The sequence below is a fragment of the Lentimicrobium sp. L6 genome, assembly GCF_013166655.1.
Classification (GTDB): Bacteria; Bacteroidota; Bacteroidia; order Bacteroidales; family UBA12170; genus UBA12170.
This window is the reverse complement of record NZ_JABKCA010000035.1, coordinates 1-51,377: the sequence shown is the minus strand read 5'-3', so window position 1 is coordinate 51,377 and position 51,377 is coordinate 1. Positions and strand designations below refer to the sequence as shown.

Below are 51,377 nucleotides of genomic sequence, written 5' to 3'. Positions count from 1 at the left end.
CAGGAGTTACAGCAGGAGTTACAGCAGGAGTTACAGCAGGAGTTACAGCAGGAGTTACAGCAGGAGTCATTATATGGAAAAGTATTACGATTAGTACAAGTTAAAACATCATCAACACAAGAACTATCTAGAGCATTAGGACAAAAATCTATATCAGGTCAGTTATATACAACAGTTAATAAACTTAAAGAAGATGGTTTAATAGCTTGGACAATACCAGATACTCCTAAAAGTTCTAAACAACAATATAAGATAACAGAGAGAGGGAATGTATTCCTTCAAATATTAGATAAAAGTTAGGTGTGGATAGTTTAAACATTGGCAAGTTGTCGAAGATGATGATAAAAACGAAGCTTTAAAAGGTAGTCTTCGACAGAAACTTAGACATAGTGTCGAAGCTGCGGTTGGATATGATTTTAAAGGTAATTAAGCAACGCATGGTGACAATGTCCATGCAGATGCTTTTAGAGATAGAGATAATGATACGCATGGACATGGACAAGTAGGTAATGACCATGCTAGAAATAGAAATAGTAACAATGTTATTACAAATGGTAAAGGTAAAGGAAGTGATAATGATAAAATAAACGATTATGCAACAACAGAATCTATTCTTCAATATCTTAACATTTGATTTTCCTGCGGAAAAGCAAACGTTCTATTTTTCAAAAGAGGATAACGAAAGATGCCAGTGTTTACACAAAACACTTTTCCCAAACGAAATAGATTCTTTGTTTCCGGGCATTAGCAGTAACGGGGTAGATTCCATATACACTACATTTACAGGAGAGCAGGAAGGCTTTTGTCCTCTTGAAATTAATCTTAGCACCGAAAACCAAGACCTTGTAAAACGATATTTCAACAGACAGATAAACTACTATTTCAGAATCATAAAGAAGCAAATTGTTAAAGTAGGATTTATCAAAGAAAATCAGGTTTGGGTAAAAGTTCCCAAAGAGTCAACAACCCAATGGGATGTTTATATGAAATTTTCCCTAAAGGTTCAAATTTCAACAGTCAGCAAATTTCCTGAATTGTTAGTTTCCTTTGATGGCATTTCCAAAGTTCTGAAAAAGTCCGTTGCAGACCTTATTCAGGAAGTCTCCCCTACTTGTTTTAATTGGGTATTGCATGGAAAACAACTTCAAAAATGGGAATGGTTATCGGAAGAAGATGTGCCGGACTATTCAAAATACTATCCGGTATTAAATAAAAAGCTGCAAGCAGCTTTAGAAATACCAACCGAAGCACCGCCACGGGATAATCGTTACCCTAAATACTTAAAAAACATCAATGCTTTTTATACGAAATTCCTGAATGTAAAGGAGTTTAAAGAGATAGTACCAATTCATGATGAGGGATTTTTAAATGTAAGCTCAACACGGATTAACTTAACATCAGAAGAAAGTAATCTATTGGTATTTGGCAAAAACCAAACGGGTATTGTACCTAAAACTTGCTTGAAGAATCTAAAACCATTTAAAGCCAGTCCATACAAAAAGGTTCACTTGTTTTTCATTCTTCACGAAGACGCTGTGAATGAAGCCATAGAGTTAAACAAACGATTTGTTAATGGCTTTCGTTGGTTTAGAGGATTGTATCAATATGCCAATGTACTTTTTCATACTGAAAAAGGCTTTAGCATTACTTTTAAAGACAAGGACAATCCCATACCTGAGATTGAAAAAGAACTATTCGACAGGAATATTGATCCTGACATAAAATATATCGCCATATACATTACACCTTACGGTAAATATGAGCACGATCTTGAACGCCGTGAAATTTATTACAAAGTCAAGGAACTACTGCTAAAACGAAAAATCACTTCACAGGCAATCGACCCTGAAAAGATGATGGCTCAGGGTGATGATTGGGTCTATAGTTTGCCTAACATTGCTGTCGCAATATTGGCAAAACTAGACGGTATTCCCTGGCGATTGAATACACCTATCAAAAATGAATTAATAGTTGGTGTTGGAGCTTTCAAGCATGTTGAAGAAAACATACAGTACATTGGTAGTGCATTCAGCTTTTCCAATGATGGTAAATTCAACAGCTTCGAATATTTCATGAAAGATGAAATAGAAATGCTGGCAGGTAAAATATCCAAATCAGTAAGAGAATACGCAACCATTAACAACCAACCAGAAAGGCTAATCATTCATTTTTATAAAAGCATGAGCGAAGTTGAGTTGCAACATATTGAAAAGGCACTCAACGAAATGGATTTACCAATTCCGGTGTTTATCCTTTCCATAAACAAAACAGAATCAGAAGATATAGTTGCCTTTGACAGGAGTTGGAAAGACCTCATGCCAATAAGCGGAACATATATAAATATTGGTAACAGCAAATACTTACTATTCAATAATACACGCTATCCAGATGGGCTTTTCAGCAAAGCCGATGGCTTTCCGTTTCCCATCAAACTGAACATTGATTGCACCGATAAAGGGCAGTTGAAAGATGTAAAAGTAATCAGGGAACTAATCGACCAGGTATATCAGTTTAGCCGTATGTATTGGAAATCAGTAAGGCAACAGAATTTACCAGTAACAATAAAATACCCCGAAATGGTAGCCCAAATCGCTCCCCACTTCGATGGTGACGACATACCAGATTTCGGAAAAGATAATTTGTGGTTTTTGTAACTTGACAATATTATTAATAATAAAAATTAGATCCAATGAAATTAAAACTAAGACAACTTTCAATCTTCCTTGTGTTAATATTTTTAATTACAAGTTGTAGCAGTAAAAAAGAGAAATCCGTAAAATTTATCTCCTGGGGTGGTAAATTTCAAAAAGATTTAGTTGAAAATTGGGTAAAACCAATATCAGATACATTAAACATCAGTTTAACATCTGAATCTTGGAACGGCGATTATGGAATATTAACAAGTAGAATTACAAAAGGAATTAACACATGGGATATTATTCACGTTGAAGATCACTACATTAACCATCCTAGTGCAGAAAATATTTTTGAAAAATTCAATACTGAAAACAAATGTAAGTTTAAGGATGAGTTATTCAATGAATATGGAATACCATTATTGCAATATGGTTATATACTTGCATATGATACTAGAAATAATGAAGTTGAAAATCCAACTTGGAATGATTTTTTTAATATTCAATCTTTTTCAGGGAAAAGAGGATTGAGAGATTTTCCAATTGGAAATATTGAAATCGCACTTTTAGCTTTAGGGCGTGGGTTGGATTCCTGTTTATATAATCCACTGCTAACCAAAAATGAGATAGAGCATCAATTAGATGATGCATTCGATTTACTTAATTCTATTAATTCAGAAACAATTTGGTGGACTACAGGGGATCAACTTCAAAAAGGATTAGAATCTGGGGAATTTGCTATGGTTGCTTCTTGGTCTGGCAGAATCTGGTCAATAAATAAGTCTGCTAAAAATAAATCAACTATTAAAATAAATCCTAAAGATGCCTTAATAAGCACTGACTGGCTTATTATTCCTAAAGGCGCAAAAAATATTGAAGAAGCAAAGCAATTACTATTTAATCTTTATAAATATCCTCAAAATGCCAAAAACTTTTCTTTAGCTCAAGGCTACTTAGTTCCATCTGAAGACATTAGTATCAATAATAGTGATTCAGAAATATATTTGAAGCATGGTTCATTTAAGAATAAAAAAGGGATCATAATTAACAATCGTTTTTGGAGTAAGAACTTTTCATGGATTTCCCAAGAATGGAATTCTTGGCGATTAAAAAAGTAATAATGGACGGCTTTTATATATCAGATGTCTTAGAAGGATTTAATACTAGTTTACCTGTTATTTTAACAGCATCAGTAATAAATACATTCATTGGGTTTTTATTACTTTCATTCGAAGTAAACTCTTCTAGGAATAAACCTAAAACATTCAAATATGCGTATTATTCATTATTGTTACCCTTACTTCTTGCACCAGTCCTTCTATCATTATTCATAAGTAAATTTTCTCAAAGTATATTTGGTCTTTCAAGTAATGACAATCCTTGGATTTTACTTTTTGGTGGAATTCTATTTCATAGTTGGATTGCTTATTATTTATTAAAACACATTTTCAATGCTCACATAAAACTGATCACTTTTAAATCGATTGATTTCAATTTGGCATCTTCAAATAGTAATTACAAAAGCCTAAGCCTATTTGTTATCATTTTTATTAAGCCCATACTTTTTACTCTTTTTTTCTGCGTTTTATTAAATCAGTCCATGATATCACTTCCTACGTTTACAGGTGGAAAAGTTGAAACGTACATTTCTCATATTTACAACTTTATAAGCAATTTAATGAATGGCAATCCTGAAGTTAATACGAGTTATATATTAATAAGTATTATTTCTTTCATTATACTTAACCTAGGGATTGTATATCTATTTGTTCAATTAATCCGATCAATCCATTTATATAAGTTCAAAAAAAACATTCTTTTTTTATTTAAACGCAACTCTATAAAAGGATTAAATTTAAATCTATTCCTTTATTTATCTTCCGGTGTTTTCTTTTTGTTCAGCGTATTTGTTCTCCTTGCAATAGCAAATAAATCAGAGTTCATTTGGGATGAAAATTTTATAAAAATTATAAGATCTTTATTTGGCAAACATCTTATAATCATTTTTATATCCTTTACGCTTTTTCTTACAATCTATACAATATCTTTAAAATACCTTCCGTATTACTTTGGCGATAGGATCTTCCAGCACTATCAGAAATTCATTACTGTAATCTCATATTTTGCGCTACTCCCTCCTGTAATTTTTGGTTTGATTGCATTTCTTTCAGCAGGGAAGAATAATTCTAATTACATAGAATTTTTCACACTCATATTATATTCTTTCCTACTTATTCTATTCTTTTTCAATAAGACTTCTGTTCTCAAGCATATACCAATTTACCTTAACACCAAGAACATGAGGCACAATAGAAAGAAAAGAATACTGACTATTCAATTAACTGACCTATATAAGGTTTCAATTCCATTATTTATTACAATGTATTTTTTGTGGATAGAGGATGGTATTACGACACTATTGAGTGATGAACCAAACAATTTTGCCAATACAATACGTGGATTATATCTGTCAGATTTATCACCCCAGATTTACTTGGGAGTATTAATATGTTTCTTATTCTATTTGGTATTAATCTTTGGTATTCAAAAGCTCCAAAATATTATGAAAAAAATTGTTATAAAGTCATTACAAAAACAAGTTATTTATATTGGCTTATTTTTTACAATTCTGATCAGCTCAGTATCATCTGCAAATGCCGGTGTAAATGATTTTGTCATAGCCTCAAAAATGACTAGTATCGACTCTACTGTATCGATGGTCGAAATTAAAAGCCTTCATGTTAACTTTAAGGACAAGTGTTATTTAGATATTGGAAACTGTATTACAAAACTCAGAATTGATACTTTAAATTTCAACTATGATAAATCTATCTTATGCATTCGTGGTGGAAGTCAAAATGTTGATATTGAAATTAAACATGTCATAGGATCGAATACACCTTCAAAATGTCCTGATATAAAATTTGAGAATATTTATCTTAATCGTGTTGATATTAATGAAGATAATCATCATTATTTGGAGGAATCATCATTCTTCAATCTAGATTTAAGAGATGGGAAGACTTCTTTTAGAACAATAAATGTAATGAATTCATGCATCCCTGATATTACCATTAGGGCAAATTTTAAATCAAAGAATATCCTATTAAAAAATATTTCAACATCAAATATTGATATAAAATCAAATTCTAGTGATCTTCCTACTGTTAATATGGAACTAGTCAACATTTCTTTTGTGCCGATATTACTAGACCATTTGTCTATTCGTATTGAGAAGATTAACATTTCAAATTTCAGATTGGAAACTTATAATAAATCAGACTATTCTTTAAATTTAATATTGCGTGATTTAAAGTTGTTTGGACAAAATAAAATCGTAACAAATAATGTAAACACAAGCCTCGAAATATTTAAACTAAACCTTTTAAGTAACCTAAGTATTTCTGGTAATTCATATAAAGATTTAATTGTTTCAGAAGTGTCAAGCACTAGCAAAGAACCTTCTAATTTATCAATAGATGCACCAATCTCTTTAAGTGGTGATATTAAGCTTATTGATGTAAAACTAAATCAAGTTTCAATTAATTTAGGCAGCAAAATTTATTCGAAACTTGACAACATTGAGCTTAGAGATTTGCAAGCAACCTCTAAAATAATAATTGATAAGGAGTTGCTAAAATGGTATAGTGAGAATTGTTCAAATCCAATCGTCCGTAGAGACATCTTAAAACATTTCAAAGAAAAAGGAGTTTATGAAGATAGTCAAGCGATTGGACTTCAGGCTGTTTATTATGATAAAAAATCTGATTTAAGCTCTTTGTTTCGACCATTATCATGGGTAATAGATAAATTAACAGGATTCGGAATTGAATTATTAAATCCTCTAATTACATTCTTAATCTTATTACTTGGCTACTTGGTCATCCGATTAATTCTTGTTTATAAGCTTTATAATGGATTTTCATTTTCATTTTTTGATCTTATCCTTGATGACAAAATACTAGCGGATACAGAAAAAGCTAAAGAAAAAAAGGCATTATATCTCAAAATATTAAGGTTGTCTTTTAATATTTTAGTATTTATTCAAATAACTCTTTTATCAATTTATTTATCGCAAACAACATTACAATAGCCCTATGTCATATACCGAGAAAGAAATTTATTGGAATGAAAAACACCAAAATCCAAATTGGTCTGATGAAATACACTTTTCAGAGTTTTTTGAAAATGAAATGAACGAATTGAATTTTAATAAGGGTATTATAAATAATACAGAGATTACATCTAGATTATTACTTAACCATTTATCGGTTTTTTCCTTTTCAAACAATACTAAAATAATTGATTTTGCTTGTGGAAAAGGTGATTTATTGCTTAGGTTAGCAGAGCATCTACCTTCTTGTCATAGTTTTGGTATTGATATTTCAGAATATGCTATTTCAAAATTTACAGAAAAAGTAGCTTCAAAAAAACTCACAGATTGTATTAAGCCAATAACTGGTTCGATTGAAAGCCTGAGAGAGTTAAATGAATCTTATTCAAATGATATAGATATTATTATTTGCCGTGATGCTTTTTACATGCTGACCCCAGAAGAACAATCATTATTTTTTAAGCTGTCAGAATCTTTGCTCAAGGAAACAGGTATTCTTTATATTGCAGATTCAGCGGTTAATATTAATATTGTTGATACTATTAAAAAACATGTAATCAAAAGGCAACATGGAGGTGCTCCTATAACATGGTCAATAAATGGTTCTGGAAGAAATTTCTCAATATCTGATAAAGCTCTTGGTACTAGATTAGATCTTATATCAAATCCTATTATTAACGAAGATGTAATTTACAAGAGTTTTGGTTCAGCAGCTAAATTCTGCTTGTCATCATCAACAAAAAACGCCTATGAAAATCTTAGTGAAATTGCAAAACCACAAAAAATAAAGAATCAAAGAATTTCTGATTATATATACGCTAAGTTTATATTTTGTAAAACACCGATAATTAAACATTCTGTGTCGTCTAGTATATTGGTCAAATTTAGCAAAAACTTTAGCTACCAAAACAATGAAACTATTATAAATAAAGGATTGTATAGTTTTGAAATTGGGAAATGGAATTTGGTTCTAGGTCAGTCAGGTGTTGGCAAAACAACAATCTTAAAATATATTGCAGAATGGTATAAAAATAAGAATATTGATATTAGCAATAAGCCAAAAAAAGTCTTTTTACTTGAACAAAATCCAAAGCTAATTGAAGATATTTCTGTCAAATCAAACTTGATACTTTTTAATAATAATGAAAAAATAATTAATCAAGTTCTTATTAATCTAGGATTACCTCAGAGCATATTGAAAAGAGTGCATTCCAGAAATAAACTAAGTGGTGGAGAATATCAACGCATTGCACTTGCTCAGGCTGTAATTTCAGAACCAGATTTATTACTCTTAGATGAACCTTGTACAGGTATGGATCAAGTGAAAAAATATCAATTCTTTTCTAATCTCAAATCCTACTATGTTTCTAATGAAATTAAATCTCCAACGATAATTGCGGTTGACCATGAGTTTAATTCAATCGAATCATTTTTTAATAACTATTACGAAATAATACATCAAAGAATATATGCAATTAGTAAATAACATTATCAATTCAGGTGTAAGGTATTACAATGAATACACACCTCTAACATCGTCGGAAGTTATTGACGATTTTGGAAACAAAGCAGTAAATTTTTGCTCGACACAATATCTTGGGATTCCCTGGCGTGCAGATTTTAATGAGCAGATAAATAGTATAAAAATAGATGGTTCTTTTTTTGGTTCATTGGGCAGCAATTATTTGGGTGGCACTCATCCTTCGCGTTTAAAATTAGAAAATAAGATTAAGAAACTCATGTCCTACCCAAAGGCTTTATGTTTCGCATCTGGGTGGGCAGCAAATTATTCAATTTGTGAATATTTGAGTAAGGATTATGATTTAATTGTTTCAGATATAAAAAATCACAACTCCGTAATTACTGGTCTAAAAGCTAATCATGTTAAAAAACTTATTGTTGATCTGAATGAAACTGATTTGTCTGAAATTGTAAAGGATTATAAAGAAGATAGGATCGCAGTTATTTATCCAACTGTAGAAGGTATTACTGGGGTTGAAACATTTTTAAAATTTAGCAATCTAGATGATAGAAGAAAAGTAACTATTATTACAGACGAATGCCACTCATTTGGTATATTAGGGCATCTTGGAATTAAGCAACATGGTTTTATCAGACCAGATATTAGAATGATTGGTTTCAGCAAATCATTAGGAATTATGGGCGCAGCTGTTTTGTCCAGCGAAGTACTAATTAATGATTTAACTCAAATTGCATCACCCTGGATATATTCAACTGCGATTCCACCTATAATTTGGGATGTTATATCAATATCGCTTGATATTTCTTTAGAATGCAAAAAAGAACGAATTCAGATTATTGACAAAGCAAATCTTCTAAGATCTGAACTCAATAGATTTGGAATATCCCATTCTGGATCTTTACATATTACTGGGATCAACTTTCCTTCTTCTATAGATCCAAGGCATATAGAAAATGATCTGAAATCACTTGGTTTTTTTGTAATTATTTCCGAACCTCCAACAACAAAAAATGATGAATTAATCTCACGAATTGCAATACAACCAACACATACTTATCAAGACATCCGTAAATTAGTGAAATGCATATTTGAACTTTTGTACATATAGTAATTAATCCAACCGCACAAGCCTACGCAGGTAAAGCGGTGTTCGTCAGTCGTTCCGTTTTGTTCCGCAAAAACATATATGCAAGGGTAAATAAACTCCCTACGGTCGCCCTTGCATATACCGTTCACTTACCATTTTGTTTGCGCTCCGGTAGGTGCTCACAAAATGCCGTTCACTTGTTTTGCTTCACACACTCTCTCCATCCTCACTAGCAGCTATTACATCCCCCCAAACCCTAATATGGTGTTCGTTCCTCACATATTTTTTAATTGGGGGTCTGCCGCTGCATATTAATGGGCTCGCCTGCGGGTCGCTGCGGGCTAATCGGGCTGTCATGTTTTTTGCATTCAGCCAATGCTTACAGTAGCTTCATTCCAGTCGTTCGTTCCTCTCTCCATTCATTCTGCAACTTTCAGCACCCCACGCAAGAGTAGCTCATTCTCTCCACTCCACTAATCCACCCTCAATTTCATAACGCAATCCGGCAGCATTTCCTACCCCAAATTAGTATTTATTTAAAAATGAAAATATCAAATACTATCAAACCCTTCAAAACTGCCAGAATTGCTTCATTCCATTTTTCCAACACACCCGTTTCGTTCCGTTCAATCCCTACACTTGCCTTTCCCATCCCAAAAGCAAAAACACACGCCAGCCCTGCCGTAAACGGTAGCTGTCTGCATCTCTCGTTCCTCGGGTTTTTGCATCCACCACCCTTGCTCCACTCGCAGTCGGCTCGCGCGCTCAGCTACAAAACTACATTCCGTTCCTCCATTCCGTTTTTCCGCTTTGCCAACGCAGCTCAAGGCTGTTTTACCTGCGTAGTCTTTTTTCAATCGCACACAGAAAAACAATATCTTTACTACATGGAAATTGCAAAAGGTTTTAAGTCGGATGATTATAATAACCTCAATTTAGATACACCACATTCTGATGATTGGGAATCTGCTATTCAAATATTTACACATCGGTTTGAACCAAGATATTTAGAACCAATTCGTTTGTTAATTCAAACTGATGCAAAGCTACCTGTAAGAGAAAGAAAGTTTGGGTTTACAATTATGGCAATTAGTTGCCTTCTTATAGAAGCATTATACAGTTTTCGCAATGGCATTGTTGATAACAGGAATAATGGCAAACCAACATTTGTTGACTTCCTTACAAAAAGTGATAGTTTCAAACCTTATTTTGATATTGATTCAGCTGAGATTTTTTACGATCACATCAGAAATGGAATTTTACACCAAGCAGAAACTAAAGAAAAAACACTTATCCGTGATGTAGGTCCTTTAGTTCGCAAAATCAATGATAGTATTTCAATAAATCGAACCGCCTTTTTTGAACAACTTGAAAATGAGTTTCATATTTATGTTGACGGACTTTCAAATCCGGTGAATATAGTTTTACGTACTCATTTTAAAACTAAAATGGATCATATCTGTAAGAAACCATAAGCTTATAAATACCCACCGCATTAATTGAACACATAGGCAAATTTAAGCTACGGGTCTGAAATCAACCAAAAGACTACGGCATAAACCCACAATGCCATCGCACAAGCCATTTATTCCGTTTCCTTTTGTCTGTTTCATCCCCTACTCTTTTTGGATGCCTAAGCGTTCAATTAAGCCTCACTCAGTCCTTTCTGCTATTATTGACTAACTGACATAGTAAAATGATGCAAAGACAAGCATAAGAACCTGAGATACAATGATTGCCCACTATTTGCAATATCTTCCCTGAAAGTGCAAGGACAAAACCGTATTAAGTCCGTGTCAAGTCCAAGCGATAACAGATTTATAAACTTAAATATCTCATAAGATGGGTAAAATTTCTCAAGGTGTATTAGGTGGTTTCTCCGGCAAGGTCGGAAACATCGTAGGTGGAACATGGAAAGGAATTGATTACATGCGTATCAAGCCTTCCAATGTATCAAATCCAAAAACTCAGGGTCAGCTTGACCAACGTTCCAAATTCTCAAAAGTGTTGAATTTTCTTCAACCAATGACTGAATTTCTAAGGGTAGGATTCAAATTGTATGCAATCAAAATGACACAGTTTAACAGTGCCATGTCGTACAATTTGAATAATGCAATTACAGGAGCATATCCGAACTTCACAATTGATTATTCAAAGGCTTTAGTTAGTCGTGGTAGTTTGGTTGGTTCTGCTGGTGCAAGTGTAGCATCAACTAATCCGGGAGTCGTTGAATTATCCTGGACGGATAACTCAGGTTCAGGAAATGCAAAAGGGACTGATAAGGCTCTTTTAGTTGTATATAATGCAACCAAAGGATATGCAGTTTATGATACTGCAGGAGCTACCAGAGCAACCTTATCACAAAACCTTACTGTTCCTTCTGACTTCTCAGGAGGCTCAGTAGAAGCCTTTATAGGCTTTATCTCAGAAGATGGTAAAGAAGTAGCTAACAGCGTTTATATTGGCTCTGTAACCGTTGCTTAGTAGGGTTAAACGATTACTTTAGAACCGCTGCAATTATGTAGCGGTTTTTTTATTGGTTATAATTGCAAAGACGTTTTATCAAGTGGGAAGTTTTCAAAATAGTGCCCAGCATAACATCTCAATAATAAATTATAAAGTATTTTCAATTATAAAATCATTTATCTTAGTTGACTAAAACAAATAATACAAAATGGCAATAAATAATTTTAACCCAATAGTGTGGATTAATGAACATTTAGATATTCCTTTTGATGAGGAAGAAATTGCTCATGTAAGAGACTTTACCTTAATGTGGAACTTATTTGAAAAGATTGCCTGTGAACGTCAATTTAATGAACAATCAATCAGAAGACACATTCGTGAAAGTAATATAGATTCAGTAAGATTTGCAGAATACTTCAATTATTTTGTAGGTAGGTATGTAAACCACGAAAATGCAAACAACTACTTTTCACATCTTTTTAATCATCGGGATTCCGCACAAAGAACATTTGTACAAAACGTTTTGCATGGGATTGATCAAACTAATGAAAACATAATTATTGTTTGTATATTAATATCGTACAGATATAGGAATAACCTATTTCACGGAAATAAAGAATTAAGAGAAATACACCACCAAAGAACAAACCTTAATGCCGCTATGAATGTTCTTGCTATATTTCTTGAAAATATACCTAATATGGTTTGATTTTCTAATCTTTGTCTTGCATTTTCCTTTGATTTAGCAACTTTTGTTTCCTATTTGTTGCCCAGTCTATGTAAGTAACTGATAAACAACATAGGATTACTTTGTATCGGAAAGTAATCCGTTTTTTATACCCAGTCTTTTCTTGAACTTTTGAATTAGTCATGCAATAATTAATACACATATTCCATATTCCAATAAAGAATATATATTTACAAATACTTGTTTAACAAACACATAATCATTATTATTGCATATTCGAATATGGAATAAAAAAGAATATGAAGACACAACAGGTCAACATGAGTCCTTTGGATATCGTGGTATTATTAAAAATCCTGAGTTTAGAACAACAAACTTGGTTTCAAAAAACCATGGAAGAGGATTTACATATTAGTCAGTCAGAGATTAGCAAATCTTTGGCTCGCTCCAAATATGCTGGTTTATTAGACCCTACAGGAAAAAAGGTGAGACGAATGGCATTAGTAGAGTTCCTACAATATGGTATTAGCTTTGTTTTTCCTCAACGAGCAGGTGCCATAACAAGAGGAATTCCAACTGCTCATTCTGCTCCTCCTCTAAATAAGAAAATAAAAAGTCAAGAAATGTATGTTTGGCCTTCTGGAAAAGGAACTACAAAAGGACAAAGTATCATCCCCCTCTATCCTACAGTGCCACTAGCTGCCATAAAAGATAAAAAACTCTACGAATTATTGGCTTTAGTAGATGCCATAAGAGTCGGAAGAACTAGAGAAAAGGAAATGGCCATTCAGGAACTCAAAATAAAAATTCTACATGGAGAATAAAGTCATCAATATATCCAATGTGGTTCAAGTAGCCAAAGCTTTAGCTGAATTGAAAGAGCAAATGGTTTTTGTAGGAGGTGCTGTTATCAGCCTGTATGCAGACGATCCATCAGCAGATGAAATCCGACCCACTGCAGATATTGACATGACTATCAAATTATTAAACTACAGTGAATTAGTTAAACTAAACCAACGATTGGCCGAATTAAACATCTACCCTGATCCAAACGGTCATGCCATTTGCAGCTATCTATATAAAGATATCCCCCTTGACATCATGCCTTCAGAAGACGGCCCACTAGGTCCTTCCAACTCTTGGTATAAAATAGGTTTTGAAGATTTGCAATACATTAATGTAGAAGGTGAAAAAATTCAACTATTTACAGCTCCATGTTTTTTAGCCACCAAATTTGAGGCCTATCATCAAAGAGAAGCAGTCCCAGATTACCGGCTCAGCCATGATTTTGAAGATATTATTTATGTTATAGATAATCGTATATCTATAGTTGATGAAATAATAAAAGCTCCAAAACTATTAAAAGATTTTCTCAAAACTGAATTCCAAAAAATAATAGTCCATCCCCATGAAGAAGAGATTTTATCTGCACACTTGCACCCTATTATTCTTGAAGAAAGATATCCCATTATATTAGATAAAATCAAGCAAATTATTAATTCCTGATCACAGCCATTCACAGAATCAATCACAGTAAATCTATTTATCATTCTCCCACAAATTGCAGTATCAGAAAGTAAACAAAAAGCTCAAACATGAAACCATCAACCATCAACATAAAAGGTAAATCTGGTCAAAAATACCTATTCCACACCTATTCATTACCAGCAAAACTGACCACCGTTGGAGGAGTATATATCTACCTTCGCCCTCTAAAGGGAGGTGATTTTAAAGTATTGAAGATTGGACATACCCACAATTTTGATGAGGAGATGAAAAATACCACTATAGCTAAGAAGCTTGGCGCCACTCATATTACCGCCTTACAGAAAAACAATAAATCTAAACGTGAATTGATTGTTAAGGATATTTGGTATCTGTTAAGGTAAACTTCTTGTTTATGAAATTATTAGATGCTTTATGGATATTACACTCCTTTTAATCTTTTCTATAAAGCAATAAAACCATAAAGGCTTTTTCTTTCTCTACAGCTTTTGATGTTTTTTAGTAGTTATTTCTCTAGTTTAATAAGCTTCATTATTAGATAAAAAATCAAACCTTATACATTTTCATTCTCATTCTAAGGAAAAACAAACAAGCCCCATTCCTACAAAATCCCTACCTTTGAAAGCCTAATCCTATAAATTAACATCATGAAAGGCTATATATACCAATCCTTTTGGTTTAAAAACGAAATTAAGAAACATTTTTATGCTGGCTCTAAATTTGAAAATCATAAAGCTGAGGATTCTATTATTGAATCATTCCAATTAGCTAGAGATATGGGAACCGATAAAGAATCCTTTATGCCAGGTTTAGTAAAGAAGATGGAGTGGTTATTGGGTGAAGGAAATTTTATTTATGACTACTGGGAATTTGGAGATGAGGACTTCTCTATTTATTGGCATATTAAAAAGGAGGTTTATCTTGAAAAGATGAAACTGATAGAAGAATGGGTAAAATACGAGGGGTTTCAGGATATATGTCACTTTACAATCCTTGATCCAGATTCTGAACAAGCACAAGTAAATGAAGATTATAGCTTTAAAAGTGGGATTTTTAATGATGATGGGAGCCCTATGGACTTAAGCAATCTTCCTATTCCAGAGCTTTGTAAATCTTGTAAAAAATACCAATCTGACTTTTGGGAAGATGACCTCTTGTGCAGTCTAAACCGAAATGACCAAAGAGACGACCAAGACTTTGAATGTGGCGCTTATGAACAGATAAATCTATAGGAAACTCCTAGAACCAAATCAATAATGGATGAATCGACCACTTAATAACCCCTTCATTATCCGCTACTAAAAAGGAATAAAACGAGTATTATACAGAAAAAATACATGCGATTAATTAATCTGTGAAAATCAAGGTAATCAGTGGACCGCTTTTTCTTTAAAAAAATCATTGAATTATTCATTAAAAATGAAAGAATGAATTTACCTAATACCGTAGTTTCAATAAAGATTAATTCAACGAAATACTTATATTTGCTGCCGATAAAAACTAAACAAAACGACAATGAAAACTATTAATAATCAAGTACTTATTTTAGCAAGTTTACTTTTCTTATTCAGCTTCAATGCTTGTGACATGGACAACCAAGACAATAATGACGAGAAAAGTAAATTGGAACAAAAAGTAGATCAGTTTAAAAACAAACTCAAAGCAGAACAAAAAGAGCTGAAAGCTGAGTTAAACGAGACTTTAAACGAGTTTAAGGATGAGCTAAATGATTTTGAGGAGAAACTAGATGACTCTGGTGAAAAACTAGATGAGAACAGACAAAAAGTCCTTGACAATCTTAAAAAACAAGGTGAATTAATTGAGGAAAAAACCAAAAATGCTAAGAATATCTCAGAAGAAAACTGGGAGGAATTCAAAAGCAATTTAGAACAAGAGCGTGAGGATTTTAAAGAAGCTGTAAAAGAATTCTTTGAATCAGAAGAAGAGAAATAAAAGGGTTTGATAGTAAGGAATAAGGGCTTTGCTTTTTTCAATGCCAAAAGCAAAGCCCTTATTCCTTATGAGTTACCAAAATAGCTGTCATTCCGATGCGTAGCGAGGAATCTTTAATAATTATTAGGACGCTATTGATACCAAAAGTAAAAACCTTCTTCCTTTTCCTTGCTAAAACATCCATAATTCCAAAGCGTAGCAATAAATCTCCAATAATAATGAGGACACTATTGAGCAAAAACTAAAGCTCTAAACCCGGAAAATCCATAGCATATATTTCCCAACCTCCATAATTACCGGGATGCAATTTAAATATGGCTTCACCTTTATAATCCATCCATTCTTTTCCGCTATTATAAATGGCTTTGAATTCCATATTCAGATACGCAGTAGCATCTGTCATTTCCTCGTTAAGCTCCAATGCCTCCATTTCCTTTTTGATAATTTCGAAGGAGTCAAAAGATTTGAGGAAGTTATTGATGGTTTTTATAAGCCTTTCTTCTGGAATAGCCTCCCCTTTATGGCTGATAAAATTTTTAGAATCTATATACAGAAGATCATAGCCATCACCTCCTATATTTTCATGCTTTCCCATGGTGAAGCTAAAGAAGTAATCTATGGCCTGATTGATATCCCATTTGGCATTGGGATGAAATTCTTCATAAGTAAAGCAGCTCATCATTCCAGGAATCTTCATATCGTCCATTTCATAAACAAATAATTCGTCGATAATAAAACGATATAATTCCTTATCATCTACTTCACATAAGGCACTTAAAGAAATTCCTCCTTCGTTCATCAAAGTTAAAATACGATGTAATTCTTCACTTATTTGAGCATCATTTAATTCGCTTAATTGTAGGTAAGAAGGCTGTTCCAAATAATCAAAAACAGTGGTGGTTTTCTGCTGAGCATATTGTTGTTCAAATAATTCGATATGCTTTAACCAATCACTTTCCATTTCGGGAGGTAGATCTGAATGCTGGCTAAAGTGAGCACCATATTTTTCCTCTAGGGCTTTCTTCTTTAAACCATTTTCTATTCGTTGATCGTCATCTTTATCGCTATAAGAAGTCATAAGTGGATGTTTTATGAGATGAATAACTCAAAGGTAAAAAAATATTCTATGTGTATCACAAGCCAAATAAAATTCAAATAGAAGATATAAACGAGAATCACCATTTCACAAAAAGTAAACAACCCTGCACCCAAAACCCAGAACCCAGAACCCAGTAACCAGTAACCAGCAACCAGCAACCAGCAACCAGCAACCAGCAACCAGTAACCAGTAACCAGTAACCAGCACCCTATTCCTTACTGATAATGCTGAAACAAATGAATTTATAATGCTAATTTCGAAGTAATATTTGTATGTCTACCCTTCCAGCCAATCAGGAACTTTTTTCGGCTTGGGTTTCTTGCCATAGAAAACATCATCAAGGTGAACCGCAACATAACGGAAGAATACATTATTTCTAATTCCCCAACGTACGAAATTATGCAGTCCATTATTTTTATGAGCATAAGGACAAACGCTCATGCAACGTCCGCAATCGGTTCCTGAAGTACACCAATAACCGAAACATTTTTCATGATTGATTTTCCATCTTTGGGCTCCATCTAATTCTTCGATGGGAGTTTTGGGGATGGCTTGACTTGGGCAAACCACTGCGCATTTCATACACCAGTTACAAAATTGATGAACACTATAATCTGGCTTTCTTTCACTAATGATGAGCGGGGCATTGGTAGTAATGACACCTATTCTTACTCTTGGCCCCAATTCAGGAGTCATTAAGAGCCCCATCCTACCTAATTCTCCTAGTCCTGCATCTCGTGCTACTAAAGGTGCTATCAACTCGTAATCCCCATCGATATGTGCTCTGGACTCATAACCCATTCTTCTTAAAAACTCTGCTATTTGAATGGAAATGACCCCACTATTTAAATATTGATAGGCAGATTCCATAAGAGTAGGACCGGCAGGACCTGTAGACAAATACTCCTCGTCCATCTCCACTGTAAAAGCGATGCCAAAACGATGATTATTCTCCACTTTTTTTCCGTAGGCCTCCCCTCTTCCTCTTTCTGTATAGAGATGCTCCTTTTTCAAATCACAAATACCAACAGAAATGGCTCCTAACTTCTTTCCCCAATTTAAAACAAACTCGGTGAGTTTTTCTGCGCTTATTTCCTCTGGAATAGGATTCACTGCACCGTTAACAATGGGTCTTAGAAATTCTATGGTATGAAAACTAGCCTCGGAAGCTTTGAAACTTAGGGGAGCGTAAAATTGTGATTCTTTAGCACCCAAACCTGCTTTCTTTTGCCAAACCTCATCCAAGTCTTTATGTTCAGGAAAGTCCTTGTAATATTGTTCTTGCAGCTCAGTTCTTCTTGTGATTTCACTCCTTGAAAACATAATATTCCGCTCGCTGATTCGAGTTTTCGGAGTCTCTTTTATTAGTTTAAATTTTCCTTTTATGGGAAGAAAAAACAATAAACCCAGTACCATGATGATTAGCAAATATACCATGAAGTAAAGATATAAGTTTTCAGGAATAAAAACAGTCTGTTCCGATTAAAAGCTCAAAAATGCATTAGCATAAAGCAGGACAGAGCATATGGAAATTCAAAAAACATCCGTTTTTTTTGCCCAAATGTAAAATCACAGAAGATTATTTTTATTTTAGCAAAAGCATTTAACCTTATGATCATGAAACCATATGTCTTAATTATTCTCAGCTTCCTCTTATTTCATTTTTCTACAATTGCTCAAGATATCCTTGTAAACAAAATCAATGACACCATTAATTGTAAAATCATTACTATTTCTGATAGCATCATTTTTTATAAGTACTGGGAAAATTCAAAGTTTATTAAGGAATACGCCAACAAACAAAAACTATCCTCCTATCAAAAGGATTATTATGTGCAAAATCTAAAAAACAAAGAGCTATTAGACTTAGAAACCTCTCATTATTTCGTAAACCATAAAGATGATACCATATATTGCAACATTCTTAAAAGAGAAGGCGAATTCTTAGTTTATTCAGAGAAAATAAATCATAAGGATATTGTTAAAGATATTAGATGGAGCAAAGTAAAAAAGACCAAAAGGCTTCATAGAAATATAGAACCCGGTCGATTTGAAATCAATATGAGATCGGGATATATGCAGAGGAAATTGAATCAATCTACCGATATACCTCCTGCTCAACAACAACTAATCAAAGAAGTAAAAAATGGTTTTTTTATAGCCACATCTGCTCATTATTGTACAGAATCAAACTTTTCAATAGGTGTTTTATACAATTATTCTAGAAGCAAAGGCAGTGGAAATATCTATTTTAATCATAATATAGAGAGTATTCCTGGAATGATAGGACTTCGTTCTCATGTAGATATCGCAATTAATTACTTTGCCATAGAGGGTCTTTTATTTCTTAGAACTCGCAATAAGAAAACAAAATTAAATATCAGTGCAAACCTAGGGCCGATGATTTATAAGGAGAAAATAACTATAATCAATTACGAAGTCCTAACAAAGGGAAATACCTTTGGATATGGTTTTGGAACAAGCCTAACAAGAATCATTAGTAAAGGATTTGGTTTGATGATACATGCTAATTATTCTATTGGAGAAATAGAGAAAATTACTTGGACCAATAAAAATAAGACTGAAACTACAGTACTAAAAGATGAAAGAGTCATTAATATAAACCAATTGAATATTGGAGCTGGAATTGTTATTCAACTTTGATTGGGACACATTAAAAACCATAAACGCACGGCAAGCTCATCAAATAAGAGTAACAATTTATTATTACCTCAAACAAAAGGTCATTTCATCATTGGTATAAATCATCAATTACAACAGATTTCTCAGTCGCAGCCAATGCTTCTCCTTCGAAATGACCTCATTTTCGGTGATACAAAAAAGGCGCACAAACCCATTAAATACTATATTTACGTTTGTGCGCCTTTTCTCTCCACCCGGGTTTGTAGGGTCATTTCGACAGAGTGTAGCGATGGAGAAATCTCCATTAAAGTGAAATCCCAAACAAGGAACAATAAATCCCCTCCGAAAAGAGGTCATTGCGATCTTGACATAGGAAAGCACGGCAAGCTCACCAAATAAGAGTAACCATTTATTATTACCTCAAACAAAAGGTCATTTCATCATTGGTATAAATCATCAATTACAACAGATTTCTCAGTCGCAGCCAATGCTTCTCCTTCGAAATGACCTCATTTTCGGTGATACAAAAAAGGCGCACAAACCCATTAAATACTATATTTACGTTTGTGCGCCTTTTCTCTCCACCCGGGTTTGTAGGGTCATTTCGACAGAGTGTAGCGATGGAGAAATCTCCATTAAAGTGAAATCCCAAACAAGGAACAATAAATCCCCTCCGAAAAGAGGTCATTGCGATCTTGACATAGGAAAGCACGGCAAGCTCACCAAATAAGAGTAACCATTTATTATTACCTCAAACAAAATCACTCCAATAGGCCAGTAGTAAAAGTAATTTCTCAGACCAATCCTCTGGCCGGCCCAAATTGCAAATCATCAATCTAGGAAAATCTCGATACCGAAAGGACCGACCTCAGCTGGAGAACCAAAAAACAAGCTATATTTTCGTTATAAAATGCTTCTGTCTGAGGTTTTTATTGCTAAATAAAAAGCGAGTTTGAAGTATTTTAGAAAATCTAGTGTAGCTTTTTTGAGAGAAGCAGGTGTAGTCTTGATTTTTTGTTTCGTTTTGTATCAAGACAAAATGAAAATTGGTCAATAGAAAGGATGATAGATTAATAAAAGAAGTAGAACTAAGAATTATGATTATTCTTAGCTCTACTTCTTAGGCCATAGGATTTCAGGAGAAAGCAGAATTTACTGCTTCACAAACTTCCTCGTCAACTCCATTTTACCATTCTTACCCATCAACTGAAGGAAATAAAATCCCGGAGGAAGGTGCTGAATAGAGATTTCAATATTATAATTGGACTCCTCTAATAATTGCCCATGGAGGCTATAAATTCTATAGGTTTCAAAATCCTTGTTCTCTGTTTGGATATACAGCGTTGTACGAGCAGGGTTAGGATATATGGAAACCTCTGCTGCAGTTTTCTCCATTTGCTCATTAATTCCTGTAAAACTTCCTCCACCTGGAACAGAATCATTTTGGTAGCATTCTAATAAATCTGCCACACTATTTAATGCCCCATCAATGGATTCTCCATAGCCACTTTCTGGATGATAATAAAACTGAATGGCATATTCAAATGTCATACTTTCTCCACTAGATAAAATATGAGAACCACTAACTCCAAGCATTTGCGCATCAGAATCTGAATAACAAATATTCTGATTACTTAAGGAATTATCAGCTCCAAAATCCAATGGATGATCTGGATATACATAATCTATAGGCGCATTAAGCGACCAACATGGATAAGGATGATTTAAATTCTCATCCCAAGTCCCATTTAAATAATGATATCTTTTATTAGCACTATAGTTATCAGGCCACATCGAATGACCTGTGACCACCTCAGTAAACTTATCCAAATTTTGATTTAGTATAGAAAACAATGTGATTGGGGGCTTATTTGGCCAGTATGATTCACTTGGAGCAATATTTAATCCAGGATAAGAGTAAAAGGTATTTAGCTGTGTATCACAGGCAATAAATAGTTTATTACGTTCACTAGAGCCAATATTTCCATACTTATTCTTTGCATATAGACCTAGTTTAAAATCCTCATAATTAATGCTTGATTTATTAACTACTTTGTACTTAATAAAAAATGTATTATTAAAATATTCAGAATCTGGACGATTAAAGGCATATACTAAAGTATAAATATCAACACATAATGAATCCAAAGGAGGTCCATATTCACCATTTCTATATCTTCCATCATTAACAATATATAAAACAGCCTCATCTCCTCTTATTTTTGGATAATCTCCATTTTCGGGATCATAAAACCCATTTTCATTTACATCAATATATTCAGCTCCTTCATAGGAAACTCCATTATAAATCGTTTGTTGCGATGGCCAACTTAAAATACTTTCAGGGATTTGATAAACAGAATTACTCCAATTACTCATATGATATTGAATTTCTTCTTTTGACACTTTCCAAGTTCGATAATATTTCTCCTGATATTCAGCTGAATAGTCATCAGCCAAAGGACCAGAAACAAAATCAGCACCATCATAAACTGAAGCATTTCCTGACACCCTTTTGATCTCTTGATTGGTATAATCTGCCATCCATGGTTCTAGAATATATATTGGTTGCGTATAGGATTGATTTGGATACTTTATATTTCCATAATGGAATCCATTTGGGCTGATTGTTAAGTCAACATTATTTATTCCAAGTGTTGAATAAAAAGAAGGAGACACATAGTTTACATAAATATACTTCATTACCTTAATAGATTGATTACCATCAATAACATTAAAAATGATTTCAATCCTATCAGATAATTCATAATCATAATTATGATTCCACTCTTTATTTATTAAGCCATCAAATTTATTTACATCAAATGAATAGGTGTTATAATACCAAACATATTTCCCAATTTCAGTATCGATTGTATAATGTATAGAATCTGGAAGATTAGTCCCTTCATAGGGGTTTATTTCTATCACATCACCCATTGTATAGTCGATATAGTCATCTTGCACTTGAATACTATCAGGAGGCAATACATGAATATATATTTTGCTAAGCTTACTTATTAGGCCTGATACAGTATCTTTAGCTTGATAAGATTTATCAAACCAGCCTGTTTTATTAGAAAAATTAACGAATAAACTTTCCGTTCCAGTTTCATGTATGACTAAACCATTTCCTGAAGGATTAATATCATTTCCTAAAGGAAATACTTCAACATCATCAATAGTATAAACATACTCCACCGTGTCTATAACAGCAACAGGGATATCTACCATGGGCTGAATATCAACTATTACTTTCCCAGGCATTGATTGAAGTCCATTCTCTGTGTTTACTATATCATATCTAAAAGAAATTCTGCTGGGATAATTCTCAGGAAGATCAATTTTAATTTTTGAGTTTTCAATACTCAGAAACTCATTACCTGTTATGGAATGAATATCAATATTTTCTTGTGGGGTATCGTTTGAAAGAACGTCAAGGAAACTCACCTGTCCTGCTTGAACTTCAAAAGTATCTGCTCTAACAATAGGAGCATCCTCATTCTTACTTACAAATATAAAACCGCTACCAAAAGAAACATAATGATGCCCTCCCGCTTCTTCTACAACATAGGAAAATGAACTTGGTCCATTATAGGGATTAGAAACATATCTTACCGATTGGGAATCAGGTAAAATTTCAATATTTCCACCATAAAAAGTGGATACAGAAGTTAGTTTCAAATTCTCATTCCCTAAATAAATATCATTTTCAATCAGATTCAATTCAATTGGCACTTGGTTTTCAACAAATATGGTGTCAGCTATGGGATGTACAGCATCTGCATGCTCTTCATAACTCACACTTATATAGGCTTTATCAGTTTTTCCATGGATATCTTTTATACGATATTTTATTCTCTGAGCATACAGATAATGACTAGTTACCGTAATAAACACCTGACTGCTGGAAAAAGATATTTCAAAACCTTCTTCATCATACACTTCATCAATATAAATAGAGTCCCCATCAGGATCATAATCATTATCGAGTACATTTACAGTATAAGTGCCCCAACTGTGAACAATCAAATCATCATCAACTGCCACTGGGTTCTCATTTTGGGCAAAAGAAACACTAATTTGAAAAAATAAAGAGCTTATCAGGAATAAGAAATAGTATGGTGTTTTCATCATGCGATATTTTTATGCTACCAAAACTAATCATTTTTTATTATACATAGCAAATGATAATGCAACAATTTATTATAAAGCTAGATATAAATTTTATCTAATGCAAAGAAACCATATTATTTCACAAAAGACTAATAGCTTACTGCTTCACAAACTTCCTCGTCAACTCCACTTTACCATTCTTACCCATCAACTGAAGGAAATAAAATCCCGGAGGAAGGTGCTGAATAGAGATTTCACTTTCAAATTTAGACTCCTCTAATAATTGTCCATGTAGGCTATAAATTCTATAAGTTTCAAAATCCTTGTTCTCTGTTTGAATATACAGAGTTGTACGAGCGGGGTTAGGATAAATTAAAACATCTGCCACAGTATTGTTCATTTGCTCATGAATACCTGTAAAGCTACCTCCACCTGGGATGGAATCATTTTGGTAGCATTCAATAAGTTGAGAAACTCGATCCAAACCAATATCCACTAATTCAAATACTCCATCTTGCTGGTTATTATAAACTGAATAAGCAATATCATAATATTGAGTACCTCCAGCTTTTAATTCTAAGGCCTCAGCACTACCTAAACCATCTCCTGTTCCATAAAATGAGTTTCTTTCATCAAATGCAAAAGCATTTGAGCCATAGGGGTCATCAATTTTAGATGGAAACACATAATTTAATGGGGACCAATTCATCCAAAGTGGTGGATTCTGAATAGGAAACTCACTATTATAAATCCCCATCATGTTTGCATATTTATATCTCGGATCACTATCCACATCTCCATAAGTTAAAAATTTCCCCATTTCATGATTTAGAAATGTAGTCATTCCAACATATTGGTTTTCATTTCCAGCAACAGGATAAGAATAAAATGTATTTAAGATAGTATCGCATCCCATATGATTATACATATTATAATCATCGTGAAGCACCAATTGGGCCAATCTGAAATTTGTATAATCAATATCTGATTTATTGATTATTTTGTATTTCATAAAAAAGGTATTCTGAAATAAATCAGATTCAGGTCTATCAAAGGCATAAATTAAAGCATAAATATCAATATTTAAGGAATCGATGGCCCTATAATCTCCTAACCTACCATCATTAATTAAGTATAAAATAGCTTTATCCCCTGAAATTTTCGGAAAATCTCCATTCTCTGGGTTATAAACTCCATTTTGATCAAAATCAACATAGTCAGCCTGTTCATAATCCAAACCATTAAAAGAAATGATATCTGCTGGCCAATTACTAATGATCTCTGGTATTTGATAATCTTCATCATTAAAATGGGCCATATGATAATCAATTTGTGACTTAGTGACCATCCAAGTTCTAAAATACTTAGAATCATACTCTGCATGATAAGCATCCTTAATCGGACCGTTTATGAAGTCAGTATTATTTGAACACCAAATATCCCCAGAAAATTGCACATCACCTATTCCATTATGATCATTTGCAATCCATGGCCTTATTTGCTCTAAAAAATTATTAGCCTTAATATACTTATGCGTAGGTTTAAATGTTTTATTAAAATGCAAACCAAATGGTGTTACGGGAATGGAGAAATTATTGATATCCAAATAAGAAACATTTTGATGAATATCGATTTTAATGGTAAAATATTGACTAATATATTGTGGTATCCCATTAAATTCAAAACCATAATCGCATCTTATTGTTTCGACTAATTCACCTATAAAATCAGATATATAGTAAGATGGTAAAACCTCTGGATCAATAGTAAATGAAACAATATCTCCATTAGCAGTTACTTCACCTAATTCCTCTATTGACACAGCCCATAGGCTTAAAGAATCAGGTAAATTTGTATATGATCGAGGATTGAAGTCCAAAGATTCTCCTAATCGTATATAAAAAATATCTTCTTCAACTTGGATACTATCGGGTGGTGTAATTCTATAATTGCAAATAACTTGTTCACTCAATAAATCAGAACCCTCATTTTTACATCTATATTCTCTGCTTGTCCATCGATTAAAATGCTGCATAGATGGTTCTGTGTAATAATATGTAAAAATGGTATCATTATTGTCATTCAATACCAAAGGAGTATTGGCATAATTATAATCATTATCCAAGGGACGAATAAAAACGGTATCAGCAAAATCATATTCCAAACTATCTACTATGGCCAATGGTCGACGATACTTATCAACTACTTGAATCATAACCCTAGTCTGCCAGGTGTAATATCCATTCTGCCCATCATAAGCCTGGTAATCAAAATTCAGATCATATGAAACTGCATCAGGACATGTGATTTTCAATTTGTTATTTTCAATCTGAGCATAGGCTGGCAAACCAATAGTATCCAATACCAATGGATTTAGAGATTCATCATTGCCAAGCACATCAAAAGTCTTAGTCTCACCCATACTTATATTAAAGGTGTCTTTTATGCCGTAGGGAGCTTCAGGATTTCCTCTGACATATGCAAAATTGTTCATCTTTTTTGAAACATATCCGTTACCACCCTGTTCTTTAACACGATAGCTGAATCCAGTTTTTCCACTTTTCAAACCTGCTGTATATTTAACACTTTGTGAGTCTGCTAATATTTCAACATTAGATGATGTGATATCCGTAATAATAAGATTCTCTGAACCTGTATATTCATCATTCTCAACTAAATTAATTATTTGGCTTTTTTGACATTCTAAGTCAAAAATATCTCGTACAGGAACCGGCACACTAGGATTATCCTCAAAATAAATATCAATATCTGCTCTATCGGTTTCTCCCGATTCATTTCTTATTCTATAATCTATACTCAAATATTCCCAATCATAGTAGATTAGTGCTTTGATAGTCACAATACTATCCTGAAAACTGATTTCAAAACCCTCCTCTTCGTCCAAATCATCAATATGAATAGCTTCCCCATTGGGATCGTAATCATTAGCCAATACATTTATATGTATGGTTCCATAATGCATCATTATTACTGAATCATCAACAGCCACTGGATCGTCAGCTCTTTGAGCATAAACTGTTGAAAAGCTAAAAATAAATAAGAAAATAATAAAGTAGAAATGTGTTTTCATAATCATTGAATTTTGAGACCCCTAAAATTAATAAAAAATACCATACCTCATTAAGGATAAAGAAACAATTTTTTATTTATTATACTTAACCTAAAAATAAAACCTCAAACACACAAAAAAGACGAGGAAAAATCCTCGCCTTTAACTATATAAATATAATGGCTGTTGTGCGGCAGACACAACAATACAGTCTACTTTTATTTAGGACTTACAATAAACAAAACATCATTCTTTGCAACGGCATCACCCGATTCAAAACATGCTTCAGTAATGACTCCATCCATTTTAGCTTCAAAGTTGTTCATCATTTTCATGGCTTCCACCACAACAACAACTTCTCCAGCTTTCACTTCGTCGCCTTTTTTCTTTCTATATTCTACTACCATTCCAGGAATTGGAGCTCTCATGGCACCTTCAGATTGTGTATTTTCAACAGCAGCTTTACGTTCTTTTTTCTTTCTACGAACTGGTGCTTTACCTGTTGGAATAGCTACTGTGAATTTATCACCATCCACATATACTTCCATTTCTTGCATATCAGAATCTACCTTTTTATCAGTCAACTGACCAGAAAGTGCTTTTGCAACGATGTCTTCCTCACGTTTCACTTCTTCCATGGTTTTTGGCTTCACGTCGGCTGGAATCTCTTCCTTACCATATTTCCATTTCAAGAAACGTTTACCTGTAACAGGATAAAGGGCTACAATCAACTCGTCATCTATATCTTTAGCTAAATCCTTAATGCCTTCTTGTACAGCTGGCATCTCATCTTCTAAAACACTACCAGGACGACACTCGATATGTTGCTCTCCTCTAGGATAATCTTTTAATGCTTTTTTTCTCAATTCTTCGTTGATAGGCTTAGTGGTTTTACCGTATAAACCATAGCATAAATCTTTAACCTGTTCAGTAATCCTAGAATATTCTCCTTCGTAAGTATCGAATAATACATTATTTACAGTCTGAACCCCAACAATCTGACTTGTAGGCGTTACCAAAGGAATCATACCTAAATCTTTTCTTACTTTTGGTAATTGTCTGAAAACCTCATCCAATTTATCTAAAGCATCCATTTGCTTCAATTGATTCACCAAATTAGATAGCATTCCACCAGGAGTTTGGTGCATAATCACATCAGTATCAATAATAGAATACTTTGGATTATTTGCTAAGTGCTTATATTTAGGAATTACTTTTTCCATTTCATTACTAATGGCAGAAAGTTTCTTGATATCAAAACCAGTATCACGGTTGGTTCCTAATAAAGAAATCACCAATGGCTCAAGAGCAGCATGTGAAGTGCGGTAGGCATATGGAGACATACAAGTATCTACAATATCAATTCCTGCTTCAATAGCTTTAAAGATGGCTAAATCACCCATACCAGATGTAAAGTGTGTATGAAGATTGATGGGAATATCAGTCATCTTTTTCAATTCAACTACTAGATTATAAATATCATAAGGAGCAACCAAACCAGCCATATCTTTTAAGCAGATAGAATCTACTCCAAAATCCATTAATTCTTTGGCTTTGTTCAAATAATACTCAATATTATAAACATCACCACCTAAACGAGGTTCTGTTAAAGTATAACAGATGGTTCCTTGGAAATGTCTGTTGTTTCTCTTCACTACTTTAGCCGCAGTTTCAAAGTTTCTATAATCGTTAAGGGCATCGAAACAACGGAAAATATCCATACCATTATCACAAGCTCTTTGCACAAAACTATCCACCACATCATCGGCATAGTTTCTATATCCTACCACATTCTGTCCACGAAGGAGCATAAAGAATGGAGTTTTAGGCATCACTTTTTTCAATGATCTTAAACGCTCCCATGGGTCTTCTCCCAAATAACGGTGCATGGTATCAAAAGTAGCTCCACCCCATGTTTCGATGGCATGAAAACCTACCTCATCCATCTCCTTTGCCATGGGAAGCATATCTTCTGTTCTTCCTCTAGTGGCAAATAAGGATTGGTGACCATCGCGGAAACTAAGGTCTTGAATTTTAATTGGATTACTAGCTTTTGGCCTGTCGGCATTATATTTTGTTTGGGTCATTTCTAAAACCCCGTGCTTATCAAATTTCATGATTGTATTTTTTAAAAAAAAGTTCTTTTATTTATTTCTGAGGGCCAGGATTTCTGCCTTTTCTTTGCATAAAATCTCTACCATCCATTATTCTTGCTTTACCCATTTGTCCCCATTGATTCTGAGGGTCAGTAGACTTATCACTCTCCTGTTGGAGGAAACATGCTACGGCAATGGCAGCGGCTTTTTTCTTTTTCTCTAATAAGGTCATAGTGCTGAATTATTGAGGAATATTACCGTGTTTTTTAGCAGGAACTAATTCTGTTTTTGAAGCCAGTGCATCAAGACCAGCAATCAAACGAGAACGAGTTTCGCTAGGAAGAATAACTTCATCGATATAACCACGCTGAGCAGCTAAATAAGGAATATTAAAAGCCTCTTCATATTCGCTGATTTTCTCTTGGGTTTTAGCCACCTTATCATCAGCTTCAGAAATTTCTTTTCTATATCCAGAAAGCACTTCAACAGCTCCTTTAGCTCCCATTACTGCAATTTCAGCAGTTGGCCATGCAAAAACCATATCAGCTCCTAAATGCTTAGAACTCATGGCTAAATAAGAACCACCATAATCTTTACGGCAAACTACAGTGAACTTTGGAACTGTAGCTTCAGAATAAGACCATAATAATTTAGCACCATGACGAATAATTCCATTCCACTCTTGGTTAACACCGGGTAAATAACCTGGTACATCCACAAAAGTAACCAATGGAATATTAAAAGCATCACAAGTTCTGATGAAACGACTGATTTTATCAGAAGCATCAATATCTAAACAACCTGCAGAAATCATGGGTTGGTTGGCAATGATTCCTATAGAACGATTATTCAATCGACCAAAACCAACAATGGCATTTTCGGCAAAGTGCTCATGAACTTCATAAAAATCATTATCATCAAGAACCTCTTCTATCACTTCCTTCATATTATAAGGTGTTTTAGGATCATCAGGTATGATGGTATCTAAAAGTTCACATTCTCTTTTTGGATCATCACCCATTTCTACAATTGGGGTATTCTCCATATTATTATTGGGAAGGTAATCTATCAAATCTCTAATTTGCTCGATAGTATCCTCATCGTTCTCGCAAGCAAAGTGAGCGTTTCCACTTTTCGCATTATGAACCATGGCTCCACCTAATTCCTCAAAACTAGTTTCTTCGCCTGTTACAGTTTTAATCACATAAGGACTAGTGATAAACATATGACTTGTTTTCTTCACCATAAATACAAAGTCTGTCATGGCAGGAGAATAAACAGCCCCACCGGCACAAGGGCCCATGATGGCAGAAATCTGAGGTATCACACCAGAAGCGCGTGAGTTTCTAAAAAAGATATCACCATATCCCTTTAGCGCATCCACTCCTTCTTCTACTCTTGCTCCACCTGAATCATTTAGTCCAACAATTGGAGCTCCAGCTTTCATGGCCAAATCCATTACTTTACAGATTTTAGCAGCATGCATTTCTCCGAGGGAACCTCCACGTGAAGTGAAATCCTGAGAAAAAGCAAAAACGGTTCTTCCATTGACTAATCCATGACCAACAATAACTCCATCTGACTCAATTTCAACTTTTTCCATTCCGAAATTGGTGGAGCGATGTCCGACAAAAGAATCTATTTCTTGAAAACTATCCTCATCGAATAATAAATCCAGACGCTCTCTGGCGGATAGTTTACCTTTGGCATGTTGCTTTTCTATACGGGCTTTGCCACCCATTTCAGCAACTTGTTCTCTTTTCTTTTTTAACAAAGAAATCTTATCAGCAACTTTCATATGCTTCGTATTAAATTTTTAGCGTAATAACAATCCAATATACTTATACATATACATATTTTGTTCACATAAGTATAATATCATAGAATTTCAAAAGGTATCTTTAAAACTCCTGTGTTATTACATTTTTTGGTTCTTGGCGGCGAAATTATAATAATTTTCAATAGAAAAAAGCTATTGTTAATTATTTAACAATAATTATTTTACATATAATACAGCTATGCTGTTTCATCACGCTTAACACCCTAGCCATGTGTAATAAACACATAATTAACTGATATATAAACGCTTTAAGACTTTGTTCATGAAATGATAATATCAATAATTTCAGCATTTAGAAATATTTTAAATTAAATTTTCTTTTTTAGTCTCGAACTATTATCAATAATTGCGACTATTAAACATCGTGATTTTTAATTTTCAGGTTGCCACTCTAGAAAAATTAAAAATATATTTATAATGATCAACATTTACAAAAATCATCAAAATAAAAAGAACAGCTAAGACATTCTATTAAAAGGATTAAATTCTATTATTTTGTAACTTGCTAAAAAGAAGGCGTCAAATATAAAAACAGATAAAGTGAGCATTATACTAGAAACAAAAGATTTAACAAAGCATTATGGCAAACTGGTTGCTGTGAACGAGTTAAATGTGACCATCAGAAAAGGAGAAGTATTTGGGGTTTTAGGGCCTAATGGAAGTGGTAAAACTACTACTTTAGGTATGATCTTAGGGGTCACACATCCAAAATCAGGAAGTTTTGAATGGTTTCAAGGAAAGCATGGTAAAAACACCAGGAAAAAAGTTGGAGCTATTATAGAATCTCCTATTTTCTACCCTTATATGACTGCCTTGGATAACTTAAAAATAGTGGCCAAAATCAAGAAACAAGATTATTCTGATATCGAAAGGGTTTTGAAATTAGTAGAGCTTTGGGACAGGAGAAAAAGTGCTTTCAAAACTTTTTCACTCGGAATGAAACAGCGATTAGCTATTGCTGCTGCTTTAGTTGGAAATCCAGATGCCTTAATTTTGGATGAACCAACCAATGGTCTGGATCCTCAAGGAATTGCTGAGATTAGAAACCTAATCAAGAAAATTTCTGGGGAGGGTGTTACTATTATTTTAGCCAGTCACTTATTAGATGAAGTACAGAAAGTTTGTACCCACGTTATGATTATGCAAAAGGGTAACAAGTTGGCAGCCGGACGAGTAGATGAAATCCTTAGTGACAAACATCTTCTCGAAGTAAAAGCTGAAGATATGGGAGTCTTAATACAAGCTTTAGCTGATGTCTCCATGGTAGAAGCTATTAAAGAAGATAGAGACAAACTCATTATAGAAATCAAAGCAGAGTCCAATGCTGATGAATTAAATAAAATCCTTGCCCATAAAGGGGTTTTCCTTTCTCATTTGCTCGCCAAAGAGAAGTCATTAGAAAAGTTTTTCCTAGAAATTACAAATAAGAATCATGTATAGACTATTACAAATTGAAATAAAAAAGGCATTGGGATTCCGTGCCATTTGGTGGTTAGGCTTATTGTATTTCGCTGTAATCGCTACCATGCTATTTGGTGTTGAGGCTTTTATTAACGAAGTAGTGACTGATGCTGGGAAAAACCTACCCATTTCCATTCCTGGCGTTTCCCTCTATTCTTTCCCTGGAGTTTGGCATAACCTCACTTACTTGGCCAGTTTCCTTAAAATTTTCATGGCCATCATTAGTATTATCCTTATCACCAATGAATTCTCCTATAAAACCATCAAACAACAGGTTCTTCATGGACTCAGTCGTTATGAATTGTTTTGGTCAAAAGTCATTCTCAATCTTACCATATCACTATTCGCAACCGCTGTGATTGCTATTATCATTCTGATATTAGGTTTTAGAAATACAGAAGAAATTACATGGGCCATGTTTACTGGTAAGTTTAGCTTCCTCATTGCTTACTTCTATGAAGTATTTGCCTATTTGAGCTTTGCTTTTATGATAGCCACCTTGGTACATCGTTCTGGTTTTGCCATAGGAATTTTAATGCTTTATGCTTTTATTATCGATCCTATTTTAGATTATAAAATCCCAAATGATTGGGGCGATTTCTTACCTATCACCGCAATAGGTCACATCATTCAGCTACCTAATAGCCAACTCATGAAGCTATTCGGAATCGAATTTCAAACCTTTGTTAACATCAGAGATGTCCTTATTTCTGGAGGATGGGTGGTGATATTCAACTCAGTAGTTTTCTGGTATTTGAAGAAAAGGGACTTGTAAACACTTCTCTTCTTTCATTTTTTTCTAACTTGCCAACAAATTGAAAAAAATGAGCACAAACAGACGATCTTTTATAAAAAAGGTGGGTGTTGCTGCGGCTGGAATTGGTCTAGCACCTCATCTCGTTTTTGGACAAGAAACCAAAGGCCAAAAACTTAAACTCGGTTTTATTGGAGTAGGACTCAGAGGAATGAACCATGTTTCTAATGCCCTATTCAGAAAAGATGTGGAAATCACAGCCATCTGCGATACCGACCCAGACATGCTAAAATTATGTTTAGCCATGTTCGATGAACAAGGTGTTAAACACCCTAAGTTATATACCTCCGGCCCTTATGATTATCGAAATCTTTTGGATGACAAAGAGGTAGAAGCTGTCATTATTAGCACACCATGGCTATTACATACCCCAATGGCTGTGGATGCCATGAAAGCTGGCAAATATTGTGGTGTAGAAGTATCTGCAGCTACTACGCTCCCAGAATGTTGGGACTTGGTGAACACACACGAAGAAACAGGAACTCATTTAATGATTCTTGAAAATGTAAATTACCGCCGCGATGTTTTGGCTGTTATGAATATGCTCAGAGAAGGATTATTTGGAGAAATGCTCCATTATAGAGGAGGCTATCAACATGATTTACGTGAAGTAAAATTCAATGATGGTAAGCATTTTTATGGTCACGGAGTGGAGTTTGGTGAGAAAGCCATTAGCGAAGCACAGTGGAGAACCCAACACAGTTTAAAGCGTGATGCCGACCTCTATCCTACTCATGGCCTAGGACCACTAGCTGCTTATGCAGATATCAACAGAGGAAATAGATTTGAATCCTTGACTTCCCATTCCACCAAATCGCGAGGATTGCATAAATATATTGTTGACAAAGCTGGTGAAGACCACCCCAATGCCAAATTGAAATGGAAGCTAGGAGATATTGTCACCACAACTATTAGTACTGCTATGGGTGAAACTATGATTATTACTCATGATACCAATGTGGTTCGCCCTTATTCTCTTGGCTTTAGAGTTCAAGGAGTAAATGGCTTAACGGAGTTTGATTATTATGATAGCCGAGTTCATATTGATGGTATTTCTGAACCACATAGATGGGACGAAGCCAAAACATGGTTTGATAAATACGACCATCCTCTTTGGAAAAAATATGGAGAAGAAGCAGAAGGAAGCGGCCATGGAGGTATGGACTTCTTTGTTTTAAATGCTTTTGTGGAGTCTGCTAAACAAGATATTGCTCCTCCACTAGACGCTTACGATGCAGCAGCTTGGAGTGCAGTAACTCCTCTTTCTGAATTATCTATTGCCAATAATGGAGAGCCTCAAGACTTCCCTGATTTTACTCGTGGGAAATGGATCGCCCGTAAGCCTTATAACTGGATTAAGGACGATTTTTAGAGTAAAAAAAATTATAAAGGGATGTCATCGCTTGGAGCTATGACATCCCTTTCTTTTTTTTCTCATTTTTAGTTTACAATACCTATCTCAATTCCATTGAAGAAATAATTCCTTCAATACGAGCATCTAAGTTCTGATGAACAGCATCAAAGTTCTCTACTTTATCAAGAGGAGCTTTTACCCCAAAATAGTACTTAATCTTGGGCTCAGTTCCACTTGGACGAACGGATACTTTACTACCATCCTCTGTGAAGAATTGGAGCACATTCGATTTTGGTAAATCAATATCTCTTTCCGTTCCATTTATTACATCTTTACAAACAGACGATTGATAATCCTTAATCATAGAAACTTTACTTCCGTTGATTTCAACAGGAGGAGTAGTTCTATAATCTGCCATCATTTGTTGGATTTCCTCAGCACCAGCTTTTCCTTTCTTTACTACAGAAATTAAACGCTCCCAATAGAAATCGTATTCTACATATATTTCTTTAAGCAATTGGTAAAGATTCATGCCTTGTTCAGCAGCCCAAGCTGCAGTTTCAGCAACCATCACACAGGCACTTACGGCATCTTTATCACGAACAAAATCACCAATCAAGAAACCATAACTTTCTTCACCACCTCCAATAAAGGTTTTCTGACCTTCTAGTTGTCTGATGATATCAGCAATGAATTTGAAACCTGTAAGTACATCATGGCTTTCAATTTTATATTTATCGGCCATATCTATCAATAACTCACTGGTTACAATAGTTTTCACCATAAACTGTTTACCATCTAACTTACCGTTCTCGTCCCACTTCTTAAAAAGATAATAAGTGAGGAGGGCTGCCGTTTGATTACCATTGAGAATCACAAACTCGTTTTGCTCGTTTCTTACCGCTATTCCCACTCTATCGGCATCTGGGTCTGTTGCCATTACCAGATCGGCTCCTACTTCCATAGCTTTATCCATAGCCATTTTTAATGCAGCAGACTCCTCAGGATTTGGGGAATGTACCGTAGGGAAATCTCCACTAACCACATCTTGCTCTGGTACATTAAATACATTGGCGAAACCAAACTCTTTTAAAGCTCTCGGTACTAGTTCAACGCCTGTTCCATGAATTGGAGTATATACAATTTTAATGTCAGAATGCTTGGCAATAAGCTCTGGAGATAAGGTTAATCCTTTAATTCCATCCACATATTTCTTATCTAATTCCTCCCCTACAATCTCTTGTAATTCAGGATTTCCTTTAAAATTGACATCATCAATATTGACAATCTTTCTGGCTTCTGCTACCACATTTACATCATGAGGATTGATCAGCTGTCCGCCATCTTCCCAATATACTTTATAGCCATTATATTCCTTTGGATTGTGAGAAGCCGTAATAACAATACCTGCCTGACATCCTAATTCTCTAATAGCAAAAGATAATTCTGGAGTTGGTCTTAAAGCATCAAATTGATACACTTTAATGCCATTGGCAGAAAGTACATCAGCTGAAATTTGAGAGAATAAAGTATTGTTATTTCTACAATCGTAGGCAATCACAGCACTTAAATCTTTCCGATCAGGAAACATCATCTTCATGTAGTTGGCTAAACCTTGAGTAGCCATTCCAACAGTGTATTTATTCATTCTATTGGTTCCCACTCCCATAATGCCTCGCAAACCTCCTGTTCCAAATTCTAAATCTCTATAAAAAGATTCTGTTAATTCTTGCGGATTGTTCTCCATCATGTCTTTGATGGCAGCTTTGGTTTCTTCGTCGTAATTTCCATCAAGCCACACCTGTGCTTTCTCCATTACTTCTGTGCTAATTGTTTCTTTCATAATATCTTAATTATTTCATTTTTTGCATGATTCGTTCTTTCAAATTTCGTTAATTTCTATGAAAACTCAAAATTTTTCACTAAGTTTGTTTGAGAACAAATATTATGAAACCATCTGACCATCATACAGCATCACGATTCTGGTCAAAACTGACAAAAAGCTTGAGTCTAATCCCTAGATTAGATCATTTTAATATATTTGTCTATCTTTTCGATAATGAAGAGCTTATCCCTGTTTTCTCAAAACAAAAAAACCTCATCCAAGTTTTAATTTCTAATGATGAATTTCTCTATTGGTTAAATATTAAAACCCAAGAAAGTAATGAATTTCACAAACCAATATTTAATGATAAATATGCTGGTAGCATCTATACATTTGAGAATTCGATAAAAGCTAAAATTGTATTTTCAGAAGAAGATGACAGATACCATGTTTTAAAAGACTCGAGAAAATCTGAAAAAGCTATTGCAATAGAGATGATTAATCTATTTCTAAATGAGCAATTTGAAAAAGAAAAAAATCAAAAAATAAAATATAATAACCAATTAAATAATTACTATAAAACAGCTTTTGAACAAACCAATAACCCAATTGCATTAATAACTTCTGAGGGAGAATTATTTAGTTTTAATCATGCTTGGGCAGAAATGCATGGTTTCGAAAACAATGATTTAAAAACAGGAAATGACATAAAGATATTCCACAGTGAGGCACAAATGAAAAGAAGTGTATTGCCAAGCTTAGAACAAGCCCAATTGAGTGGTTCCTATTATGGAGAAGTAGAACACATTGATAAAAATGAAAATGAAATTAGGAGTTTGATGTCCATAGTAAATATCAAAAACTCGCAAGAAGAATCTATTGGTTTTTTAAAAGTGGTATTGAATTATAATAAATCCGAATCCTATGACAACCGATTGGTAACTATTTTGGAATCTGTTGATTTTGGAATTGTTATCATTGACCCAGAAACCTTCAAGATACTGGAACTAAACACTGGAGCGATAAGACATATTGGAAGTACGAAGGAAGAAATTGTAGGAAAAGAATGTCATCAATTTATTTGTCCAGCCGAAGAAGGTAGTTGCCCTATTATGGATTTAAAACAATCTGTAAACAATTCCGAAAGAATACTCATCAACGCGAGAGGAGAATCTATTCCCATCTTAAAAACAGCAAGACAGGTTATACTTGGTGATAAAAAAGTAATTATTGAAAGTTTCATAGATATTAGGGAGCTTAAAAAAGCACAAGCTGCAGCAGAAGAAAGTGCTAGGTTAAAAACTGCATTCCTTTCTAATATTAGTCATGAAATTAGGACTCCGTTAAATCACATCTTAGGATTTACGAGTTTGGTCCTTGAGGATGCTGATATTCCAGAAACCTATCTAGGATATCTGAAAATAGTGAAACGTAGCGGCAACCATCTCCTCAAGATAATTGAAGACATAGTCACCATTTCCAAAATTGAAGCTGGCCATCACGCTATTTCTGAGAGTGAATTCCAACTGAGTCATTTACTCTATGGTGTATTTTCAAAATACCAATCAGAATTAGTGAGGACTAAAAAACAAATCAGAATATTATTTGAAAATGCCTTAGAATCAGAAAAATGTTTCATTAAGGCCGATGAGATGAAGGTAAAACAAGTAGTTGAAAATTTGGTTAGTAATGCGGTAAAATACACAGCACATGGATACGTAAGTATGGCATGTGAAATTAAAGAAAAGCAGGTTCATATCACTATAGAAGACTCGGGAAAAGGAATCCCAGAAAACCAATTGCCACATATATTTGAAAGCTTCAGACAAGTTGCAGACAATGATAGAAAAATTTCTGAAGGAACAGGTGTTGGATTAACCATATGTAAATCCTTGAGCAATATGATGGGAGGAAATATTCTTGTAGAATCAGAAGAGGGAAAAGGTAGTAAATTTATCTTTTCATTCCCACATAAACTGGCACTTGGAAAAGATAAACCAAGCATGGATGAGGTCACTACACCTGACCTTACAGGAAAGACCATACTAATTGTAGAAGATGAAAAAATAAATTATCTCTACCTTAAAACCTTGTTACAAGCCACCCATGCTCACGTTATTTGGAAACAAAATGGAAAGGAAGCCGTGGATTATATGAACCAAGGTTATAAGATTGATTTGATAATGATGGATATGCAAATGCCTGAAATGGATGGCTATGAAGCGACTTTAAGAATCAGAAGAATGAATCCCAATGTCATTATTATTGCACTTACCGCCAATGTAATGGCCGACGATAAAGAAAAATGCCTGAACCTAGGCTGTAATGAATATACCACCAAGCCTATACAGCAAGATGTATTATATTGGCATATTGGTCATTTCTTGAAATAATTTGAACTCTCAAAAATCTTATTAACAATTGAATAAGTTTTGGCTCCCACGGAGACTTAGCTGCTCAATAATTCCCTACTTTTGCAGGCCAAACATTTAATATGGATTTACAAGCATTTATTCAAAAAGCCCCTAAAGCAGAGTTACACAGTCATATAGACGGAGGATTAAGAGTCCAAACCGTTCTAGAATTGGCTCAAAAACATCAGGTTGAGCTCCCAAGCTATCAATACGACGAATTGTTGAAAACCCTAACCATTGACAATTCTTGTACCAGTCTTTTGGATTATTTCAAACCATTTGAATATACTTTAAATGTACTTCAAACTGAGGATGCCTTAGAACGAGCCATGTATGAATATTTGGAAGACTCCTCTAAAGATCATATCAAATATATAGAAGCTAGATTTTCTCCTGCTCTACATCTTCAAAAACATCTTTCTCTTAAAAAAGTGATGGAAGCTATATTATCAGGAAAAAAACAAGCAGAGAAAGACTTCGATATCAAAAGTAATTTGATCATTTGTGGGTTGAGACAAAATAAGGTTCAAAAGAATATGGAACTTGCTCAATTGGCTGTTGATTATAAGAACAAAGGTGTGGTAGCTTTTGATTTAGCAGGAGAAGAATATGGACACCCTGCAAAAAACCATATGAAAGCATTTGAGATAGCCATCAAAAACAACCTTTGCCGCACTGTTCATGCAGGAGAAGCTGATGGCGCGCATTCTATTGCTGACTCTATTCACTATTTAGGTGCACAAAGGATTGGCCATGGAACCCATCTATTTGAGGATACAGGGCTATTGAATTATGTGGTAGACCGACAAATTGGCTTAGAGGTATGTTTAACTAGTAATATGCAAACAAAAAGCGTAAAAGACATAACCAAACACCCTATTCAAGATTATTTTAAGAAAAAGGTAGCGGTAACTATAAATACCGACAGTACTTTAATATCAGGAACTACTCTTTCTAAAGAATATGAATTGGCAGCTAAATTATTCCATTTCACCCAGGAAGATGTCAGCAAAATAATGTTCAATGGATTTCAGCAAGCTTTTCTTCCTTTTGATGAAAAACAGGATTTATTACAGAAAATGAAGCAGGAAATCTCGATATTATCCTAAATATCAACTAATTTGTAAATAATTATTCAAAATAAGCTGAAAATAAAAACTTTGTTATTGTTTATTTTCTCAGGCTGATTATTTTTGCATAAAAGCATATAAATATGGCAGATTCAACTATCCTTGAACTTATTTACGAATTAAAGAAGAAATGTATCCAAGGAGATGAAGCATTTTTTCATTCCCTCGATATTTCTCAAGCAGAATATAATATGTTCCTCTGTCTAAGAGATTGCACTCATTTTAATAGCTATAGTGTAGCAGAAAAAATGCAACTCTCCTTATCTCGTGTGAGCAGAATTATTGACAAAATGGTCAATAAAGAATATCTCACTCGCTCGACAAATAAAACAGACAGAAGAGCCATCGACATTAAAATGACTCCATTGGGCAAGGAGATTATGAATAAAATATTAGAATATCGACTCGATAGAGAAACCACTCTATGCGAAAAGATTGCCACAAAAGATGTGGAAACCATAAAATCGAGTCTTAACAAACTAATCGAAGCAGTATAATGTCAATATTTCAGGAACTTACTCAGCATAAAAACTTTTTTTTACTCGCTGGCCCTTGTGCCGTGGAGAATACAGAAATGCCTTTAGAAATTGCCCGTGAGGTGAAAGCCATTTGCGATAGGTTGGATATTCCCTATGTATTTAAAGCCAGTTATAGAAAAGCTAATCGTTCTAGACTAGATTCCTTCACTGGAATTGGGGATATCAAAGCATTAGAAGCTATTAAACGAGTTTCTGAGGAGTTGAATATTCCTACAGTTACCGATATTCATAGTGCCGAAGAAGCTGCCATAGCGGCACAATATGTAGATGTGCTGCAAATTCCCGCCTTCCTTTGTCGCCAAACCGATTTATTGGTAGCTGCTGCCAAAACCGGAAAAATCATCAATATTAAAAAGGGTCAATTCCTAAGTGCAGGTTCCATGAAGTTTGCGGTTCAAAAAGTGAGAGAATCTGGAAACGAAAATATCATGCTTACTGATAGGGGAAATATGTTTGGCTATCAAGATATGGTCATCGATTATAGAGGAATCCCCGAAATGCAAAAGAATAATGTTCCTGTTATTCTAGATATTACTCATAGTTTACAGCAACCCAACCAAGAAGGTGGAGTTACTGGAGGAAAACCAGAATTAATAGAAACCGTTGCTAAAGCAGGAATTGCCGTAGGTGCAGATGGTATTTTTATTGAAACACATCCCAATCCCGCTATCGCTCTTTCCGATGGAGCCAATATGCTGAAATTAGAATATTTGGAAGCGCTATTGGTGAAGCTTTTGAAAATTAGAGCTGCCATTCATAGCATTAATTAAATTCATTTAAATGAATTTAATTAATGCTATAGGAAACTTGAATTATTCAAATCAATTCTTATTCTAAATCAATGGCTTCTTAATAAGATTTTAAATTACTGACTTCGAATGGGAATGATAGATATTATAATAACTCCGACTTCCTTACAATCAGGTCTAACATACTGTCTTTCTGAACCCAAGAAAAGCAGCCATATAGAATGGCAGGGCAAACGCGTACTGTTATTTTTCTAATTATTTTTAACAAAGTATGCGTTTGCCCTGTACAGAATGGTCCTTCATTTGGTTCTTTGCATTCCTTTATGCTATATCATTGTAACTTACATTAATGGCTTTAGGCATATTTCCACCTACATTTGGTATAACACAAAGGGGCAGATAAATACTCAAAGCTCCACTAAGGACTATTCAGAGAAATCCTTTTTTAGGATATCAAATGTTTATTAACCTATAGGATTATTCTTATTGAATTCTTCTAGTCTATATTTCAAATCAGCAAATTGCTCTTCTTTCACCAAAGAAACACAAGCTCTAACGCCTTCATGACGCTCACTACCTGTGATACTTAAAGAAATAGCACTAATGCCATAGTATACCAATTCATTAAGTAATTCCACTCCGCTAAAGCCTTCATAGGCAAAAGTAAAGTAGAAACCATCGGCAATGGGTTCGCCCTCATCCTTATCGTAAACTATAGTGAAACCATTCTCTAAGAAAAGCTTCTTCATTACTTTGGCTTTTTCTCCGTAAATCATCACCTCATCACGGAAATTATAATCACCATCATTAACCGCTTTCAATATGCCATGAAGGCCATACTGAGTAGAATGAGAAGTCCCAGAACTCAAAGGATACATGGTACCAAATATCATAGAGTAACCAAATCCAGCATTAGGATAAAAGCGCAGTAAATCTTCATACTTTCGTTGATAAAGCCCATCAGAAATCACCATCATTCCAATTCTTTCTCCAGCATAGCTAAAGCTCTTAGAACTGGATATGAACAACATATAATTATCAGTATACTTAGCTACAGAAGGCTGGAAAGGAGCTTCTCCCAACACACTATAATCTTTACGGAAATCCATAGCGAAGTAAGCTAAATCTTCCATAATCACCACATCATACTTAGTAGCTAATTCACCGATAATCTGTAATTCTGTTTCGGTAAAACATATCCAACTTGGATTATTAGGGTTACTGTAAATAACTGAATGGATATTTCCTTTTGAGAAATACTCTTCTAATTTTTCTCTTAGCTTTTCGCCTCTATAATTATAAACATCAAAAGTATCGAATTTCAAACCCAATACTTTATGCTGCATTTTGTGAACAGGAAAACCTGGATCGATAAACAAAGTGGTGTCTTTTTTCTTATGAATACGAGAAAGCATCATAAAAGCAGCGAATCCACCTTGCATACTTCCTACTGTAGGAATACAACCTTCTGGAGCCACATCCACATCTAAAAAGTTCTTTACAAAACGACTGATTTCATTCTTCAAAGGAGGTATTCCCTGAATATCAGGATATATTGCTGCTACACCATCCTCTAAGGCTTTTATTTGGGCTTTCACTCCATATTGAGAAGCTGGAATTCCAGGAATCCCCATCTCCATTCTGATGAATTTATCCCCAGTTGCCTTTTCAATATTGTCAACAAGCTTTTTGATTTCTCTGATGGAAGCACTTCCCACTTGTGCCACTCCACTTTCTTTAACCTTCTGGCTAACGATGTCGTAATTGATTGGTGTATTTTTCATAATTTTATTTTAGTTAAAAGTGAACAGTTAACAGTGAATAGTAAGCCAAACCATAGCCTTCATACCCATTATTTGATCATTTTTAATTGATTCATTATTAAAAGAACTATTTCTTATTGTAAATAAAAGCTTTCTACTTTCCTTAACTAACTCTGTTGCAAACACTGTTAACTATTAACTGTTAGTTATTAACTGTTAACTCTCTTATTTCTTCTTCATCCCAGCCACAGCCAAAATCATTCCTAAGGCAATTCCTAATAACGCTGCAAAGAGTACTTGAAAATCTGGAGGCAACATAAAAGTAATGGTATGCGCCGGAATCCAGAAAAAAGGAATGGTCTTTTTAAAGACAAAACCCCACTGAACTGTCCAGTCCAAATTTACAAAATGTTCTTTGAATTTTATAGGTTTAAATAATCCTGCTATGCTTCCTCCATTTTGAATAATATGCATATCTGTAATTTTATGCAAAGTCATCATCACTGGAGCATATATTAAATTCATGGCAGCACTAATACTAAAAGCCACTAAAAGTTTATCGAAGGAAAAGGCTTCTTTCATTAATATGGGTGCATCTTTCATGCCTAAATAAGCCAAGAAAGCAGGAGTTCCCACAGCAAAAATCACAAAAGCCATTTTTATGGTTAATCCTAAAAAGCCCCAAACAATAGCGCGAGGAATTAAACCAAAACCTTTTTGATAATAGCTTCCTGTTCTGATTCTTAAACCAATGACTTCGCCTAAAGTAGCCAATAATCCGAACTTAATAAAGCTCATGATCATGCCATGTTCTGCATTGAAGTTGATATAAGAATCAAATACAAACTGACAGGTGAAAAAGGGAAGAAAAAACAGCGCAACCGCTGCCAATAATATAAAATCGGCTTTTTTCATTAAATCTTAATTTAATGGCAAAGGTCTGAAAAGTTTATTGGATAGTGTTTACGAGGATTACCGAAAATTTGATTGTCACACAGACTTCCTTCGACTATGCTCAGAGTAGGCAAAGACTAAGAGAAGCATATCCATAATTGAATTTATAGGCTACTAAGAATCTCTGCATATCCAGAGTGGCAAAGTATTGAAATCACCAAACATTGAATAAGGAAACTTCTGACTTCAAACTTCAAAAAATTTCACGCAAAGAAAACGCAAAGAAAATTCGCCAAGAGCGCATAAGAATTAAAAGGTAATTGATTAATCTGAAGGCCAACAAGGAATCTTGAACCTAAGTGAACCGACAGTATGCTCTGCGGCATCTTTTATTCACAACATCCTCTGTGTCGCAGTGCCTCTGCCTCTGTGGTATTTTTTTTTAATTCACCATAATCTCATCCACCATAAAAGCATTTCCACTTTCCTTTTTAGTCGTTTCTTGCTTTTTAATACTCACTTTCACATATCGAGCTTTTCTATCGAATGATTCTGTGGAATAAGTGCAGACCTCAAGATTCTTATTGGCATCCTCTATCATTTCTCCATTTATCTTTTCCCATGATTCTCCGTCTTTACTTAAGAAAACGTCAACGGAGGAGGGTAAATAATAATGCCCTGATAGTTGTTTGAGGAAATTGAGTTGAACGCGTTCAATGAGTTTGATATTCTCCAAATCCAGGATAAATTCTGCATCCTGATCATAAAATCCCATCCAATGGTCGTCGCCATAATTTTGAGTTCCGATATAGCCATCTGTTAATGCTGGCCATCCTCCTGCTGAGAACCAACCTGAATAACTAGCTTCACTAGTAACGGCTTTACCTTTTGCTTGATGTTCTACCTTTATCTTCTCTAGGAATGATGCATCACTAGGCTTCTCACAAAACTGTGATTTTATCAATGGTCGAATTTTATAGGCTGCTCCCAAATCATCTTTCTCGCTCAATGGACGAATACGATAAGCATAACAATAATCACCAGGATATAAAGTATACTGCGGATGTGCCCTACTCCACCAACTATCGTCACCGGCCATACCTGACTGTGCAAAATCCATATCAACACTGATGAAGTCTCTTGGGCTAATATCAGATATATGCTTGTTTACCTTCTTATCAGCTTGGTCAAAATCTTCTAAAATATAATTCTGGGCACTAAATTCTATACTCGGGAATCCCGCTATTAAGACTCCTCTATGTTCCTTATTTCTTAAAGCAGCCCAACGTACATCAGTAAGATTCGAATTCTCTTGTGGACGGATATAAGGAGTATATTGTTCCTCGGTGGTGGAATGATAAATGCCTAGTTTATAGCCTGACTTTCTATCCCAATAATTCTCCTGCGGGCCACGACCATACCAATCCATTTGATTATACTCTGGTTTTAAATACATGGTCATTCCTAAGCGTGGCAACTCAGCCAACTCTTTTTTCTCATCCAAATCTAGAGTTTGCTGAACATATAGTTCGCCATCTCCTAAAATCACATACTGCAATATTAATTGTCCAGCATTATCCACTAATTGATAAGTACAGGTCAGTTTGATTTCTCTTTTAGAAATCACCTCATGTTTCATGCTTTTCAAAGTCATTTTCTCATGAACATTCTTCCAGTAAGCAGCACGCTTCTGCATTCCATTTCCAAAATCATTATCTGTCATTCCTCTCCAAAAAGAAGCTTGTGGGCCTTTTTTATCGTAGAGCATTTCTTCTCCATTATAATTTAGAGCAGTTAAATATCCCGATTTCTTATTAAAAATCATCTGAAAATCTTCATTGTGAAATTTCAGATCTGATTTGGCATCATCAATCAGTACTTCAGGGAATTTCTTTAATTTAGAATAAGAAAATCCCCTCATGGAAGGCAAGTCAAACTGCGCCCAAGCGACTTCATGTCCTGCTGGAACTATATCTGTAGAATCTTTTTCATGAACCGATAAACCAAGAATATATTCCACATTCTGCTCGTTTAAACTCTCGCTTTGAGGAATCTTAAAAATCACAGAATCACCAGGAGCTCCAGCAAAATTATTCAGCTGCCCTCCCATTATCTTTTTACCGTCTTGTAATATCTCCCATTCAAAAACAAACTCATTCAGGTTTCTATAATTATAGTGATTGAAAATCTCTACAGAATTCCCTGTTTTTTTAAACTTCAAATATTGATAGGTCTTCTTCACTTGCCAAATTCCAGGATGCACTTCTCTATCAGAACCAATTAATCCATTGGCCAAGAAATTATTATCACTTTGAATGGTATCGGTTCCATAATCACCACCATAAGCCCAAAATTCATTTCCATTTTCATCTGTTTCCAATAATCCTTGATCTATCCAATCCCAAATAAAACCGCCTTGCAAATGTGCTTCGGCTTCAATCACATCCCAATATTCTTGAAAGTTACCCGTTGAATTTCCCATGGCATGTGCATATTCACACATAATTAATGGACGATAATGATCGCGACTCACATATTCTTGTAAATGATTGATGGAAGGATACATGGGACAAACAATATCAGTAGCAGAATCCTCTCCTGCTCTCTCATAATGCACAGGACGATAAGGGTCTATTTTATGCATCAAGTCAGACGCTTTTTTGAAATTCACTCCAAATCCCGCTTCATTTCCCATGGACCAAATAATGATAGATGGATGGTTCTTATCACGCTTCATCATTCTTTCAATTCTATCTAAATGTGCCAATTCCCATTCCGGATTATTTCCTAAAGTCCTATCCAAATTATATCCCATACCATGACTTTCGATATTGGCTTCATCAACTACATAAATACCATATTTATCGCAGAGTTCATACCAATATGGGTCATTGGGATAATGAGAGGTTCTTACTGCATTGATATTGAATTGTTTCATCAGTTGAATGTCTTTCAACATGGTTTCTTTACTCACTACATGTCCCGTAATTTGATCATGCTCATGTCGATTTACTCCTTTAAGTAAAACAGCTTTTCCATTGACTAGCAATTGACTATCCTTTATCTCTACTTCTCTAAACCCAATATGTGTGCTCACCACCTCTTGGGTTTTACTTCCATATCTGAGCTCTAAAACCACCTCATACAAATTAGGTTTTTCTGCCGACCATAAATCAGGATAAGGAATTTTAAACTCTTTGTCCAACTGCTTTTTCTCTCCAGCAGCAAATCTCTTAGCACCCATAAATGATTTCTTTACTTGTTTGCCATTTCTGATCAGCCTTAATACTACTGTGGATTCATTGAAATTAAGCTCACTCCTATTTTCTAAATCAATTTTTACATGTAGAGTTCCTTCGGTAAAATCATCATTTAAACTGGGGCGAATCTCAAAATCTCTAAAATATAACTGCGTACGTGCCATCAAATACACATCACGCTCAATACCACTGATTCTCCAAAAATCTTGACATTCTAAATAGGACCCATCCGACCAACGATAGACTTCAGCTGCAATACTATTCTTTCCAGGTTTTAAATATTTGGTGATATCAAATTCAGCAGGCAATTTACTACCTTGGCTATAGCCTACTTTTTGCCCATTCACATAAAGATAGAATGCAGATTTTACTGCGCCAAAATGGACAAACACATTTTTCTGAGCCCAATTTTCTGGCAAATCAAACTCCCGATAATAAGAGCCTACTGGATTGTATTTTTTGGGCACTATGGGTGGAACTGGATTTCTCGTCCATTCGTAATTATGATTTACATAGATAGGAATATCATAGCCTTGAAGCTCCCAATTAGAAGGAACAGGAATGGTTTTCCACTCCCTTTTATCATAAGCCTCCTCAAAGAAGTTCTTTGGCCTTTCACTTGGATTTTCGCTCCAATTGAACTTCCAATCTCCATTTAGTGACAAATAGTTAGGAGAAGCTTCACCACTGAACTCTAATGCTTGAACTTTAGTTTCATAACTAAAAAAGCTAGCTCTTGAATCTTCTTTATTTTCAGAAATAAAATTTGGATTTTCCCAATTGTAGCTCTTATCTTGAGCCATCAATTGAAAAGCAATGAAAGTGACCAATATTAGAAAGAATCTTTTTCTCATGAGATGCTATTTTTTTTTGACATAAAAAACCCACTACAAGACAAAGCAATCGCCTTTCTTGTAATGGGCAATATTACAAATTTATCGCCTAAATGACCTCATATAATCATCTAATTCATCAATAGAAGATTCATATTCAAAAGCATCATTTACTTGATAATAATTACCATAATCTAATGTATAACCGAAAGCATATTTCGCTAATGTTAACTTATCGTCCTCAAAGTCAAAAAGCTCCATCATCTGTCTTACTTGTGAACTCAATAAACAATTGCTATCAATAATTTGCTGAGCTAGCTTTAACTTGCTATCGCTAAAATCTTTTGACGAAATACTTCTCTTGGCATTTTCAAAATCGTGTTGAGACATGGGATAAGGACATCCATAAGGGCCACTATAACCCGGCAATACATAATTACTTGTTGGCTCACTATGCATTCCACCATTTGTAGTGGTGGTGGTGGTAGAAGTCGTATAAGTTTCGGTAAAGGTAGAAGAACCGGTTTCCGTTGCATTCACGTTCACATTCATACTCACTCCGCCCATGTTCACATTCATATTAACGTTTTCGCCTGTTGGATGGCCATCACCATGAACTGAAGTAGTTGTAGTGGTATGTGTAACAGAAGTTGCTACAGCTGGAGTTGTGGTAAACATCACCACTTGTTGTTGAGGAGGACGAGGAGGGGCTTGAGCTAAAGGAACCGTATTGAACATTCTCAATACATAATTTCCTTTTTTATTGGTCTTCAATTTTAAAGTGACCTGAACATTAGGCTCATTCAAATAAATGGTTTTTGTTAACTCTGGAATTTGAGCATTCTCAAAAATGATTTTCGCTTGATAAGTGGGTGCGATTAATCCCTGAACCATCACATTGGTTTCTGGCTGTCCATTCTGTAAAATCCCATTCAATACCACTGAAAACCTTTCTCCATTTTCTGAGAAGATGATCAAATTGGAGCTTTGAGCAAATGAGAGAAGACTCACAAATAAAATACTAAAGAGTAGAATTGTTTTTTTCATATTGTTTTTGAATTGATGTAATAAAAAACTGTGCCAATTTAGAAATATGGAATAATGGGATGCCAAAAATAGAAAATATTTTAATAATAACAGATGTCCGAATACGGACAAAAACTAACTCTTTAGAAAAAGACAAAATAACAAAGAGATTTGAAGCTAAGCTATCATTGGAATGACAAAATTTTTACCTTTGACGCTTAAAATCAAACATAATAAATCATGAAGAACATCCTTCAAATATGTCTCGCCTTATTATTATCAGGCAGCTTAAGTGCACAAACACTGGTTAGAACAGAGGCTCCAAAAGCCAAAGAACTTAGCTTAGAAAAGATTTTTAAAGAATATCAATTCTATCCTCGCTCTGTTAGAGGAATACAAGCTATGAACGATGGGGAACATTATTGTAAAATCAGTAAAGAAGGAATTGAAGAGTATAGCTATGCTACCGGTGAGAAAACCAGAATGATCATTGAGAATAAAACACTAATCATCAATGATAGTGTAACGCTGAAATATGATAGTTATGAATTTAGCCCCAAGGAAGATTTAGTTTTACTTTCAACGGAAACAGAAGCCATTTATCGTCATTCTAGCAAATCCAATTTCTATATCTATTCCATAGAAGACAAGAGTTTGACCTTATTAAGCGACAATGGGAAACAAAGATTGGCTAGCTTCTCTCCTGACGCTACAAAAATAGCCTTTGTTCGTGAAAACAATCTTTTCATTGTGAATCTTGCCGATATGAGCGAGAAACAAATCACCACCGATGGTAAATTTGAATCTATTATTAATGGTACTACCGATTGGGTTTATGAAGAAGAATTTGCTTTTACCAAAGCTTTTTTCTGGTCGCCAAATGGAGATTATATCGCCTATTATAAATTTGATGAGTCCAAAGTAAAAGAATTTTGGATGACTTATTATGGAGAATTATACCCAAAACATGAAAAGTATAAATATCCTAAAGCTGGCGAGGACAATAGTGTGGTGAGTATTCATACTTATCAATTATCGACTGGTGAAACCAAAACCATGAATATTGGTGAAGAAACCGATATTTATATTCCTCGTATGAAGTGGACCCATGAAAGTGATAAATTGGTTATCTTTTGGATGAACCGTCTTCAGAATAACTTGAAGTTCCTATTAACAAATCCTACTACAGGTGAACATACTGAAATCTATAATGAAACCAATGAATACTATATTGAAATCACTGATAACTTTCACATTTTAGCCAATAAAAAAGGTGAAAATGCAGGTTTTATTTTAACATCTGAATTAGATGGTTTCAACCATGTTTATTATTATAACATGGAAGGTAAACTTCAAAAACAATTGACATCTGGAAATTGGGATGTAGACCATATTATTGGATACGACAGTAAAGAAAAAGTAGTTTATTATCAAGCTGCAAAATCTGCGCCCTATAATCGTGAAGTATTTGGCGTGAACTTAAAAGGAAAAGAAAATCCAATTGAAGTAAAAGAAGGATGGAACAGTGTAACCTTCTCTGCCAACTATAAATATTATAATGCTACATGGAGCGATGCCAACACTCCTCCAGTTTATTCTTTAAAGTCTATCAAAGGAGAAACCATTAAAGTATTGCAGGACAATCAAGCATTAAAAGACAGAATTGCAGAATATAATTATCAAAAAAAGACTTTTTATGATATCACCACTAGCGAAGATGTAAAATTAAGCACTTGGCAAATCCTTCCTCCTAATTTTGATGAATCAAAACAATATCCTGTTTTATTCACTATTTATGGTGGTCCTGGTTCTCAAACGGTGAAAAACTCTTGGGGATATCGCGATGCTTGGTATCAATATTTTGCGCAACAAGGCATTATAGTAGTAAGTGTAGACAATAGAGGAACTGGATTTAAAGGGGAGGCTTTTAAAAAGGTAACTTATCAAGAATTAGGGAAATACGAAACTATAGATCAGATAGAAGCAGCTCAGTATTTCGAGTCACTTCCTTACGTGGCCAAAGACAAAATCGGGATTTTTGGTTGGAGTTATGGTGGTTATATGAGTACCTTATGTATGACCAAAGGAGCTGAGCATTTCAATACAGGAATTGCAGTAGCACCAGTTACCAACTGGAGATATTATGATAATATTTACACCGAGCGTTATATGAGAACTCCTCAAACCAATGCAGCTGGTTACGACGACAACTCTCCTATCAATCACGTAGAAAAACTAAAAGGAAACTATATGCTGATTCACGGTATGGCCGATGATAATGTTCATCCTCATAATGCTTACGATTTAATTACGGCTTTGGTAGCTGCCGATAAAGAATTCGAATTGATGTTGTATCCAAACAGCAACCATGGAATATATACAGGAAAAAATACCACAATACATCTTTACAAGAAAATGACCAAGTTCTATTTGGAACATTTGAAATAAGGAGATTTAAAATATATTTATAGGGTTACCCATTTAAGTCTCGTGTAATTTAATCGAAGCGTAAGCAATC

Annotated in this window: 35 protein-coding genes; 23 read left to right on the top strand and 12 right to left on the bottom strand. The window is 34.4% G+C overall.

What is annotated here, in order from left to right:
• The 14 genes from HNS38_RS10290 to HNS38_RS10225 form a co-directional block, all read left to right on the top strand.
• Positions 1-300, top strand: a 300-nt coding sequence (locus HNS38_RS10290; RefSeq protein WP_172346409.1) for a Fic family protein, incomplete at its 5' end; no start/stop codon positions are given.
• Between the two features lie 293 nt (positions 301-593).
• The gene (locus HNS38_RS10285) at positions 594-2,654 is read left to right on the top strand and encodes a Piwi domain-containing protein (protein ID WP_172346408.1); all 2,061 of its coding nucleotides are present in this window, start codon (positions 594-596) and stop codon (positions 2,652-2,654) included.
• A 35-nt stretch (positions 2,655-2,689) separates the two neighbouring features.
• A complete protein-coding gene (locus HNS38_RS10280; protein WP_172346407.1) occupies positions 2,690-3,754 on the top strand; it encodes an extracellular solute-binding protein in 1,065 nt (354 codons plus the stop codon).
• Positions 3,712-6,729 carry a hypothetical protein gene (locus HNS38_RS10275; RefSeq protein ID WP_172346406.1) on the top strand — a complete coding sequence of 1,006 codons (3,018 nt, stop codon included), beginning with the start codon at positions 3,712-3,714 and terminating at the stop codon, positions 6,727-6,729. Before HNS38_RS10280 ends, HNS38_RS10275 begins: the two co-directional genes overlap by 43 nt.
• Positions 6,730-6,733: 4 nt before the next feature.
• Complete coding sequence (locus HNS38_RS10270) at positions 6,734-8,236, top strand: ATP-binding cassette domain-containing protein (protein WP_172346405.1); 1,503 nt, start codon at positions 6,734-6,736, stop codon at positions 8,234-8,236.
• Complete coding sequence (locus HNS38_RS10265; RefSeq protein ID WP_172346404.1) at positions 8,220-9,341, top strand: pyridoxal phosphate-dependent aminotransferase family protein; 1,122 nt, start codon at positions 8,220-8,222, stop codon at positions 9,339-9,341. The genes HNS38_RS10270 and HNS38_RS10265 overlap by 17 nt, the downstream gene beginning before the upstream one ends.
• Positions 9,342-9,862: 521 nt before the next feature.
• Positions 9,863-10,795: a hypothetical protein gene (locus tag HNS38_RS10260; protein ID WP_172346403.1), complete on the top strand. Its 933-nt coding sequence runs from the start codon at positions 9,863-9,865 to the stop codon at positions 10,793-10,795.
• 367 nt (positions 10,796-11,162) lie between these two features.
• Positions 11,163-11,804, top strand: a complete 642-nt coding sequence (locus tag HNS38_RS20215; RefSeq protein ID WP_172346402.1) for a DUF6266 family protein — start codon at positions 11,163-11,165, stop codon at positions 11,802-11,804.
• A 190-nt stretch (positions 11,805-11,994) separates the two neighbouring features.
• On the top strand, positions 11,995-12,495 hold the full coding sequence (locus tag HNS38_RS10250; RefSeq protein ID WP_172346401.1) for a hypothetical protein: 501 nt from the start codon (positions 11,995-11,997) through the stop codon (positions 12,493-12,495).
• Positions 12,496-12,773: 278 nt separating this feature from the next.
• Positions 12,774-13,298 (top strand): hypothetical protein, encoded by a 525-nt coding sequence (locus tag HNS38_RS10245; protein ID WP_172346400.1) that lies wholly within the window; start codon positions 12,774-12,776, stop codon positions 13,296-13,298.
• Positions 13,288-13,980, top strand: a complete 693-nt coding sequence (locus HNS38_RS10240) for a hypothetical protein (RefSeq protein ID WP_172346399.1) — start codon at positions 13,288-13,290, stop codon at positions 13,978-13,980. Before HNS38_RS10245 ends, HNS38_RS10240 begins: the two co-directional genes overlap by 11 nt.
• Before the next feature lie 89 nt (positions 13,981-14,069).
• Entirely contained in the window at positions 14,070-14,363 is a 294-nt protein-coding gene (locus tag HNS38_RS10235; protein WP_172346398.1) for a hypothetical protein, read from the top strand.
• A 264-nt stretch (positions 14,364-14,627) separates the two neighbouring features.
• Positions 14,628-15,212 carry a hypothetical protein gene (locus tag HNS38_RS10230; RefSeq protein WP_172346397.1) on the top strand — a complete coding sequence of 195 codons (585 nt, stop codon included), beginning with the start codon at positions 14,628-14,630 and terminating at the stop codon, positions 15,210-15,212.
• 283 nt (positions 15,213-15,495) lie between these two features.
• The gene (locus HNS38_RS10225) at positions 15,496-15,933 is read left to right on the top strand and encodes a hypothetical protein (protein WP_172346396.1); all 438 of its coding nucleotides are present in this window, start codon (positions 15,496-15,498) and stop codon (positions 15,931-15,933) included.
• Between the two features lie 241 nt (positions 15,934-16,174).
• Here HNS38_RS10225 and HNS38_RS10220 read toward each other — a convergent pair whose 3' ends face one another.
• Positions 16,175-17,011 (bottom strand): hypothetical protein, encoded by an 837-nt coding sequence (locus HNS38_RS10220; RefSeq protein ID WP_172346395.1) that lies wholly within the window; start codon positions 17,009-17,011, stop codon positions 16,175-16,177.
• Positions 17,012-17,308: 297 nt separating this feature from the next.
• Positions 17,309-18,469 carry a 4Fe-4S dicluster domain-containing protein gene (locus HNS38_RS10215; protein WP_172346394.1) on the bottom strand — a complete coding sequence of 387 codons (1,161 nt, stop codon included), beginning with the start codon at positions 18,467-18,469 and terminating at the stop codon, positions 17,309-17,311.
• Positions 18,470-18,649: 180 nt separating this feature from the next.
• On the opposite strand from HNS38_RS10215, the gene HNS38_RS10210 reads away from it, so the two are divergent.
• Positions 18,650-19,696, top strand: coding sequence for a hypothetical protein (locus HNS38_RS10210; RefSeq protein ID WP_172283677.1), 1,047 nt, complete (start codon positions 18,650-18,652; stop codon positions 19,694-19,696).
• Between the two features lie 1,131 nt (positions 19,697-20,827).
• Here the strand turns inward: HNS38_RS10210 and HNS38_RS10205 are convergent.
• From HNS38_RS10205 to HNS38_RS10185, 5 genes are all read right to left on the bottom strand, one after another.
• On the bottom strand, positions 20,828-23,812 hold the full coding sequence (locus HNS38_RS10205; RefSeq protein ID WP_216663687.1) for an Ig-like domain-containing protein: 2,985 nt from the start codon (positions 23,810-23,812) through the stop codon (positions 20,828-20,830).
• A 136-nt stretch (positions 23,813-23,948) separates the two neighbouring features.
• The gene (locus HNS38_RS10200) at positions 23,949-26,882 is read right to left on the bottom strand and encodes an Ig-like domain-containing protein (RefSeq protein ID WP_172346392.1); all 2,934 of its coding nucleotides are present in this window, start codon (positions 26,880-26,882) and stop codon (positions 23,949-23,951) included.
• 197 nt (positions 26,883-27,079) lie between these two features.
• Positions 27,080-28,978, bottom strand: coding sequence for a pyruvate carboxylase subunit B (locus HNS38_RS10195; RefSeq protein ID WP_172282186.1), 1,899 nt, complete (start codon positions 28,976-28,978; stop codon positions 27,080-27,082).
• A 31-nt stretch (positions 28,979-29,009) separates the two neighbouring features.
• Positions 29,010-29,189: a hypothetical protein gene (locus HNS38_RS10190; RefSeq protein ID WP_172282184.1), complete on the bottom strand. Its 180-nt coding sequence runs from the start codon at positions 29,187-29,189 to the stop codon at positions 29,010-29,012.
• A 9-nt stretch (positions 29,190-29,198) separates the two neighbouring features.
• Positions 29,199-30,755, bottom strand: coding sequence for an acyl-CoA carboxylase subunit beta (locus tag HNS38_RS10185; RefSeq protein WP_172282182.1), 1,557 nt, complete (start codon positions 30,753-30,755; stop codon positions 29,199-29,201).
• Between the two features lie 582 nt (positions 30,756-31,337).
• Here HNS38_RS10185 and HNS38_RS10180 point away from each other — a divergent pair.
• From HNS38_RS10180 to HNS38_RS10170, 3 genes are read left to right on the top strand one after another with little or no spacing between them, the layout of a single operon-like run.
• Complete coding sequence (locus tag HNS38_RS10180; RefSeq protein ID WP_172282180.1) at positions 31,338-32,237, top strand: ATP-binding cassette domain-containing protein; 900 nt, start codon at positions 31,338-31,340, stop codon at positions 32,235-32,237.
• Positions 32,230-33,033: an ABC transporter permease subunit gene (locus HNS38_RS10175; RefSeq protein WP_172282178.1), complete on the top strand. Its 804-nt coding sequence runs from the start codon at positions 32,230-32,232 to the stop codon at positions 33,031-33,033. Before HNS38_RS10180 ends, HNS38_RS10175 begins: the two co-directional genes overlap by 8 nt.
• 49 nt (positions 33,034-33,082) lie before the next feature.
• Positions 33,083-34,444, top strand: coding sequence for a Gfo/Idh/MocA family protein (locus HNS38_RS10170; protein WP_172346391.1), 1,362 nt, complete (start codon positions 33,083-33,085; stop codon positions 34,442-34,444).
• An 82-nt stretch (positions 34,445-34,526) separates the two neighbouring features.
• Here HNS38_RS10170 and HNS38_RS10165 read toward each other — a convergent pair whose 3' ends face one another.
• Complete coding sequence (locus HNS38_RS10165) at positions 34,527-36,272, bottom strand: phospho-sugar mutase (protein WP_371742946.1); 1,746 nt, start codon at positions 36,270-36,272, stop codon at positions 34,527-34,529.
• A 101-nt stretch (positions 36,273-36,373) separates the two neighbouring features.
• Here HNS38_RS10165 and HNS38_RS10160 point away from each other — a divergent pair, with 101 nt between their 5' ends.
• The 4 genes from HNS38_RS10160 (at position 36,374) to kdsA (ending at position 41,104) form a co-directional block, all read left to right on the top strand.
• Positions 36,374-38,644, top strand: coding sequence for an ATP-binding protein (locus HNS38_RS10160; RefSeq protein WP_172282172.1), 2,271 nt, complete (start codon positions 36,374-36,376; stop codon positions 38,642-38,644).
• Between the two features lie 101 nt (positions 38,645-38,745).
• The gene (add, locus tag HNS38_RS10155) at positions 38,746-39,774 is read left to right on the top strand and encodes an adenosine deaminase (RefSeq protein WP_172282170.1); all 1,029 of its coding nucleotides are present in this window, start codon (positions 38,746-38,748) and stop codon (positions 39,772-39,774) included.
• A gap of 104 nt (positions 39,775-39,878) precedes the next feature.
• Positions 39,879-40,292 carry a MarR family winged helix-turn-helix transcriptional regulator gene (locus HNS38_RS10150; protein WP_172282168.1) on the top strand — a complete coding sequence of 138 codons (414 nt, stop codon included), beginning with the start codon at positions 39,879-39,881 and terminating at the stop codon, positions 40,290-40,292.
• Complete coding sequence (gene kdsA, locus HNS38_RS10145; RefSeq protein WP_172282166.1) at positions 40,292-41,104, top strand: 3-deoxy-8-phosphooctulonate synthase; 813 nt, start codon at positions 40,292-40,294, stop codon at positions 41,102-41,104. The genes HNS38_RS10150 and kdsA overlap by 1 nt, the downstream gene beginning before the upstream one ends.
• Before the next feature lie 443 nt (positions 41,105-41,547).
• Here the strand turns inward: kdsA and HNS38_RS10140 are convergent, their stop codons facing one another.
• The 4 genes from HNS38_RS10140 to HNS38_RS10125 form a co-directional block, all read right to left on the bottom strand.
• Positions 41,548-42,867, bottom strand: coding sequence for a pyridoxal phosphate-dependent aminotransferase (locus HNS38_RS10140; protein WP_172282164.1), 1,320 nt, complete (start codon positions 42,865-42,867; stop codon positions 41,548-41,550).
• Positions 42,868-43,071: 204 nt separating this feature from the next.
• On the bottom strand, positions 43,072-43,761 hold the full coding sequence (locus HNS38_RS10135) for a hypothetical protein (protein ID WP_172282162.1): 690 nt from the start codon (positions 43,759-43,761) through the stop codon (positions 43,072-43,074).
• 421 nt (positions 43,762-44,182) lie between these two features.
• A complete protein-coding gene (locus HNS38_RS10130; RefSeq protein WP_172346390.1) occupies positions 44,183-47,854 on the bottom strand; it encodes a glycoside hydrolase family 2 TIM barrel-domain containing protein in 3,672 nt (1,223 codons plus the stop codon).
• An 81-nt stretch (positions 47,855-47,935) separates the two neighbouring features.
• Positions 47,936-48,880: a DUF4476 domain-containing protein gene (locus HNS38_RS10125; protein ID WP_172282158.1), complete on the bottom strand. Its 945-nt coding sequence runs from the start codon at positions 48,878-48,880 to the stop codon at positions 47,936-47,938.
• 219 nt (positions 48,881-49,099) lie between these two features.
• Here HNS38_RS10125 and HNS38_RS10120 point away from each other — a divergent pair, with 219 nt between their 5' ends.
• Positions 49,100-51,307: a S9 family peptidase gene (locus HNS38_RS10120; RefSeq protein WP_172282156.1), complete on the top strand. Its 2,208-nt coding sequence runs from the start codon at positions 49,100-49,102 to the stop codon at positions 51,305-51,307.
• Positions 51,308-51,377: the final 70 nt, after the last annotated feature.

What these genes read in the sequence shown, in the direction of transcription:
- HNS38_RS10220 (WP_172346395.1), bottom strand. Translation starts at nt 17,011, where the DNA reads ATGACTTCTTATAGCGATAAAGATGACGATCAACGAATAGAAAATGGT.
- HNS38_RS10135 (WP_172282162.1), bottom strand. Translation starts at nt 43,761, where the DNA reads ATGAAAAAAGCCGATTTTATATTATTGGCAGCGGTTGCGCTGTTTTTT.
- HNS38_RS10225 (WP_172346396.1), top strand. Translation starts at nt 15,496, where the DNA reads ATGAAAACTATTAATAATCAAGTACTTATTTTAGCAAGTTTACTTTTC.
- HNS38_RS10125 (WP_172282158.1), bottom strand. Translation starts at nt 48,880, where the DNA reads ATGAAAAAAACAATTCTACTCTTTAGTATTTTATTTGTGAGTCTTCTC.
- HNS38_RS10270 (WP_172346405.1), top strand. Translation starts at nt 6,734, where the DNA reads ATGTCATATACCGAGAAAGAAATTTATTGGAATGAAAAACACCAAAAT.
- HNS38_RS20215 (WP_172346402.1), top strand. Translation starts at nt 11,163, where the DNA reads ATGGGTAAAATTTCTCAAGGTGTATTAGGTGGTTTCTCCGGCAAGGTC.
- HNS38_RS10170 (WP_172346391.1), top strand. Translation starts at nt 33,083, where the DNA reads ATGAGCACAAACAGACGATCTTTTATAAAAAAGGTGGGTGTTGCTGCG.
- HNS38_RS10240 (WP_172346399.1), top strand. Translation starts at nt 13,288, where the DNA reads ATGGAGAATAAAGTCATCAATATATCCAATGTGGTTCAAGTAGCCAAA.
- HNS38_RS10175 (WP_172282178.1), top strand. Translation starts at nt 32,230, where the DNA reads ATGTATAGACTATTACAAATTGAAATAAAAAAGGCATTGGGATTCCGT.
- HNS38_RS10195 (WP_172282186.1), bottom strand. Translation starts at nt 28,978, where the DNA reads ATGAAATTTGATAAGCACGGGGTTTTAGAAATGACCCAAACAAAATAT.
- HNS38_RS10160 (WP_172282172.1), top strand. Translation starts at nt 36,374, where the DNA reads ATGAAACCATCTGACCATCATACAGCATCACGATTCTGGTCAAAACTG.
- HNS38_RS10260 (WP_172346403.1), top strand. Translation starts at nt 9,863, where the DNA reads ATGAAAATATCAAATACTATCAAACCCTTCAAAACTGCCAGAATTGCT.
- add (WP_172282170.1), top strand. Translation starts at nt 38,746, where the DNA reads ATGGATTTACAAGCATTTATTCAAAAAGCCCCTAAAGCAGAGTTACAC.
- HNS38_RS10265 (WP_172346404.1), top strand. Translation starts at nt 8,220, where the DNA reads ATGCAATTAGTAAATAACATTATCAATTCAGGTGTAAGGTATTACAAT.
- HNS38_RS10215 (WP_172346394.1), bottom strand. Translation starts at nt 18,469, where the DNA reads ATGGTATATTTGCTAATCATCATGGTACTGGGTTTATTGTTTTTTCTT.
- HNS38_RS10130 (WP_172346390.1), bottom strand. Translation starts at nt 47,854, where the DNA reads ATGAGAAAAAGATTCTTTCTAATATTGGTCACTTTCATTGCTTTTCAA.
- HNS38_RS10235 (WP_172346398.1), top strand. Translation starts at nt 14,070, where the DNA reads ATGAAACCATCAACCATCAACATAAAAGGTAAATCTGGTCAAAAATAC.
- HNS38_RS10250 (WP_172346401.1), top strand. Translation starts at nt 11,995, where the DNA reads ATGGCAATAAATAATTTTAACCCAATAGTGTGGATTAATGAACATTTA.
- kdsA (WP_172282166.1), top strand. Translation starts at nt 40,292, where the DNA reads ATGTCAATATTTCAGGAACTTACTCAGCATAAAAACTTTTTTTTACTC.
- HNS38_RS10185 (WP_172282182.1), bottom strand. Translation starts at nt 30,755, where the DNA reads ATGAAAGTTGCTGATAAGATTTCTTTGTTAAAAAAGAAAAGAGAACAA.
- HNS38_RS10200 (WP_172346392.1), bottom strand. Translation starts at nt 26,882, where the DNA reads ATGAAAACACATTTCTACTTTATTATTTTCTTATTTATTTTTAGCTTT.
- HNS38_RS10210 (WP_172283677.1), top strand. Translation starts at nt 18,650, where the DNA reads ATGAAACCATATGTCTTAATTATTCTCAGCTTCCTCTTATTTCATTTT.
- HNS38_RS10280 (WP_172346407.1), top strand. Translation starts at nt 2,690, where the DNA reads ATGAAATTAAAACTAAGACAACTTTCAATCTTCCTTGTGTTAATATTT.
- HNS38_RS10120 (WP_172282156.1), top strand. Translation starts at nt 49,100, where the DNA reads ATGAAGAACATCCTTCAAATATGTCTCGCCTTATTATTATCAGGCAGC.
- HNS38_RS10285 (WP_172346408.1), top strand. Translation starts at nt 594, where the DNA reads ATGCAACAACAGAATCTATTCTTCAATATCTTAACATTTGATTTTCCT.
- HNS38_RS10190 (WP_172282184.1), bottom strand. Translation starts at nt 29,189, where the DNA reads ATGACCTTATTAGAGAAAAAGAAAAAAGCCGCTGCCATTGCCGTAGCA.
- HNS38_RS10140 (WP_172282164.1), bottom strand. Translation starts at nt 42,867, where the DNA reads ATGAAAAATACACCAATCAATTACGACATCGTTAGCCAGAAGGTTAAA.
- HNS38_RS10150 (WP_172282168.1), top strand. Translation starts at nt 39,879, where the DNA reads ATGGCAGATTCAACTATCCTTGAACTTATTTACGAATTAAAGAAGAAA.
- HNS38_RS10205 (WP_216663687.1), bottom strand. Translation starts at nt 23,812, where the DNA reads ATGATGAAAACACCATACTATTTCTTATTCCTGATAAGCTCTTTATTT.
- HNS38_RS10245 (WP_172346400.1), top strand. Translation starts at nt 12,774, where the DNA reads ATGAAGACACAACAGGTCAACATGAGTCCTTTGGATATCGTGGTATTA.
- HNS38_RS10275 (WP_172346406.1), top strand. Translation starts at nt 3,712, where the DNA reads ATGGATTTCCCAAGAATGGAATTCTTGGCGATTAAAAAAGTAATAATG.
- HNS38_RS10230 (WP_172346397.1), top strand. Translation starts at nt 14,628, where the DNA reads ATGAAAGGCTATATATACCAATCCTTTTGGTTTAAAAACGAAATTAAG.